The organism is Ignavibacteria bacterium (assembly GCA_017303675.1).
Classification (GTDB): domain Bacteria; phylum Bacteroidota; class Ignavibacteria; order Tepidaquicellales; family OLB5; genus OLB5.
This window is the reverse complement of sequence record JAFLBX010000002.1, coordinates 461,371-519,041: the sequence shown is the minus strand read 5'-3', so window position 1 is coordinate 519,041 and position 57,671 is coordinate 461,371. Positions and strand designations below refer to the sequence as shown.

Sequence of the window (57,671 nt, the reverse complement as noted above, 5' to 3'; positions counted from 1 at the left end):
AGTTATTTCGGTTATCGGACTCTTTGCTTTCGGTGTTTATCCCGAGCTGGTTCTTAGGTACATCAGGAACATTTTCTGATAAGGTAATTCCCCCGGTTAAAATATAATATTTCTCTTTGAATAAGTTGTGAATTAAAAAGAGAGAATGAAATTAGTTTATTCCAAATGGAACGAAAGCTCCCTTACTGATGAACAAAGGCTTGAAAAGCTTCTTAATTTGTTCAGCTATATCCTTTTGCAGACTTCAGGTGATGTGAACGAAGCTCTTGACTGGCTTAGCCAGCTTGATGAGCGTTATAACTTCTTTGATGAGAACATGTCGCTAAGTGATTTCATAAATAAGCTCAAAGAAAAAGGACTTATTGATGATACTGACGGTATGTTCACCTTAACCCCCAAAGGCGAAATGAAAATTCGCCAGGATTCATTCAAAGAGATATTCGGGAATATGAAAAAATCCCCGGAAGGATTTCATGAGTCACCTATGAGCGGCAAGGGGATTGAGCGCAATAACACCACAAAAAAATACCAGTTCGGCGATCAGCCGCAGAATATAGATACCACACAGACCCTCAGCAATGCTTTTAAGCGCGAAGGAATAGACAGTTTCAGTCTGAATGAAGATGATATCGAAATTTATGAAACAGAAATGCAGACCTCGGCAGCGACTGTGCTGCTTGTTGATATAAGCCACAGCATGATATTGTACGGAGAGGACAGGATTACTCCTGCCAAGCAGGTTGCCCTTGGGCTTTCTGAGCTGATACTTTCAAAATACCGCAAGGATTCACTTAACATTGTGCTCTTTGGCGATGAAGCCCGCGAAGTTTCTGTCAGTGAATTGCCTTTTGTGAGCGTGGGTCCATACCACACCAACACAAAAGCGGGACTTGAGCTTGCGCGCAGCATTTTACGCAGAAAAAAGAACGCGAACAAACAAATTATTATGATAACCGACGGCAAGCCTTCTGCAATTTATGAACCCGGTACCAATTCACGGCGCATTTATAAAAATTCCTGGGGGCTGGATCCCAAAATAATCAACAAGACACTTGATGAAGCCATAGCCTGCCGGCGTGAGAAAATAAAAATCACAACATTTATGATAGCGCAGGATGAATATTTGATCGAGTTCATTAAGGAATTCACAGCCGCAAACGGCGGCAAGGCGTATTATTCATCGCTTAACGAGCTTGGCGAGCAGGTTTTTGTTGACTACCTGAAAAATAAAAGAAGATTTGAAGATTGAAATTAAAACGAACATTGCTGAAGTATGCTGTAATACTTAGTTTCTTTGTAACCCTGCCGGGAATTTATTCCCAAACGGACAGCGTTAAATCCGTTGATTCGCTGATCTTTAAAGGCACACTCGGCAAATTCAAAAACGCAGTATCAATTTCAACTGCCAGGGAAGAGTTTATTTTTGTATCAGACCTTGAAGATAACAAAATTTACAAGCTTTCAACCACCGGTGTTGAGCTTGCATCATTTGGCGGCTCAGGATTAGGGCCTAATGAGCTTAACCAGCCATATTCCATCGATGCATCAAACGGGCTTGATGTGCTTGTGGCAGATTACCAGAACAACCGCATCAAAAGGCTTGATATAAACCTGAATTACATTTTATCATTTGATTTCAACTCATATAACCTTACGGCTGAATCATCAAAAAAAATATACAACCCAAACGGCGTGATGACACTAAGCACAGGCGAAGTATACGTGCTGTGCGACGCCACAAATTATAAGGCTGCAAGAATAAACGATTACAGCGAAATAAGCATAGTGTTCGGCTCCAACAGCCTTGGCGCGGAGCGCCTTGAAGAACCGGTAAAGATAGTAAAAGGGAACCAGCTTGATATGTGGATACTTGATAAAAAAACAGGTGACCTAATAAATTTTAATAATTTCGGTGTATTCGTAAAAAAAATTACCAAGCGGGGAAATAGTCCAATAAAAAGTATTGCATATTTTAATGATAATTTATTTATATTGCATGCCAATGAGCTGATAGTTTATGACTTAAAGAAGGGACAGTTCTCAAAATTCTACAGATTCCCTGCAATTAAGAGTTTAACCGATATCGCTGTAATTGATAAGAACACCGTTTTGTTGTTATCAAAAGATTCGGTTCATAAATACTCAATTCAGAATTAACTAAAATTAAAAAAAATAACTAATAGCTGGTAACACTTTCCCGGATACGGGAATTAAAACGGGTGATATCATAGGCTGTTTTCTTAAGAAAGGAAAACATCATGGCAAAAGATCTAAACAAAGCAATGCTTATCGGCAGATTGGGACAGGATCCCGAACTGAAATATACCCAGAGCGGTATAGCGGTAGTAAGTTTTTCAGTGGCAACCGGACTTAAATGGAAAGACCAGGAAGGCAACTGGCAGGAAAAAACCGAATGGCATAACTGCAAAGCATGGCGCGGACTTGCTGAAACAATAAGCAACTATCTTAAAAAAGGAAGTAAGGTTTATGTTGAAGGCAGGCTTGAAACATCCAACTGGGAAGACGAGAACAAGAAAAAGCATTATAAGACGGAGATCGTTGTAGATGAAATGATAATGCTTGACGGAAAAGGCGATAACTCAGGCGGAAGCGGTAACGGCGGTAATTACAGCCAAACCAAACCCGCAGGTAAACCTGCAGCAACAACAGATGATGATTTACCGTTTTAGTTTTAAATAAAATAGATACAGATCAAAGGCTGTCTTAGTAATAAGGCAGCCTTTTTTGTTTGTAGATACAAACAATTTATCTTAATTTACAATAATCAAATTCCACGCCATTTGAAAAAGCTGCTTAAAATAACGCTTACCGTATTTTTTACAACAATATTATTGCTTGGCTTTGCTGTGCCTTTAAATATGCCAAACGGTTTTTGGTACCAGCAGTTTATGCCGAATATAAATAACATGCCAATTTCAGATATTATTTTCGTTGATAGTTTAAATGGGTATGCTATTACAGGAGATCAAACACCAAATGATACTAATTATATTCTTAAAACAACATCAGGAGGTGATTCATGGAATATTATTTACAGGGCATATAGAAATCATTTAAGGATAAAATTCTTAAATTTAAATACAGGATTTGTGTGCGGGGGTTTCAATACTTCAAGCGGTGAACTGATTAAAACCACGAATGCCGGAATAAACTGGCAACCATTAAATACTCCAGGTTCTATATGGTATGATGATATGTCATTATTTGGAGAAGATACAATGTGGCTGGTTCAAAGAAGCAGTCTAGATGGCGGAATTTTCTTCACCTCAAACGGCGGAGTGAACTGGCAGAACCAATTTTCCTCAGGCAATCAGAATCCGAATAAGATATACATGTACAACGCAAGAATAGGGTTTATGTCTAACAGCTCTGCATTGCCGAATATATACAAAACCACGAACGGAGGTGTGAACTGGATATTAAATATCAGCGGACAGTATATCAGGGATATGACTTTTACAGATAGCTTGACAGGCTGGTATTCACATGGAACAGGCGTTTATAAAACTACAAATTGCGGAAATAACTGGATAACACAAATTCTCCCAACGGGAGGGAACATATTTGTAACAGGAGTAAATAAATTTTCAGCGCTAAACAAGGATACTTTGTGGGCTGTCGGTGGTGTAATGGCTGTAGGTTCCGGTTCACGGGGTATATTATATAGGACCATAGATGGCGGAAACAACTGGCTGTTTAATTTACCCGATACTTCTATAAATAATTTCATGTATTATCATTTGCAATTTATAAATAGAAGAATAGGCTGGGCATATACAACAAACAGAGGTATTCATACAACCAACGGCGGCGATACAACATTTTTGCTGCCTGTAAATCAAATAAACACAGAAGTACCGAAAGAATATAAACTATATCAGAATTATCCAAATCCATTCAACCCGGTTACAAATATAAAGTATTCTGTGAAAGGTGAAACGTCAAACGTGAAACTAGTAGTATTTGATATAACGGGTAAAGAAATAACAAAACTGGTAAATCAGGAACAATCCGCAGGAATATATGAAGTGGATTTTAGTGGTAACGGATATGCTTCGGGAGTATATTTTTATAGTCTTACAGTTGAAGGAATTATTTTAGACACAAAAAAAATGATTCTTTTAAAGTAGCACAAATTAATTCCTCCGCTTACTTTAAATTATCAGTAGTATATATTAAAAAAAACCTCTAAAATTAGTGGTTTTTCATTATTTCTGAAAAGTCGTTCTCTTTTTGCGGGCAATTCAGTTAATAATTGGTTTTTTCAGGACTTTGAATTACTAGTATCATTCCTAAGTATAATGGAGATTGTCAATATATAAAGCCTTTCGGGGGTATAATCAGCTTTATATAAGATTTCGCCTAAATTGGTGTCTTTTGAAGTAACTGCTTTTATTTCTTTTTCATACTGCTGTAATTTACTTACTGCAGCAACAATGGATTTTCTGTTATAATTAAAAATTAAACAATATTAAAGATTTTATAATATTTTAAAATTGTTATTAAAGGTTAATTAATTCAATTTTATTTCAGTAAAAGCATTTTTTTTGTTTCAATAAAGTTTTGGGTGTTTAATTTATAAAAATATAATCCGCTTGAAAGCTTATTTGCATTATAAATTATTCGGTATTCACCGGCATTTAAGTTTTGGTTCAGTAATTGATCAATCAATTTTCCATTTATATCATAAATACTTAAATGTATCATTCCGGGTTTATTTATATTAAATTCAATTACAGTAGTGGGATTAAATGGATTAGGGTAATTTTGTTTCAGCTGAGATTTCATTGGCACATTACTGTTAATCTGTGTTATTCCAATAGGTTTAATAGTTACTTCACAGGTCCATGCCTGATGTATTCCTGATTTATCGTCAAACCAAATTGGCCGAATTTTATCACCGGCTGCAGTTATACCGATATAGTCTCCCATATAACCGGGTGAACCTTGTTCCGATTTTACCAGCCATGCATGGCCGCTCACTTTAAAATCATTCCATGTTTCTCCGCCATCGGTAGACCGAGCCATAAATGTTTCGCAAGAATCTCCAACAGAAGGAAAATTTCTGTTATCATAAAACGTAATATTTATTCCGCCATACTGATCAACACAGATTGCAGGGAAAAACTGTACTTTACCGTTATTCAGCGGGTCCTGATTTACTTTTATACCCGGAGACCATGTAACGCCTGAATTTGATGAATAACATAATATAATATCTGCATCGCTTCCGGCTGGCTGTAAGTTATATGAAGAAGTTACAATATACACTCGTCCATTAAATGGCCCGCCGCTCTTATCAACAGCTATTCTTGGGTTTGAGTTTACACGGATTCCCCATCCGTTAAAATTTGATTTTAATATACCGTTAATATTCAATGCAGTATCGGTTGGCTGCCAGTTAATACCTCCATCTGTCGACTTGCTAAATGCAATAAAGTCTTCATTTAGAGGTGCAAAAGTTATTTTAGAAGCCCAGCAAACATAAACCTCACCGTTTATACCCGTTGCTACTTCACATCCACCGGGATAGTGACCTGTAATAACAGTATTAATCTGTTTAGGAACTGTCCAGTTTAATCCGTTATTAGCAGTAAAAGATAAAGCAGCTGAAATCGGAACAGTAAGATAATTTGACCAGACTGCATAAGTCCTTCCGTAAAATGGGCTTAATAAAGAATTATCTATACCAGCCAAAATTTTATCAGCGCTTCTCTCCTGAATGACTATTTTATCTGACCATGTAAAACCGTTGTTAGTAGAATATGAACAAACTGCGCCATAATTGTTTCCTGTAGTATTAGCTATTGCTATGTAAAGCATAACACCGTTTATATCTATAATTGGTGCAGGATCAAATGCAGCATTTGAAAATGGTGCAAAAGCATTGGTGCCGAACCAGTTAATACCTCCATTTGTACTAATAGAAGACCCTAGAATGTATGAGTTAAAGACTTTTGTATTAAATGCGCTGAATATAATATCAGGATTGTGCGGATGAACTGTAATATTAGTTTCTGTCTGAGAAACTGAATCAGAAGGAAGAACCCTGTAGCTTGGACTAATATTGAATGTAGATTTATTAAATTTATCAGTGCTGTAAGTTCTTTGATGAAACTGTAATAAAGTAATGATAAGTGAAAGGCTAATGATAGTTACACGCAAATAAATCATATTTTATTTTATAAAATTTTGTTATGTGCAGATTAAAATACATCTATTGCATACTAATTACAATTCAATCAGAATATAAAATTAAATTTGATAATCCCAGTAACTTTTTTATTTTGTTACTATTATTAGTGTTTTCAATTTCGAAATTATCGATTTCGTGTAATTTGTGTAATTCGTGGTTACAATTTTGATAATTTCCCGAACCAATAAATTAGAAATAAGAAAATAGATAGGACAGCCATATATACTATAAAAGCCTCTAACATCAGAGGCTTTTATGTTTATATATAATACACTTAGCTATTTATAGTTCAGGATATATCCATCTTCTTTGAAGATGTGCGCAATGAGCGCCGTACGCATCCAAAGGCCATTGACTTCCTGCTTCCAGTACCATGCGCGCTGGTCTTTATCTATCTCCGGGGGAATCTCATTCCGGCGGGGGAGCGGGTGCAGAATTACCGCATTCGGCTTCATTTGATGCAATAATGCCGTTTTAAGGTAAAATGTTGTGTAATCTATGGTTTTCGACTCATGCTGCTTATCATATTCATCCTGAATCCTTGTATAATAAAATACATCCGCTTTTTTGATGTATTTTTCAAGGTTATCTGATTCTTCAAAACTTATCTTTTCCTTAAGCAAATACGCCCTGATATCATCCGGGATTTTTAGCTCCTCAGGTGATAAAAACACAAATTTAATACCATCAAAATTGCTCAGCATATAAACCAATGAACGCACAGCTCTGCCGCGCTTAAGATCACCGATAAATGCTATAGTCTTGTTCTTAACCTTGCCTTTAAACGCCCTGCATAGCGTGTAAACATCAAGCAATGCCTGTGTTGGGTGCTCATGCGGTCCTGAACCTGCATTAATTATCGGTATAGGCTTATCTGAATTATTGAACATCAGCGCAGCTTTTTCAGCGAGATTCTCCTCAACATGGCGCATTATTATCATATCAGTGTATGAGTGCATGGTCTCAAGGGTATCCTCGATGGATTCGCCCTTAACTTCGCTGGAATAACCTGCTGAACGCATATCGCTGGTTTTAATTCCGAGTATCTGGCATGCATTGTTGAATGAGAGGTATGTGCGGGTTGAAGGCTGTGCGAAATACAGCACTGCGCGCTTATGTGAGAGTATAGACTGCAGAAAATCAAGCCCGTCTTTGCTTTTGGCTATTTTTCTGATGCGGTCAGCAAGCTCAAACAGTCCGTAAAGCTCACTTCGGCTGAACTGCTGAGCGGAAAGTACATGGTATATTCTCCCTGAGGAAAGAAGCTTAAGCCGTTTTTTTTCGCTCAGCTTTTCAGCTTCTCCCCAGGTATTTATTTTACTTTTTTGTGTGATCTTTTTTACCGTAGCTTAAAGTTTATTTGTATTTTTTAACGAAATCAGTCAATATCTGTGTCAAGTCCGGCCTGCCGACTTCCTGAAGGTCATAATCTATCCTTACAGCCGGCTTATTAATCTTGATAACACGCCTCAGATCGATCGGTGTTCCGATAATAACCGCATCACATGGTATCTTGTTAATGGTCGCCTCAAGGTCCTTCATCTGTTTATCACCGTATCCCATAGCCGGTAAGAGTATTCCGATACCGGGATATTTATCGTAAGTATCTTTTATGCTCTTAACTGCATAAGGTCTCGGGTCAATTACTTCGGCAGCTTCGAACTTCTGAGCGGCAATTGTGCCGGCGCCGTATTTCATTTCACCATGCGTTAATGTGGGACCGTCTTCAACAACCAGAACTTTCTTACCACGAATTAACTTAATATCATTTGGATTTTCAAGTGAAATAGGGGAGGCTGCTTCTACAATTTTAGCTGCGGGATTCAGCTTTAGAACATTTTCTCTAACTGTATTAATTTGTTCTAAGTTAGCTGAATCTATTTTATTAATAACTACCACATCTGCAAGATGAATATTTGTTCTTCCGGGGTAGTAGCTCATTTCATGTCCGGCGCGGTGAGGGTCAACAACTGTGATAGTAAGATCGGCTTTATAAAATGACATATCATTATTTCCGCCATCCCAGATAACAATATCAGCTTCTTTTTCAGCATCACGGAGTATAGCTTCGTAATCAACACCGGCATATATAACATTGCCTCTGGAAATATGCGGCTCGTATTCTTCCATTTCTTCGATGGTGCAATCATGCTTTTTCAGGTCGCTGATAGCCGCAAACCGCTGAACTTTCTGCTTTGCAAGATCGCCATAAGGCATTGGATGCCTTACTGAAACGGTCTTTTTGCCAAGTTTCTGCAATACATCAACAACTTTGCGTGATGTCTGGCTTTTTCCGGCTCCCGTTCGGCTTGCTACCACTGCAACAACGGGCTTAATTGATTTGACCATAGTATCTGCCGCGCCAAGTGTAATAAAATCGGCTCCCGCTGCGTTAACTATTGCGCCTTTCTGCATAACATAGCTGAAGGGGACATCTGAATAAGAAAATATAACCTGGTTAACGTTGAATTTTTTGATCAGATCAAGCAGGTCTGATTCCGGAAAAATTGGGATTCCTTTAGGATACAGCTTGCCGGCAAGGCTTGCCGGGTATTTACGGCCTTCGATATTTGGGATCTGTGTTGCTGTGAATGCTACAACGTTGTATAAAGGGTTATTTCTGTAAACAACATTGAAGTTATGGAAATCTCTACCAGCAGCACCCATGATCAATACATTTATTTTAGTCATTTTGGTAGAATTTATATTAGTAACTTATACAAATATAGCACTTAAGGTCATTACCAACTATGATTTAAGTCATAAATGCGTGAATCCTGAACGAAGTGAAGGATCTTATTAGGAGTTTAGACAGGATAAAAAACTAAACAAATTTACGGATCTTGCTTATGGTTTGGTATGTGTATTAATAGTTAAATGCAAAACTATTCAGGTCTTGCGCTTAAATTGAGATTCTTCTCTCACAAAGTTCGCTCAGAATTAGTTGCTATTTCAATACAGGCGCGTAATTACCAAGCTTCAGTTCGTCAATTTGTTTGACTTTAAAGTCCAAAGACTCGTTTTTAAGCTTTTTCTGTAAAATGTTGTTATTTACGTGAATTTGCATCCTGCATTGCTCAAAATATTCCTTTAAGCCGTCAACTTTCAGCTTAATCGTTTCTGATGCGTTTAAAACATCAGCATCAGTATTGAACTTGAAATTATTGGCATAATCTATGTGGGCATTTACATCATTTACGAATACATTTAAAGTATCGATATCCTTTAATATCAATTCCTCAGTAGCGTCATTCTGATAGCTTTGCATGAGCCTGAACTGAGCCTGTTCACGGTAAAACATTGAATCAAGCTTTGCCAGGGCGAATTGCCATTCGGCTTTCCAGTCATTTTGTGCATTGGTACTGCAGGTAAATAAAGAAGCGAAGAATATTATAGAGATGAAAAAATATTTATACATATATACAATTAGATTATTTAACACATCAAAAGTAATTAACCGAAACTATAAAAGCAATCATCTAAAACCCCAAATTTACGGTATGCGGAATTATCCAAAAACACAGCATTTTCACATATTGTGGATAAATTGAGAAATAATATATATTATGTAAAGTTGAATGTTATGTTTATTTATGCGATTTGTTGATAACTTTCGGTTTCTGTTTCAGCCTGTTCCCTTTTACTATCTGTGAGTTGCCTTATTTTTATACCGGATAATTTTATTCATCTGATTTTGTATGTAAACAGTTTGTTATCAAAATATATTAATGAATAATTATTAGTGCTAAATATAAACTATTCTTATTCTATATCTTAAATGAACTTGATCTGCATTAGCAATACAGCAGCTCTCATTTATTTTTTAAATATTTTTAATTATTTCACTAAATAAATTGATAAAATGCTGAATTTCTGTTATTTTTGTAAATGGAACTAAATTTCTACTTAATACTGGCGCTCCTTTTATTTTCGATCGGAGTAATCGGAGTTTTAACGCGCAGAAATGCGATAGTTGTATTTATGTGTATTGAGCTTATGCTCAATTCAGTTAATCTGGTATTCGTTTCATTCTCATCATTCCTTGGGAATCTAAACGGGCAGATATTCGTATTTTTTATTATGACAGTTGCCGCAGCTGAAGCTGCTATCGGACTGGCTATCATTATAGCCCTTTACCGCAATAAATCAACAATTAACCTGGATGAAATTAATATTTTAAAATGGTAGAGTACTTCTATTTAATCACGGTTTTACCTTTAGTCGGATTTTTGATCAATGGCCTGTTTGGCACTAAAATAAAAAATGAAAAAGTCTCAGGTATAATAGGCTCATTAATGGTATTAGGTTCGTTCATAATCACAATTATGGCTTACCTGCATATTACTTCACTGCCTGAAGGCTCACGCAGCATTACCATTCCCCTTTTCAGCTGGATAACAACAGGTTCACTTAATATCAGCGCAGCTTACCTTGTTGATCCGCTTTCTGTTACAATGTGTTTAATTATAACAGGCGTCGGATTTCTTATTCATATTTATTCCATCGGCTACATGCATGGTGATAGAGGCTTTGCGAGATTCTTCGCATTCCTGAACCTCTTCATTTTCGCTATGCTTAACCTGGTGCTTGGTGATAACATGCTTTTAATGTTCCTTGGCTGGGAAGGCGTTGGATTGTGTTCATACTTACTTATCGGCTTCTTTTATGAAAAGAAATTCGCTGGTGATGCGGCTAACAAAGCTTTCTGGGTGAACCGTATTGGTGATTTTGGTTTTATGCTTGCAATGTTCTTTATATTTATGAGCTTCGGTTCACTGAACTTCGCTGCCATCAATGCAGCAATTCCGGGTTCAGCTGTTCCGGTTTCAATGTTCACAATTATAACATTACTGCTTTTTGTCGGCGCTACTGGTAAATCAGCGCAGATACCTTTATATGTTTGGCTGCCTGATGCTATGGCAGGTCCGACCCCGGTATCAGCGCTTATCCATGCCGCAACAATGGTAACAGCCGGTGTATATATGATCGGCAGGACTTCCCTGCTGTTTGCATCAGCTCCCATCACAATGGAAGTTGTTATGATAATAGGCTGCTTAACAGCCTTTATGGCCGCAACAATTGCAGTTGCGCAGAACGATATTAAAAAAATACTTGCGTACTCAACAGTCAGTCAGCTTGGATTCATGTTCATGGCAATGGGTGCAGGCGCTTTTTCAACCGGTATATTCCACGTTACAACGCATGCATTCTTTAAAGCTTTAATGTTTCTCGGTGCTGGCTCGGTTATTCACGGAATGCACGAAGAGCAGGATGTAACAAAGATGGGCGGCTTAAAAAATAAAATGAAAATTACATTCCTTACATTTTTAATGGGCGGAATTGCGATCTCAGGTATTCCCCCGTTCAGCGGATTTTTCAGTAAAGATGAGATCCTATCTAAATTATTCTTTGCAGGACACTATCCTGTATTCGCAATTGCAGTGCTTACCGCATTTATGACAGCATTTTATGTATGGCGCCTGATAGCTTTAACATTCTACGGCAAGCCAAGGTATGATGAAGCACATGTTCACCCGCATGAATCACCGGCATTAATGACTTTCCCGCTCATAATACTTGCTGTACTTTCTGTGATAGGCGGATTTATAGGTATTCCGCATATATTCGGACCCAACCTGATAGAACACTGGCTTGAGCCTGTATTCGCTCCGGCGCTTGCGCTGCTTCCTGAAAATCACGTAGTTGCTTCAACTGAAATAGGGCTTATCGTATCATCAGTTCTTGTAGCTGTTATAGCAATACTTATTTCACTTAAGATGTTCAAGTCCGGCGAAAAGCTCGATGCATTCTCAGGCGGATTCTACAACCTGCTTCGCGATAAGTACAGAGTTGATGAGCTTTACAATAAGATAATTATTGCGCCTTTAATGTGGCTGACAGAAATATTTTACAAGATACTTGATGTTAAAATAATTGACGGCGCTGTGAACGGTACTGCTAAATTCTTTAACAGCCTTTCGCTCGACTGGCGCAAGCTCCAGACAGGTATTGTTCAGGATTATGCAATTGTATCCGTAGCAGGTATAGTCGCAATACTGCTTTACATACTGCTCAGGTAAATTAAAATGATTATACTTTAGATATCTTTTTAATAAGGAGATATTTAGAGGAGGAGAAAAGGGATAAGCTGAATAATCTTATCCTTTTTTATTTTATGATATTATCCGTTTAAATTCTTTGTCATTAAGGGAAAAAAATTCTTTCAATTTCTGCAGACGAGGAGACTAAAAATTCAGGTTTAAGCGGTTCAAGCTCTCCCCTGCTGCCGTAACCATAGGTTACAGCTAGTGAATCGATGCCATTGAGTTTAGCCCCGTTTATATCGTGGTACCTGTCCCCTATCATAATACTTTCATTTTTAATCAATCCGTTCATCAGCAAAACGTCAGCTATCAGCTTATCTTTAGGCTTATTATCTGCTGACATATCAGAGCCGTGAATGCTGATAAAATACTCCTTCAGGTTAAAATGATCAAGCACAGTTATTGCGAACTGAAGCGGCTTTGATGTGGCAATAAAAAGCTTAAAGCCGCAGCGGTGCAGCTTTTCAATTAATTCACCCATGCCCGGATAAACATTATTTTCGAAAATTCCCGTAACTGAATAATGCTCCCTGAAATGTTTAACTGCAGTATCTGAATCATTTACATTCATATTATGCCTTTCGGTATAATATGCCCTTAAGGGTGAGCCGATATAACTTTTTAGCCTGTTAATATCGTTTTCAGCTAACCCGGTTTTTTCAAGTGAATGAAGATATGAGTTTATTATACCCGGACTTGAATCAGTAATAGTTCCGTCCAGATCGAATAATATATTTTTATATTTCATTAATTACCTGTAAGTTTCAGTTCACGGGCACGTTTCTTTTCAGCTTTTGTCAGAAAAGCAACGGCAATTAAAATAAATCCCAGGGTGATCCAGTCTTCTGTAACAGGATACTTTCCTCCAAATACAACAGCGAAAATCAGCGTGGCAGCCGTTCCGGCTATAAGTGATGTTAATCGGTTCACAAGTCCCGCAAATGTTGCAGTTCTTCCTTTGAACATGAATATAAATACAGAAAAGAAAGCCAGCAGCCCGAATGCAAGACCGGATATCATTGCCCATTCCCATAAATTATCAGGTGTGTTGAATGCTTCACGGAACTCAATGACCTGCTCTATGTTCCACCCGAAAAGATCAATAGAATTATAAATTATTATCCCGCCAAGTAACATGGAAAGAGTTGCAGCTATCTGTTCAATTGCAAAAAAAGCTTTATTATCCTGTTTAACACCCTTGCCCCTGGTGTTCTTGTAGTAATTCATTATATAAATCCTGATAGAATAAGCAATAAGGTAACTTGTCAGTATGGTCATAGCAGCAGTTGAGCCTATAAAATCAAAACTGCCGGGTTTCATATTAACCAGATTTGCGGCAACAGCAATAACAGCAAAAATTACAGCTGCATTTTCTTCCCAATACACTTTTTTAGTAAGTATTCCCTGCTTTATTTGTATAGCATCAATTATCCTGCTTATAACAATAATGCTGCCGCGCATAATAACCATTGCTACCATAACACTGATAGGCAAAGTGTACATTAAAGTAGTTGTTGGAATAACAACTGCTGTACAAATTCCTGACGGAATTATGTAGAGGAGCTCAGAAGGAATTTTTCTGCCGAGAAAAATACTGTAAGAATTTGACTGCATCCTGTACCATCTGAACATCAAAACTATAACAAGCGCAAGGAGGTTCCCGCCTATTGTGTTATATACAAGGTAATGTAGCTCCGGCATACCCGGGAATCCCTGTTCAGGGCTTCCCAAAAAGTATTTTACAGAAATTCCCGTTATTACATAAAGTAAAAAATACCCTATGCAGAACTGAATTAGCTGACTTGTGCTGCCTTCTTCTGCTTTAAATAGCTTCAATTAATGGCCGCCCCTGGAAGGCCGTGCATTCCATAACTTTAACATTAAAATCGCGCCAATAACTGAAAATCCAACCATACTCGGGCCCCATGTATTCCAGCCGTAGGTTTCAATCAGCCAGCCGGCTCCAACGCCCATAACTGAACCTCCCACATACTGCATGCCATCGAACATACCTGCTGCAGTTGCTGCAGCGCGTTTGCCGCCAAAATCCATAGACGCGGTGCCTGAAAGCATAGAATGAACCATCGAAATCGCAAGTGAGTTAAGCGTGAAAGCGATAATAATAGCTTCAAGGCTTGGCGCTAATGCTACTATTGTTAAGGAAATAACCTGTATCACATAACCTAAAAATGCTACAGGCGGCCTTCGGTGCCCAAAGACTTTATCTGAAAGGAATCCCGCTATAAAAGCCCCTGCAATACCGGCAATAACCACTGCAAATGCATTTCGCTGGAAAACGGGATTATCAAGCTGCAGGTGGTGAACCTCCTGCATATACCTGGGGAACCATTCTTCGAATCCTTTTCTCACAAGCCCGGTACAGAATTCCGCAGCTGCAATAGTAATTGCTATGGGGTTTGTGAATACTTTTTTGGCTACATATCCAAGTGTGATCTTTTCAGTATCGCCGCTGGTTGCATCCTGGGGATCGAAATCACCTAAACCTGCATCTTTGGGTGTATCTTTTACGAACATAAAGGTTAACATGGTGAATACCCCGACTATCATTGCCGGCAGGAAGAATTTCCACTGCCAGGGCAAGCCTGCAACAAGAGCTGTTGTCATTAAAGCATATACAGCAAACCTGCCGCTTTGTATCATAGAACCGAATATTGCAGAAAATACGCCTCTTTCGGTTACGTGGAACCAGCCTGCATTGACTTTAATGAGCGCTAATGCGCTGTAAGACTGGAAATATTGGTTCAGGGTCCACATACTTGCCAGGTAGATGAGCATAAATGTGCCTGTACCTAAAAATCCCATATAAGCAGCCAAACCGAAAGCTACATTAAAAACGCATGCACCGGCTGCGCCTATTATCATAGCCTTTCTTCCACCCCACCTGTCAGCAATGGGTCCGTTAAAAATTGCAGAAAGACCGTATAATAAGGTACTTATAGTTATAATTGTCCCGATTTCTGTTTTAGAAAAGCCAAAGGTATCCGATAGTTGCTTATTGGCAAAGCCAAAATTATATCTCGCCATATACATTGCTGCATATGTTAAGCCTAAAGTCATCCAGTTGATTCCCCGCCTTTTTTTGAATGCAGGCGAATGTACAGGTTTATCCAGCATCTTTTCCATATTTTTCGCTAATTCAGATTAATTTTGAGATTGAGTTATAGATTTGCAAATAGTATTATTATAAAATTAATGGAGTTATTCTTCAAATATAAACAAAAACTTAAACATATTTAATGCTAGTAATAGGAAGAAACCCGGTTTTAGAAACAATAAAATTCGCGCCCCAAACCATCAATAAAATTGTAAAGCTTGAGACCGCAAACGATAATAAAATAAAGGAAATAGAAAATTCTGCTAAATCAAAAAATATTACCATAGAAAATTATCCTAAAACATATTTTGAAAAGGTACTTGATAAAAATGATAAGTCAGAAGGAATTTCCCAGGGCATTTTTGCCGATGTAAAAGATTTTGAATATTCAAAAACTACAGAGATACTTAAGTCACTCAACGATAAACCCAGAACTACATTAATTATACTGGATGAGATCCAGGACCCGCATAATTTCGGCGCAATCATCCGGACAGCAGTTTCAGCCGGTGCCGATGGTATTATTATTTCAGATAAAAATTCAGTAAAAGTAAACCATACAGTAATAAAAACATCTTCAGGGGCTACCAATTACATTAAAATTTCAAAAGAACCTAATATTTACAAAACCATTGAGATGCTGAAGGAGAACAATTACAAAATTACAGGAACAGTGTTAAAAACAGATAAAGAGATCTATAATTTTGATTTTCCTGATAAATGTGCGCTGGTTTTCGGTAGTGAAGGTGAAGGATTAAGGAAAAATATAATAAATTTATGTGATTTCCTTGTAAAAATACCTATGGTAGGTAAAATTGACTCCTTAAATGTATCTGTTTCAGCAGGAGTTTTCTTATATGAGATATTGCGGCAAAGAAGCTGTAAGGCTCATTAGTTATTCAGGGTCGCCAATATCATCAGTAATTATACCGAAATCAAGGTCTTCCCTGTCAAGCAAATGAGATTTGTCTTCATTTAACATGTTTAAAGCCCGGGCTTCATCTGCCTTTTGAATATATATAATTATCGGAATTCCGGCAGATATTTTTCCCATAATTCTTGTTCCAAGCTCATCTGACGCAGTATCAGCTTTATTTTTGGTTAAATATTCTATAGAGCTGTCCCTTAATAACGCTTCGATAAGCTCTGATTCCATATAATCATACGTTTCACATAATATTACCCAGGATTCGTCCATGTTATCCATATAGTAGTTCAGTTATTTTATAAGGATCATCTTTTTGGATAAATAATTATCGTCTGCCTGCATAGTGTAAAAATACACGCCGCTTGAGAGCTCCCCTGCATTAAAGCTTATTGATCTGTTCCCGGCCGGCTCGAATGAATCAACTAATTTTCTTACCAGCCTTCCGGAAGCATCATACACATATAATTTAACATATGCATTCTTAGGTAATGAATAATTAATTTTTGTAACAGGGTTGAATGGATTAGGATAATTCTGCTCTAATTTATATCCTGCAGGCACTTCGCTGCCATTTGAATTTATTCCAATCGGTGGAATTGCTGAGATTTTAAGCACATATAAGCCGGTTGACCTGTCAGATGCAATTATTTTTCCGCTTGGGAACATGTAAACACCCCAGCACCCGTCATAAGTAAAGCCGTTATTCTGCGGATAAGTGTCATACCAGGCAATTTCTACCGGTACGGAAGGATTTGATATATTCAGCAATCTGACTCCTGCGGTATAATGTGCCGCCAATGCATAATTGCCGTAAATTTCAACGTTGTGTACAATTGATGAATCGATACCGGTAGGCTGCCATTGAGCAACCAGTAACGGATTAGTTAAATTATCAACTTCCCATACTTTTAGTAACCTCGGGAATCCGCCTATTTCATCAGTTACATAAAGATAGCTTCCATCTTCAGTTATAGCAGTATTATGCGGACCGGGTTGAGGTATATTATACCATCTTGTAATTGTACGCATACTATCTTTATTTACTGCATCTATAGCATAAATATAACCGTCAAAAATTGCAGCACCCCAAATGGTATCATTGTATACCCGGCAGTCATGTATGTAATGTTCATACCAGTTACCGCGTTTTACGGGATTTACCGGATTAGTTGATACATCAAAGATAAATATCCCGCCTCCGTTATAATCACCCCCGCTTAAATATAAATACGGACCCTCCTGGGAAATTGTATGCGTTCTGGCATAACCTGTAAACGTAATTGTATTAACCAAAGATACAGAATCCGGCAGGTACTGAAGGTCAACCACCTGCAAACCGCTGCCATAAGCTTCTGAAACAATATAAGCATAGTGTCCAAAGGTTTTAAACTCACGCCAAAGTGATGTTAATCCCGGTACAAACCCGGATTCAAATACATTATTAGTATCTGTTATATTGTAAAAAGCAGTTCCATTGGCGCAACCCAATATTGCGTATTCGCTTCCATCAGGTGCAGTATATCCCCAAATTGCAGAGTAAAAATTTGTAAAATGTTCATTCTTATTGGCAATAAGCCGCATATTGCTGTTAGGCAGCTGCGAAAAAACATGCATCGAAAAAATAAAGAGGACTATAGCTGCTTTTATAATAATTTTCATTTTCCAAGTTAATTATCTGTTAACATAAAAACAATATCACATTACATCAATAAAAAAGCCCGCTTCAAAAGCGGGCCGGTTAAAAATTTAAGCTGAATTATTTTGTTAAAACAAGTTTTTTAGTATCTCTGAATCCTTCTTTTGTTGTAATTGAATAGAAATATATTCCGCTGGAAAGCCTTGCAGCATCAAAATTCACCTTATAATTGCCGGCTATCTTAAATTCATCAGCAAGAAGAGCTACTTCCCTGCCCACAACATCATATATCTTTAATGTTACATATGTTGATTTTGGCAGGTTATATTCAATTGTTGTTGATGGGTTGAACGGATTTGGATAATTTTGCTTTAATGAAAATCCATCGGGAATTGATTCATTGCCTGCAAGTCCGGTGATGTTGCTGCCGACTTTTATAACAAATAAACCGCCTGACATATCAGAACCAATTATTTTTCCTGATGAGGGGAACATAAATACTCCCCAACAGCCTGCAAACTGAGCTGAATTGCTTGAAGGATAAGTATCATACCAGGCAATTTCATTAGGTGTTGTTGGATTTGAAATATCAATTATCCTTATACCTGCAGTATAATGCGCCACAACAGCCAGGTTATTATAAATTTCTACATTATGAACTATAGCAGTTGTAATATTTGTAGGCTGCCAAGTAGTAACCAGTGTTACATTGTTAAGATTTGATTTATTCCAAACCTTCAGCTTGCCGTTTGGCGATGAAGTTTCATCTGTAGTATAGATATATCTTCTGTCATTAGGAATAGCGCAGTTATGCGGGAACGGGTTGGGATTATTCACCCAGCTTCCGATTGTTACAAGATTATCCTTGTTAGCAGCATTAATTACAGATATTGTTCCCGGGGGATCATATATATTACATGCATAGATTGTATCGTTGAGAATTCTTGAATCATGTATATAAAAGTTTGACCATGAACCGCGTTTTACAGGTGACTGTGGATTTGTAATATCAAGTATGGTCACTCCTCCCGGATCCGTTCCACCCTGTGTATTGTTGCCGCCATGCAGGTATAAATACGGTCCTGATTGAGAAATTGAATGTGTTTTTGTATATCCAGTATATGAATATGTAGCAACAAGGCTTACAGAATCCGGCAGATATTGCAGCGCAATGATCTGCAGCCTGCTGTTGGTGCCTTCTGAAACAACATAAGCATAGCTTGAAAATACCTTCATTTCGCGCCAGCCTGAAGCTACTCCGGGCACAAAATCAACTTCATGAATGTTAGCAGTATCAGTTATATCGTAAAATGCTGTTCCTGTACTGCAGCCTAAAATAGCGTATTCCCTGCCGTTAGGACCAGCGTAACCCCATAAAGCTGAGTAACCGTTGCCATGTTCATCTTTCTGTGCAAGCAAAGTTGTATTTTGGTTTGGTAATTGTGAAAATGCTGTTGCTGCGCTTAAAAATAATAAAACAACAGCTATAAATGACCTGTTTAGATTAATTTTCATTTTATTATTTGTTTAAGATCATCTTTTTGGTTTCAGAAAATCCTTTATCAGTTGATAAAGTATAGAAGTAAATACCGCTTGAAAGTCTGCCTGCATCAAAGCTGATCTTATGAGCTCCTGCATTTCTGAATTCATCTGCAAGTAAAGCAACCTGCCTGCCAAGAATATCAGTAACTTTTAATTTAACATGAGCTGCTGTTTTAAGATTAAAATCTATATATGTGGTTGGGTTAAACGGGTTTGGATAATTCTGTTTTAATTCAAACTTATCTGGTGTTTCATTTCCCGGTTCATTGATACCAACTAATGGAATGGTTGGTTTTACAACATATAAACCGGTCTGTCTGTCAGATGCGATTATCTTACCGGAAGGGAACATATATACTCCCCAACATCCATTGAAGTTTGAACTGTTATTTGTTGGATAAGTATCATACCATGCTACTTCAGTAGGAGTAGTAGGATTTGATATGTTTATTAACCTGATCCCTGCTGAATAATGTGCTACTAAAGCGTAGTTACCGTATATTTCTACATTGTGAACAATTGCAGTTGTAATACCTGTTGGCTGCCAGTTTGTTACAAATGTTACATTTGAAAGATTTGATATATTCCATACTTTTAATTTTCCGTTTGGTGATGAAGTTTCATCGGTAGTATAGATATAGGTTCTGCCTGCTGTTAAAGCAGCATTGTGCGGGAAAGGATTGGGATTATTTACCCATGATGTAATTGTAGTCAGATTATCCTTGTTTGCTGCGTTTATAACTGTTACAGTTCCCGGCGGATCATATATATTGCAGGCATAAATGGTATCGTTTCTTACCCTGCTATCGTGAACGTAATGAGTATTCCAGCCGCCTCTTTTTACAGGTGCCAGCGGATTTGTAAGATCTACAACTGTAACGCCCTGTCCAAAGCTGCTGTTACAGCCATGCAGATAAAGATACGGGCCATCCTGTGAGATTGAGTGTGTTGTAGAATGGCTTGGCATATTTGATGTACCTGCCAAAGTTACTGATGCCGGAAGGTTTGAAAGGTCAATGATCTGTATTTTGCTGTTGTTAGCTTCTGAAACAACATAAGCATAATTAGAAAACACTTTCATTTCGCGCCAGTTGCTGGTAGGTCCGGCAATAAATCCTACTTCAACTATATTTGCTGAATCAGTTACATCATAGAAAGCTGTACCTGAAGCGCAGCCTAAAATTGCGTATTCACGGCCATTGGGAGCTACATAACCCCATAATGCAGAATATAAATTTCCGCCTGTTCCGGGATGTGTATTTCTGTTAGCCAGTAATGTCATATTGCTGTTGCCAAGCTGAGCGAAAACATTTCCTTCAGAGGCTGCAAATAAAGAGAGCATAAGTAAAAAAGCCAGAAAGTATTTCTTAATTATCATTTTCTTGTTTAAAATTAATAAAAATTAGAATTTGAATTCCGTGATTATATGAAAATATGTTCTAATAAGCAATAAGCGGAAAACTGCCTATATTAGTCATATTTACTACTGATTTTTATCGTCTTTTTCGGGGTTTTCTATGTTGAATTGCTTAATTTTGGTATAAAGGTGACTTCTTTGAATATCAAGGGATTCAGCGGTTTTGGATATGTTCCAGTTGTTTTCAAGAAGCCGTTTTTCAATGAAGATCTTTTCTGAGATATCCTGAAAATCCCTTAAACTGCTTTCTGAATTAACTAATTTATCCATTTCAGAAGAATACGGCTGATTTTCACCCTCTATGTTTTTTCTGTCTATTTCATCAGAATCTGAAAGGATTATAAGCCTTTCAATAGTGTTTTTCAGCTCTCTTACGTTACCCGGCCACTTTAAAGAGCTTAAATATTCAAGAGCCTTTGGGGTGAATGTTTTTACAGGCATATCGTTCTTAATAGATATTGCCTTTGAAAAAAAGCAGACTAACTCAGCAATATCTTCTTTCCTGTTTCTCAATGGTGGTAAAACCAAGGTCAGAACATTCAGCCTGTGATAAAGATCTTCCCTGAATTTACCTTCTGATATCAATTGATTAAGATCCCTGTTGGTAGATGCAATTACCCTTACATCAACCGGTATAAAATTACTGCTTCCGAGCGGTTCAATCTTGTTCTCTCCCAAAACATTCAGCAGCTTAGCCTGTGATTCCATGCTGAGGTCAGCTATCTCATCGAGGAACAAAGTTCCGCCGTTGGCCATTTCAAATCTTCCGATACGTTTACCGGGTGAAAATGAAAGATAGCCTTCTACACAGCCAAAGAGCTCAACTTCAAGCAGGTCCTTCGGTATTATAGCGCAGTTGAGATGAATGAAAGGCTTATCTGCCCTGTCGCTTAATCTGTGTATCTGTTTCGCGGCAAGCTCCTTGCCGGTTCCGTTCTCACCGGTGATTAACACCCTGCTTGATGTTGATGCAATTTTTGTGATCTGGTCTTTAAGTCTTTTCATTTCATCGCTTGAACCGAGGAACTCTGCATCAGTATCAAATTTCTTCTTCATGCTTTCATTTTCAGCAAGAAGCTTTCTGTAGTTCATCCCGTTTTGAATGGTAAGCTTAAGCCTTTCTACATCAAATGGCTTTGAAATGAAATCATACGCACCAAGTTTAGTGGTTTGTACAGCTGTTTCAATATTTCCGTGTCCGGATATCATTATTATTATCGATGAAGGGTCAATTTTACGAAGCTCCTGGAGTACTTCTATACCATCCATTTTCGGCATACGTATATCAAGAAGAACGATATCAGGATCAACCTCTTTGAACTTTTCAATCCCGGTTGGCCCGTTGAATGCCTTTTCGATCCTGAACCCGTCATGTTCAAGTATCATCTTAAGGACATCTACTATCGCCTTATCGTCTTCTATGATTAATATTGTACTCATTTACTCTATTAATTACTCTATACTGAGCTTTTTTTCGGCTCTTTCTTTTCTGGTATAATATATTCTTTATACAATTCCTGCAAACCCGGAAAATATTCCAGAATCTTATCAAACAATGCAGGGGCAATTTTTGTGACAGTTGGATATAATAATGAACTCTCCCTTGTTGATTTCGAAGGCAGATCGGCAACTGAAAGGTTATACAATAAAACACTAGCTACGAGTAATCCCTGGATAAACCCGACTATTGTGCCTAATATCTTATCTATAATGCTTGTACCGGAGTTCATGGAAGCGATAAATCTGGCAAGCCATATTGAAGCACCGTAAACAATACCGATTATCAGTAAAAAGCTTAATACATTTACAAATACCTGGTTTTCTTTTATAACCTTGCTTAAAATCACTGATACACTGCTGTAAAAATTTACAGCGAGTATAAACCCAAGAATAATTCCGGCGATTCCAAGGAGCTTTCTAAGGAAGCCTTTCCTGAAACCGAAAAATGTCGGTAAAGTAACAATTAAAACAATTACTATATCTAACCAGTTCAATTTGTAATATTAAATATTAAAAAAAACACAAAGCCTCTTTTAAGAAACTTTGTGTATAAAATTATATTATTTACCAGGATCAGTTTTTGAATTCAGCTTCAAATCTTTTTGATTCATTGATATATTTTGATTTTGGATACTGCTCTTTAAGCTTTGCAAAAACTCGTTTTGCATTTTCTTTATCACCTGCATTGGTGTATGAACGTATTGCATAGAAAAGGTTTTCCTGGTTAATGACCACTCCTTTGTTTACGCTTGCGGCTTTTTCAAAATATTCACCGGCTTTTTTCAGGTCACCTTTAGCTTCATAAACCGCACCCATACCGGAAATACAGGAAGCTTTAACAATATCGTTATCTCCGCCGTAATTATCAAACTGTTTCAGGGCATTATCATAATCTTTAACATTAAAATAGCAGTTACCCAGGTAAAGCTTAGCGGTTTCACCGCTTTCAGTGCTGCCGTAATCGTTAACTATCTGGTTAAGGCCCGTAATATTTGCGGCAGGGTCACCGTTTATAGCTTCCGGATATTTACCCTGTTCATATAAAGAAATAACTGCTGAGAGCTTAACTTCAGCTTCTTCATTCTTTGCTTTTTTATTGCTGAAATATAAAAATCCAACCACAACAAGTGCAAGTAAAACACCAACACCAATATAAACTTTTTTCTTGTTTTCGTCACTATCAAGCCAGTTCCTGGCTTCAAAATAACCGGTTACAAGCTTATCTTTCTTAATTTCTTTATGCGTAATCTTTTTGCGTGCTTTTAATGAAGACATCAAAAAACCTTTCTTAAAAATGTAGTATTCCTGTGTTTACAAACGACAAATATATGCATTTTTTTGCAATTATTCAAAGAATTTATTTGTAACCTAATATATTATAAGTTCCACTTATGAATTACAATATTATAAAGCCTTTTTTCGTTTGATATAAATTTTAATAATTTTTGATTTTTTATGTATTTTTTAAGATAGTCGACAGCTTCTTCATATTTGTTAAAGTTTAAGCATAAATATGAAAAATAATTATTTATAAAGCTTTCGTCCAGTAAATACGGAGAATCAGGATATTGAGCGATAAATTCTTCATAATCATTCAATAATGTTTCTGATTCGTTATTTACAGAATGTTTGGAACTGATATAAGCTGCATATATATGTTCTCTGTAAGAATTCCCGGGGTATTTATCCATTAAACTTTTGTAAACTTCTGCTAACGTTAATTTGGTTTCGTTTTGTTTAATAAAATTGAGAATAAACTTATCTTCATAATTGTTTTCAATGACATTCAATTTAAATATACCTGAACGATATACCGGCTTCAGCTCAGATATCATATTAATTCTGAATAATACAGGTTTGATATAATATAGGCTGTATTTGCCCTTTGGAAAATATCCAGAATTTGAGAAGAAGGTTTTTTCCCGGATTTCTTTAAAAGGAATTCCCAGCTTTCCCCAGTTATTAATTTTCATAGCAAAATACAATGTGTCACACGGGTTAATGATATAAGCACTAACCGTATCGATCATCTCTATACCGCAGCCAATTGAATAATAATGAAAACTTTTTATATATTCACCTGCCGGATCTTTATATATAAAATTTCCGTCTACAACACCTTTGGTATTAAATGCTTCTTTGATAACTAACGGAAGGGTATCGTGATTTACCAGGATAAATTCAGCAACTACAGGTTCGTAAACCTTGTATTCCTGTTTTTGCAGGATTATTCCAAGCTCGTATTTGCCGGTATTAAAAGTTTTATAGCTATTATTATTTTCAAAATTGTTTAATGTGCAACCGGCAAATACGAGAACTAAAAAAAATAAAATTTGTATATATTCATATACATTATACTTCTTTTACCTGAAAAATGTTCTGGCAACATCGTAAAAATCATCGCCAACAAGCTTAAGGTCTTTTACAGCATCTTCGATAGGTATATCTATGATTTCAGTACCTCTAAGCGCAGCCATTCTGCCGAATTTACCTTCTTTCACCATTTCAACCGCATGAACTCCGAACCTGCTGCCAAGCACCCTGTCATACGCAGTTGGTGAACCGCCTCTTTGTATATGACCCAGAATTGTAGCGCGTGTTTCAACTCCTGTTTTCTTTTCGATTATCTCTGCCAAAAGATTAGCTATACCGCCAAGCCTTACGTGGCCGAAAGCATCGAGCTTTTCATCCTGGAGGATCATCTCAGAGCTTTGCTGGTCTGATTTGCTTATCTTTGCGCCTTCAGCTACAACAATAATTGAAAATGTCCTTCCGCGTTTTTTTCTTTCTTCCATTACCCTGATAACCTCACTGAGGACTATTTCTTTTTCAGGTATTAGAATAAGATCAGCGCCGCCTGCGATTCCCGCATGCATTGCTATCCACCCGGCATGCCTTCCCATTACCTCAATTATCATAGCCCTGTGATGTGATTCAGCAGTAGTATGTATCCTGTCGATTGCATCCATTGCTATATTTACCGCTGTATCAAATCCAAAAGTGTAATCTGTACCGTTGAGGTCATTATCTATGGTTTTTGGCACACCAACAACTTTAAAGCCGGTTTTTGAAAGCTTGTTCGCAACCCCTAGTGTATCCTCTCCGCCAATAGCAATTAAAGCATCCAGTCCTATTGATTTTGCATTTTCAATTACTTTTTGCTCTCCGCCTTCAGTTTTGTACGGATTAGTTCTGGATGTTCCAAGTATAGTACCGCCTTTTTGAAGTATTCCTGATACTGCATTCATATCCAGAGGCCTTGTGTAGATATCCATCAGGCCTTTCCAGCCATTTTCAATTCCAACACATTCCCATCCATAAGCCAGTGATTTTCTAACAATAGCTCTTATTACAGCATTTAACCCGGGGCAATCTCCGCCTCCGGTCAACATTCCGATTTTCATTTAAGTTTAATTCTCCTGTACTTGTAATATATTTAAAAATAGTTCCGGTCTTAAAGCTTTTCTTATCTCCATATAAACTTCGTCTGAAGTTATCTCCTTCATGCAGGTAGGTTCATTACAGCCGTAATCATGCCCCAGGTATAAACACGGTGAACAGTATTTACTGCTTTGGATGGTTACAGCATTTTTGTTATATGCTCCCCATTTAACAGGATTTGTCGGACCGTGAAGCCCTATCGTCCTTGTACCTACACATGTGCTCACATGCAGGATACCGGTGTTGCTGCATAACATCAGTTTCGCTCTTTCAACCAACGCGGCTGATTGTTCCAGAGTGAATTTACCCGCAGTATTTATCGAATAATCCTTTAACGCTTCGTGAAGCGGATCGCATAAATACCTTTCAAATTCAGTGCCGGTAATAATTATTACCAGGTTTTTATCTGCATCATGAAGCCTTTTGCCGACATTAATGTAATTTTCCAGAGCCCATTCCCGTGGTTTGCCGTTCTCACCGCATCCGGGGTGGAAACAAATTACCGTTTTATCTTCCAGCCCGTGTTCTTTCCAGAAATCATCCCTGAACTTTCTGTGTTCAGGTTTAAGGAAAAACTCAAGCTGAAGCTCATCAAAGTTATATTCACCGCTAATCGGGACAATACCAAGCGGAATCAGCAGATCCATAAAGTTCTCAACTTCATGCTTTGTCCTGCTGTGCGCAGCTACCGCATCATTAACAACATGCTTCCACTGCCCTTTTGTTCTGAATCCGATGGAATAATCCCTTTTTGTAAAAATTGTAATAATTGAATTGATCCTTTCCCACTGTCCCGCATCAATTACTACTTCATACTTGGTTTTACGTAATTCCTTTACAAATCTGTAAAAATTTACGGGATTTTTAAGGAAATCATATACCCGGCAATTAATAATTCTGTCAACGTACGGTATTTTTTGAATTACAGATAAGTTTATATCGCTGCACATAAAGGTAATTTTAGCCTTAGGAAATGAATTTTTAAGCTTCCTTAAGGTAGGTATCAATAAAATACCATCACCAATAGCGGCAAGTTTTATAAATAAAATATTCTGTATGTCTTCTATGGGTAAGCGTCTTTTTCTCCTTGTAAATAAAGCTAAAAAAAGCACAAGGGGTATCCCAAAATACCGGTCAAAAAACCTGAAGATCTTTTTTCTACGCATCAGTATATGAAAGATAATTAAATATATATTTTATATCAATTCAGCTATCTATATTTACAACCTGATTTAAGTTTTTACGTTCCAAAATGCAAAAATTATATGTATTTTGTATTCAAATAAATCGAAATGATAACTAAACTGCAGAAAAACAAGCTGATAAAATCAGCTTTGAGTGTTTTAAAAAACTCACACTCGCCTCATTCCGGATTCAAAGTAGGAAGTGCGCTGCTTAGTGTTAACGGCAAGGTATTTTCAGGTACAAATGTTGAATTCGATGCCTTATCGTTAACTGTATGCGCAGAACGGGCAGCAATTTTCGGTGCTATTTCAGGGGGAGAAAAGAAGTTTAAAGCCATTGCTGTTGCTACCAGTTCAAATGAGTTCATTTATCCATGCGGCTTATGCCGCCAGGCGTTGGTTGAATTTAACCCTAACATGGAAGTAATATTAATTACTAAAAAGAAAGAGATTAAAAGCTTTATTTTAAAAGATATTATACCAAATTATTTTAAGCTGAATAAAGTATAAAGTAAAAAATATGTACGATTTAGAAAACAAAAAAATGTCAGGGCAAATTGAAGTAATCTGCGGCAGTATGTTCAGCGGAAAGACTGAAGAGCTTATCAGAAGGCTAAGGCGCGCGCAGATTGCCAAACAAAGGGTTGAAATCTTTAAACCCAAAATTGATAACAGGTACAGTGAAAATGAGATAGTATCACACAGCGAGCAAAAAATACCCAGCACTGTTGTTGAAACAGCAGAGCAGATACTCCTTTTTTCCGCTGAAGCCGATGTTATTGGAGTGGATGAAGCCCAATTCTTCGATTCATACCTGGTGGAAGTATGCCAAAAGCTTGCCGCACAGGGTAAACGTGTAATTGTCGCTGGCCTTGATACTGATTACAGGGCAATACCATTTGAGCCTATCCCACAGCTTCTGGCTATTGCGGAATATATAACCAAAACACTTGCCATTTGCGTTAAATGCGGCGCACCTGCCAACCGAACGCAGCGTATTTCAAACACCGGTGACAGGGTTTTGGTTGGCGCTACCGACCTATATGAAGCACGCTGCAGAAGCTGCTATGAAGAGCCGGTAGATTAAAAAAATATAACATTATGATTATTGAAGGTACTGTGGAGGTCTTTTGAAAACCATTACATCATTCGGTACAGCTTTTATAGCACCAAATGAGCCGTTTTATAAAGAAATCGAAACGATCGGTAAATATTTAGCAGAATCCGGCTATTCAGTCTGCTGTGGCGGTTATGGCGGCTCTATGGAAGCAATTTCAAAAGGAGCATTTGAAGCAGGCGGTAAGACTATCGGTATTGGATTAAAAGGGCGGGATATCTCTCCTAACCAGTATTTATCGGAATTTATACTTTCTGAGAACTTAATGGCAAGAATCCTAACCCTAATTCATAAAGCTGATGCTTATATTGTATTCAAAGGCGGTACAGGTACACTGGTTGAACTATCGGTAGTGCTGGAATTAATGTATAAAAAATCAATGCCGGCTAAAAAAATGTTCTTTTACAGTGATTTCTGGAAAAATACATTGCTAACTCTTCAAAGTGAAAGTTCGGACCTGGAAAAACTCTTAAATGAACAGATTCATTTCATTAATGAACCGGAAGAGATAAAGCAATATATTTAATAAATTTTGTTTTAAATCTTTTAATTAAATTTTTTTAACCTTAATTTAGAAGAAATTCCCGGAGGAAACAATTATGCTTAAAAGTCTTACATGTTTATTACTCATTATTATCGTAAATTATTCATCTGCTCAATGGGTTGAGCTGAATTCAGGCGTAACAACCCGGCTTAATTCGATAAGCTCTGTTAAAGACCTGTGTACATGGGCATGCGGAGCAGGCGGTACAGTAATTAAAAGCAGTAATATGGGTGATAGCTGGCAAAACGGAAATCAATCAGGTATTCCCCTTTCTGCAAGCCTGAACCATATTTTCTGCATTAATGAAAATATTGTTCTTTGCTCCGGTATTGATGGCTCCACAGCATACCTTTACAAAACAATTAATGGTGGCATAACATGGAATATTGTTCATCAGCAGGCTTCCGGTAAATTCAACGCCCTTCATTTTATTGATGGAAATACCGGAATGCTGGTTGGCGACCCGGTCGGCGGAAGATGGTCGATCTGGAAAACTATCAATGGCGGTAATTCATGGGATTCCACAGGCTGCTATTTAGCGCAGAACGGAAGCGAAAAAGGTTTTAACAATTCACTTTGGGCTGCAGGTGATAAAATATGGTTTGGCACCGATAATTTTAAAATATACAAAACCCCGGATTACAGCGCTACATGGCAGGTTCAATCAACAGGCAGTGAAAAAAATTCAGCTTCTTTATGGTTTGATTTTGATTTTAATATAGGCCTTACAGGAAGCAGTAACCTGCTTAGAACATTTAACAGCGGCAGTAACTGGAACATCGAATCTATACCCGGCAGCGGAAACATTATCGCTGTAACAGGCAGCGCGCACTCACGGTTCAACTGGGCAATTAGAAGCGATAATAAGATTTATTTAAATCCCCATAATACCAATATATGGCAGCTTGATTACACAGCACCTAACGGGAATTATACTTATATGACAATCGAAAGGAACGGTTATTTCAGCGGAGCGGTATTTGCAACCAGGGATAACGGCGGTATATCAAGGACATATTTTCTATCTCTTGGTATCAGTACTATTTCATCCGAAATTCCGGTATCATTTAAATTACACCAGAACTATCCTAACCCTTTTAACCCGGTTACAAAATTCCGCTTTGATATAAAGCGGTCAGGTAGTGTAAAAATAAATATCTTCGATATCAGCGGGAAAGCTGTAAAAGAGCTGCTGAACAATAAATTGGAAGCCGGGACTTTTGAAGTTGACTGGAATGCAGCCGAATACCCAAGCGGTGTTTATTTTTACCGTTTGGAGACTGGCAGCTTTACAGATACAAAAAAAATGATACTTGTGAAATGATACTTGTATTATGATTATTGAAAAATTTAAAGCGTCATTTTCCAATGACGCTTTTTTGTTTATTTAAAATATTTTATATTCACAATTGCTTTTTCCGTGTTATCAGGCATTTTAAAAACTACGCTGCATTTTATTTCCTGTTCGTTTACAAATTCAAATATAAATTTATACTCCTGGACTTCACTTGTTTTCCCTGAAGGATCTATAGTTGAACCGCTTAGCGTGAGAATTTTAGTATCTTTGTTATAGTCACCTTCACCGGTAACTGCATAAGTGCCCATTTCATCAATTCCGTAGTAAGTATACTTATTGACCCTGCGGTCATAACCTAAAATGCTCAGGCTTGCAATTTTCATACCCATTGATTCAGTATTCTGCTCAAAGTTCATAAACCTTCCGCCAAGTATCATTTTCCCTTCAGCAGTTCCTTTGCCTTCCATTACCATTCCGCCCCCAAAATCATATTTAAACTCAACATTCCATTTTCCATCAAGCTTTTTGATCAGGTCATGCTCAGGTGCCGGACCAGCAATTTTCATTGCTTCATCATTTTCTGACTGCGCTTTTATTACTGCGGAGCTTATGAGCATTAAAACAATTATTATTGATTTGAGAATTTTCATATTTATGTTAAATTTTACGTTTATAAATAATTTCTGTAGCTTTTGCTTCATCGCCAGTTGGGGTTACGTTATAAGCAGTTAAAATTATATTGTTGTTATCTGAAATTTCCATTTCACTTCTCCACCCCCATTTAGCAGTGCCTTCTTCATTGGTATCATAATACCCCATAACATCAAATTTTTCTGAACCAGGCTTGCTTTCTGAGTGCATAATTGCCGTACCCATGTGGAAACTATCAACCCAAACTGACTGGTAAACTCCCCGCATACAGTCAAAACCGTAAATTGTGATTCCTTCAAGGGTTTTACCCTGCATTGAACCTGTATATTCATGCAGCAAAAATCTGCCGCCTAAAACTGAGGTGAATTTTCCGGTTACCGGGGATTCATCCCCTATTACATCCGGTTCAAACCATGTCTTTGCAGTACCTTCCCACTCACCTTCCAGCTCCTTCAGCTGTTTATGAACTCCCCCTGCTATTGATTCACTGAATTTAAATTTTGCCATTATATTTTTTATATTATGATTTATAAATTTTTAAATAATTTTATACCTGCAAAAATAACCTGAAAACCCATTAAAACCTTCATACTAAAGTATGAAATTACTAAAACTAAAGTATTATTTATGTTTAACCTGATCAATTACCGTTTTTTTTAATGTTATCTGATAAACCAAAAGGAGTTCATAAATATAAATATATTTACAAAACTCCTTTTAAAATGTTTTAAAGCTATTTAGCAGAAAATTGTGAGATAATTTAAAATTTACCTGCTAAAATCTGATCTTATTTATATTTTCGACCAGAAAATCAAATCCAAACAGCATTGTAAAATAGAAACGCCATTCTTTACCGTAAGTAACGGTTTTTTGCTCACCGGTAGTTGAAGGAAATATCCTTGAAAACTCATCTAGACCATATGAGGCATTGAATGTAAAAGCAGTTGGATACACATAATATGAATATGTAAGAAGCCTGAGTTCGAAACCAACATCTTTTTTCATTTCTTTAAGCTTGGTAGCTTTGTTATACCATGCATTACCGATATCTCCGTAAACTGATAAATACAGCTTATCAAAATAGAACTGGAGGAACTTGAAATCAAGGTTTGTTGCCAACGGGAATCTATATGTCAAATTCGCAGTAGCGTACCTGTTGCCACCTATTGCATAAAATGGATATCCTTTCATGTTCGGGAAGCCGCTTGCGTAAAAATCAAAGAAATTATCCTGCTCAGGACCGAAAATAGTACCTGCCCGCAGCCTTAGGCTTAAAGAATGTGAATTGTTGAATAATCCGAAGCCCTGCAGCAAGTCTCCTTCCAAACGGTGGAATTTAGCTTTTTCAAATGCTTCAGTTACATTGCCCTGGTCATCTATAACAAGCTCAGGATTAAGATCATTTATCTCGTAATCATATTTCAGCCTGAAATAACGGCCTATTGGATTTATATCATCATTCTTATTTGGAAGAAATGAGCTGTATGAATAGGTTAATGAAAGATCCCTGCCTGTAAAATAATTAGTTGATGAAGCCGATACCTGCCTGTTTATAGAAGGAATAATAAATGTGCTCAGCTTTGATGAATAGGATGAGAATGTGAATCCGGCCCGCATGTTATGGTTGGCATTAATGATTTTAAAGCCCATACCAAACTCAAACTGAAGCAGGTCATAAGTCACATCAACGGGTATTGTATCAAGTCCCGCAACAAGGTCAGCTTCAGTTTTCCTTGTAACATTATACCCTGCAAGCTGGAACGAAGGTGAAAACCCTAGTTTTTTAAGGAACAGGTCTTTTAAGAACGGAACACCGTTGTTATAATCAAACTGCAGGAAAAGATCCCTTTCAAATTTCCTGTTAATTGATGCACCTCCGAATATTCCCATCCTGCCTAAAACATCAGAAGAATAAAAATATAAACCTGGTTTTATTATATCAAGAAATTTACCGTCTTTTGTATAATTATCAAATCTTAGAACAGGTATTATGAACAGCGGTGTTGCAACGTTATTGTATTTGGTAGATGTGTATGATTTAACACTGTCATCTTTGAAGTTTTTCAGCTTCAGAAAATCATACTTGTTTTTTGCAAGTGATGAGTTATCGCTGTTTTCCTGTTCATATTTTTGGATCAGCTTATCGGGTCTGTTATATTTTGCATTCTTTTCAGCAATAATAGTATCAAACTCAGTATAATTTTTCAGTTCATTGATTTTGTAGCCGCCTGTTTGCCATGAAGCAAAAGTCAGGTTTTTTTCACTATCAACAGACGGCATAAATGCTCCGCCAATAACATTGGTTAGCTGCTGCATAAATGCCGTACTGCTTTCCTTTGTCATCCTTGCATTGTTGATCAGGTCATACTTATAAATATTGTATATTCCGGTAATATCTGATGCGAAAACTATTGATGCGCCGTCTCTGGTATATACGGGACTGCGAAAATCTGCGTTTGGATCACTGAAAATAAAAAATATTTCCCCGTTATCAACATTTATTTCTGCAATTTGCCTCGAACCTTCTTTGCTGTAATCAAATACAATATTGTTGTTCACCGGTGACCACCTTGGTGCGTATATCTGTTCACCATTGGTGAATGTGGTGATCTGTTTAATATTCCTTTTTTCTATTTTTTTGCCGTTCGGAGCCGGTGCTATAAATAAGTTCTGTGTTCCGTCATAATTTCTTACAAAGCAGATCCATTTACCATCACCTGAATAAGCAGGTGCATGTGCTCTTAAACCGTTTGTAAGCTGGGTTTCTTCTTCTTTTGAAACATCGTACTCAAACAGGTCAAAAACAACAGCATCATGAATATTCGGCTTATTCCTGCGTGAAAATATTATCTTTTTGCCGTCTGCAGACCAGTCATAAGAACCGCTGACGCTGGCTATTAGCATTTCATCATCCCCTGAACCTGATGTATTATGGATGAACATAGAAGTTGAACCGTAATCATACTCTTTGTTTGAAAGGTATGTTATCTTTTTCCCGTCAGGAGAGAACTGCGGGTAATAATTTGCAAAACCAACATCAGCTATAATTTTACCTTCCACCTGGTGGCTTTTAATGCCTTCAACACGGTTCTTGTAGTCCTGTTTCAGGAATGCTTTCCATTCATCATAAAGATCGCTGCCTGATTTGCCGATTGCCTTTTTGAAAGCTCCTTCGGAATTTAATCTTGTCAGGTCACCCAAATTTTCAGATACCTCGCGAAGCTTATCTTCGCCGTATTTCTCAGCGATATATCTTGATAGCGCAAAGCCTGAATTATAAATTGATTCTGCTTTATATGTTGTCACAGAGGCAAACTGTCCCATTTCTTCCCATGTAAGCATATTATCGCCTAGTACACGCATACGCAGTATCATATCTCTGTGCGCGTCCCAGTAATCGTAACCAAGCTGCTGGCGCTGGTATTGGGCTGTACCTTCAGCGAACCATGCAGGAACTCCAACTCCCGAGATCGGATAAGAAATAATTGTATTGGGATAGCCGTATAAAACATCCGGCCTGCGTTCTTTTTCATAATTCAGGAACTGCAGGTATAATGAAGGGAATTTAGTTGAAAATTTCATTGAAGCCTGAACCTGTATAACATGGGTATATTCGTGAGTTATAACATTCCTTAGCCAGTTGTGTGTGCCGCGAAGATCAAAATCAAGCGAAGCTGATGCAATTTCTATCCTGTTGCCGTAATAATCAGTTGCGCCGTTGGAAATATCCGATTCATCGTTTATGATCCATGAAGTTTTATCTTCCGGGGCATATTTATATAATGAAGTTATCGGTCCGTAAACTTCTTCCGCAATTTTTGCTGTAAGCTTAGCTGTTCTTTCTGTTCCTTTATGGTAATGAATGTAAAAGTGTTCGGTTTCTATTGTGAACCATTCAAGCTCAGGGTTCGGCTCAAACTGTGAATATGTAACGGCTGAAACAAGCAGTATTAATAACAGGATTCTTGATATCATAAAAATAAAATAAAATTAGCGTATTTAGTTTATAAACAAAATAACAGGTCAATTCCGTTTCCCGTGAACCCGGGGAACGAAAAAGACAAGATTAACTGAAAATGACAGTTATATCAATGCTAAAAAATATCGAAAATTTGATAATTTAAATAAAACGGGTAGATTTGTATGCTATAATGTAGTTTTAATTATTAACAAATTTAAATGTATTTCAACAAAAAGTAAAGGGGCAGAATTTATCCGCCCCTGATATGGCGCCACAATAAGGGTGCAAGTTATTTCTGTTAGTAAGGTTCACCCAAAACTGTAAGGTTTCTTCTCAATTGTATAAGGTTCTTAAATTTAAGGTTTTCCCAGTTGTTAAGGTTGCCCCAATGATGTAAGGTATCTTTCCAATGATGTAAGGTATATAAAGGATACTTATTTTATTAAGGACATTTTCTTTACCATGCTGAAATCATTAGTTTCAAGCCTGTACATATAAATACCACTTGAAAATTTTGCAGCATTCCAGTTCACTTCATATATTCCTGGTGTAAGCTGACTATTCACCAGTGATTCTACTTCCCGCCCAAGCAAATCATAAATAGCTAATCTTACTTTTGAGAGCTTAGGTATTGAGAACTTAATAATTGTTGAAGGATTGAAAGGATTGGGATAATTCTGTTCAAGTAAATATTCTTTAGGCACTTCATTTGAAATTTGGTTAATACCTAATACTCCCCCGGTTATAGTTTTAAAAACTTTACCTTTTGTTCCTGCAACATAACCTATATCCTGTGTTAAGAAATATACCGAGAACAATGTATCAGTATTAAGCTGCATGATCTGCTGCCAGGTTGATCCGCCGTCTGTTGACTTTAAAACACCTTGATCCTTTGTAAGATATCCTGTAAGTGAGTTTGGAAATCTGACCGCGTAAAATGATTCATTAGTTCCAAGATCTGCTTGCTGCCCAGATGTGCCTCTGTTAGTTGTCCGGTAGAATTTTCCCTCAAGACCCACAGCGAAACCTGTATTACTGTTTGAAAAAGTAATATCTTTGAAACTGGTTAAATGATCTACATAGCTGATGCTCCAGTTTGAACCGGAATCTGTGGTCTTGTAAATCTTTCCGCTATCAGATAAAAATATGCCTGTGTTGACATCAAAAAAATGTAATTTCTTAAAAGATAAATAACCATAGGCATAATCACTGGCGTTCAGACATAAATTCCAGTTAGTACCGGCATTATTGGTCCTGTAAACGCCAAGCTGGTTTGAAACAAAACCGGTATTATCGTTTGCAAAATATAAATTATAAAAGTGATAGTAACTTCCGGGCTGATTATTTTCCAGGTAAGTAAACCAGTTCAGCCCTGCATTAGTTGTTTTCATGATTTTGCCGTAAGTTGCATATGAACCGCCAACAGCGTACCCTGTATTTTGGTCAAAAAAGCTGAAGCTTTTAACCCTCAGGTTACTATCCAGTAGAACTCTTTGCCAGTTCGTACCGCCATTGGTGGTCCTGATAATTTCACCTCCGTAAAAATTGCTTGTTAAAGGTAATGGCGCACCTGCACCGATCAAACCTGTATTTTCGTTTAGAAAATAAACTGCTGTGAGAAAAAAATCAGTCCCGGAAACTTGCTGAGTCCATTGAGCTGAAATTTTAGCGGGAAAGTAAAATATTACTAAAAGCAGAAACAATGAAAGGATTTCATTAAGATGAGTCCGTTTCATAAATTACCTCCATAATTTTACATTGCGGCCACGGATTATACCAAGCCAGTATAAAATTTAAATGTATTTTCTCCTTTATTAAATTAAATAATTAATTTAAACGGGTAAAATTTTGTTGAGATAATTTATGATTAATTTAGAAAAATTTTAAAAAGGTATTTTTCTGTTCGATCTGTTTTAGATAGATTAGTTTAGTTTTACTATTTCAAATATAATACAAGAAATCTGAAAAAGCAAATGCCTTCAATAGAAATTATTCCCTAACATTTTTACGGCATTATTTACATCTTTGTAAATATGTCTGATTTTACCAATGAAATCAAAGAGATCTTCTCCCCTTCCGGGCTGCTTTCTCAACTTGAAGGCTTTGAATACCGCTCACAGCAGCAGCAAATGGCTGTAAGTATAGCTGATTCACTGGAATCAGCCGAGCATAACATCATTGAAGCGCCTACTGGCGTTGGCAAGTCCCTTGCCTACTTAGTACCTTCGATATTATACGCGCTGCAGAATGAACGGAAAGCTATAATTTCTACCTGCACTATCAACCTGCAGGAACAGCTCATTAATAAAGATATTCCCGCACTTGCCAGAATACTGCCTGTTGAGTTTAAGTACGAGATCTTAAAAGGACGGAACAATTACATCTGCACCAAGCGCCTGAACAAGGCAATGATCGAAAAGAATTCATTGTTTATGACAAGCGAACAGCAGACACTGCAGAAGATATATGATTTTGTGAATAAGGAAGGCAAAGGAACAAGGCAGGATATACCCTTCCCTGTTGATGATACTGTGTGGAGTGAAATTTTCGCTGAAGAAGGAGTATGCACGCAGAAATCCTGCGGCGGAGCTGATATTAACTGTTACTACCAGCAGGCTAAACAAAGAATGAAGGATGCCGATGTACTGGTATTGAATCACCATCTGTTTTTTACACTGTTCGGATTTTATGAGCGGGATTCCGAAGGTTATCTATACTTTAATGATTTTGTTATCTTCGATGAAGCTCATACTGTTGAACAAATTGCCGCAGAGCGAGTTTCACCTTCAGTATCAAAAGAGCAGATAAGGTTCTGGCTGAATAAGTTATACAATCCCCGTACACAAAAAGGATTTTTTTCAATGAAACAGGCTGACCGCCTTAAAAAAGCCATTGAGATAACTTACCAGGATAATGAGCATTTTTTTAAAATGCTGCACTCACATGTAAACGATGTATATCATGCGCAGGCGCATAAAAGCGCGATCAGGATAAAAAAGCCTGTTCCTCTTGGCACTGAATTGATGAACTCACTGCTGGAGCTTACCATTGAACTGAAAAAAGCAACTCCCCTGGCTAAGAATGATATCGAGGAAGATGAAATAAAGAATTACTTTACAAAGTTCACAAGGATACGGAACAATCTGATATTTTTCCTCGAGCAGAAAAGCGATGAATATGTTTACTGGGTTGAATATAAAGGCAGGGCAAGGAACAATATAGATCTTTGTATTTCTCCAATAGATATGGCGGAATACTTCCGCGAAAATGTTTTCGCTAAGAACAGGCAGTGTGTAATGACATCTGCAACACTTTCTACAAACAACAACCTTGAATTCTTTAAAAATACCGTTGGCGCAGAAGAGATCAGAAGCGAAATTATTGAAACTCCGTTTGATTACAGCAGGCAGATGAAGATTCATGTATATAAGGATATACCGGAACCGGAAAAGACCCCGAAGTATAAGATAAGTGATATACTGAATGAAAGTGATTTTGAAAAGATACTTACAGGTAAGATCAAAGAGTGTGTTAAAAAAACCAGCGGCGGAGCACTTGTGCTTTTTACCAGCAATAAGCTGCTAAAAACAGCATACAACAGGCTGCTTGAAGAGTTTATAGGTGAAGGAATTAATTTATACGCGCAGCATAACGGCATGCCTAATAACCGAATATTGCAGGAATTCCGTGACGATGAAAATTCAGTTTTATTCGGAGTGGACAGTTTCTGGATGGGTGTTGATATTCCGGGTCACAGCCTGCGCAATGTGATTGTAACAAAGCTTCCCTTCGAAGTGCCTGACCACCCTGTCATAGAAGCCAAGCTGGAGTTCATTTTGCAGAAAGGCGGTAATCCATTCATGGATTATTCATTGCCAACAGCTATATTAAAGTTTAAACAGGGTGTGGGCCGATTGATACGCAGCAGAAACGATGAAGGAATAATCTGCATTTTAGATAGCCGCATATTAAAGAAACCCTACGGCAAACATTTTATCCATTCACTGCCTGAGTGTGAAGTTATAATAGAAAGTGATTAAGCCCTCATCCACCTAAGCTCCATTGGTCCCGCTGAAAGTATCATTTCGCCATGCTCAAACCGGTATTTACGCACTTCTGTGCCCCCAACCAGACTCTGGACTATGGCTCCTTCAACATGATGCTTGATTACATGTTTTTCTTCGTCTATTTCGTAAGGACCGAAATATCCCATATAACCCAGGTTCTTTAAAGCCCATGCGAGATCTTTCAGTTTAAGCTTCTTTTCAGGCATTTGCTCAAGCGGAAGGTCATGCGGCATCATTATCTGCGCTGACATATATTTCTCATCATAAAATAAAATTGCTTTTACATGTCTGCCGAATGGGTAAATAATGGTATCTTCATGGCGAACAATTACTGATTTAAGCTTCCACCTGCCTAAAAATTTCTCTTTTATCATGTATATACTTTAAATTAACTATTGCAAATATATGCAATATTTAAAAGAGATTTAAGGACTAAGAAGTAACCAAGCTTTAATACCCTTCGACAAGCTTCGGGTGAGAAAATGTACAATCAAGCTTTCTACCTCATCCCGAGCTTGTCGAAGGATGGATTTTATCGTCTTATTTCACCCTTCGACAGGCTCAAAGTGAGAAAATATGGAGGCAAAATTCAATTCGGAATTATTCTGTAAATCTTATCATCTCCGGTTTTGGGTGAGCCCCTTCCATCTTTGTTACTGCTTGAAAAGTAAATATAGCCATCCGGACCCTCTGCTATATCCCTTATCCTGCCATACTCTGTTGCAATTTTACTGTGTGAAAGCGCTTTGCTCCTGTCATTCGGGTCGATCTTTACCACAATTATTCCGTTACCTCTTAAGCAGCCAAAGAGGAAGCAATCTTTAAATTCTGTTATCTTGCCTGATTTGTAAACTAGACCCGAAGCCGGAGCTTCTGCGGGTGTAAAAACCAATAATGGCGATATCATACCCTCACTGCTTTCAGTATGTGATACTTCCGGCCAGCCATAATTGCCGCCTTTTACAATTACATTCACTTCATCACCGCCGCCAGGTCCGTCAAACCCGCTCGGACCGTGTTCAGTCTGCCACATTATATCAGTGCCTGCTACCCAGTCAATTCCCTGCGGATTGCGGTGCCCATAGCTCCACACCGGCGAATTCGAGAATGGATTATCCGGAGGAATTGAGCCATCAGAGTTAATTCTCAGAATTTTTCCGTGAAGCTTGCTCAGGTCCTGGGCAAGCTTTCTCTCACCGGCATCGCCGGTAGTAATATACAACTTGCCGTCCGGCCCGAATTTTATTCTGCAGCCTGCATGGTATTTTTCTGCAGGTATATTATCAAAAATCAGCTGCGGGTCACTTATACCTGAGCCGTTATCCTTATACTTCACAACTTTTACAGCAAGCTCACCACTCTTTTCATAAGCGTAGCTTAAATATATGAACTTATTTTCTGTGTAACCCGGGTCTAGAGTTAATCCCATCAGCCCTTCTTCAGAACCGCTTGAAACATCTTCAAATGTCATTAACGGGTTTTGTTCAAGCTTTCCGTCATTAATTACCCTTAATCTTCCGGGCCGCTCGTTCACCAAAACCCTGTTTGCGGATGTAAAAACTATGCTCCACGGCACTTCAAGGCCTGTAACGAAAGTTTCTACAGTATTCCCTTTTAGTTCAGTTCTTTCTGTTGTAGAATTTTTAAGCTCAGTTTCCCTGCTATCATTTTTTTCTTTGCATCCGCCAGAAAGAAAAAATGCTGCTGCAAATATCAGATTAAGAAGTATGTTCATAACTGTAATAATATTTAAAGTTAACCTACTAAATTAATGATTTAAATACTGTTTTGCCTTAAAAGGTTGCGTTTTAAATTTCTGTAATTGTAACACATTTTTACAATAAAATTGAAATTTTGACTTATAATTTGAAACTAAAAGAAGTATTTTATCGTCTTAATAAACTATAAAGCTGCATCTTTATCCAAAATATTATATGAAGATACTAAAATTATCAGTAATAATGCTTGTAATGCTGTTTTGTGCTGAAATTTCAGCGCAAATTGTTCAGGTTTCACTTAAAGAAGCTATTGAGCACGCTTACAAAAATGACCCCAATATAACCAAACTTGAAAACACGATCGAGCTGCAGGAAAGCAATTTACGGGCTAATTACGGAAATTTATTTCCTGATCTAAAGTTCACAACCGGCTGGTCACGCTCAAATACCGTTATCAACAACAGCTTTATAAACCAGAACGGCATTCCGATACCTGAAAGCAATGAAACATCCAATAATTTTTCTTTATCACTAAGATCAGATGTTACGTTATTTGACGGAATGGCGAATTTTGACAGAATTGAGCTTGCCAAACAGACAAAAGTTCAGTATCAGATCCAGCTTAAACAGCTTAAACAGGATATCGCTGTTAAGATAATCAACAGCTATATTACTGTACTTAAAAACCAGCAGATCGTGGTTATTAACGAAGCTACACTGGCAGATTCACGGGCACAGCTTGATAGGATCAAAATATTTGTTGAAGTAGGCAGAAGAACACTTTCAGATGTTTATCAGCAGGATGTTATTGTAGCACAGAATGAATTACTGGTAGAGCAGGCAAAGAATAATCTCAACAAGTCCATTAGTGACCTGGCTTACAATGCTAATCTTCCGCTTGAACGGAATTATGCAGTTAACCAGGCTGAGTTCAATACAGAAATTGCCTACGAAAACCTTGAAGCTTATGTCATTCAGAACCAGAATACTGACAACCTTGTAAGAAATGCATTTAACAACAGGCAGGATATAAGGGCAAGAATTCAGAACCTGGACCTGCTAGAAACAAATATTGATATTGCACGGGGAACTCAATACTTCCCTACATTATCTGGCTTCGGACAGTATTCAATGAACGGTGACAAAATAGATAACGTTACAAACCAGCGTACATTCACAATAGGCTTATCATTAAGCTACCCGATCTTCCAGGGTTTCCAGCAGGATTACCAGAGGCAAATAGCTCTTATTAATTACAGATCTGCCCAGGAAGATATAAAGCTTATTAAAAATCAAACGGAGCTCCAGATCAAAAAAGCAATACAGGATCTGAGGTCACTGCTTAAACAGATAGAAATTACCGACAGAAGCCTTTTAAATGCGCAGCAGAATAAGCTGTTGGCTGAAGAATCATACAGGGTAGGTATAGGAACTGTATTGGATGTGAACACAGCGACAACTAACCTTAACAATATTTTGATCAATAAATCAAATCTTATATATGATTTTATCAATGCTCAGAAAACACTTGAATATTACCAGGGTTTACTGAGCTATTAATACTTGTGAATTAAAGGAGAAATTTAAATAATATTTTTATGGCAGATATTAAACCCGTAGCAAAGAAAAAGAAAAGCAAAAAGCTCCTGTTATTTTCAATAATTGGAGTTGTTGTTATCTTGATAATAGTAGCTGTTATTGCATCAGGTAAAAAAGATAAGCTTGTAACTGTTCAGACTGAAAAAGTAATGAAGCGGAATGTTACACAGGTAGTTTCAGGTACAGGTACAATTAACCCGGAAACCAAGGTGGATATTTCAGCTGAGATAAGCGGTGAAATTGTCCAGCTGCCTTTTAAAGAAGGTGACACGGTTAAAAAAGGCGACTTGCTTGTTAAGATAAAAGCGGAAACTTACGGAGCCAGAATTAACCAGCAGCAGGCAGGCGTTCAGTATTCACGTACCCAGGTAGAAGTAGCAGAAAATAATCTTAAAAAAGCGCAGCTTGAGCTGCAGAGAACTGAGCAGCTTTTCCAGAGCGGGCTCGTATCTCAATCAGACCTTGATAATGCAAGAATTGCTTACGATGTTGCTGTATCAAATGTTAAAAGCTCTAATGCTAATGTAAGGCAGAACCAGGCTTTGCTTCAGCAAAGCTCACAGGATCTTTCGAAAGCCACTATCCGCGCAAATATGGATGGCATTGTTACCGCATTGAATAATGAAATTGGTGAAAAAGTTGTTGGTACGCAGCAAATGGCAGGCAGTGTTATTATGACCGTTTCAGACCTTTCTACTATGGATGCTGAAATTGAAGTTAGTGAAACAGATATTACCAACGTTAAGCTGGGCGATACCGCTGAAGTTGAAGTTGATGCCTTCCCGGACAGAATTATCAAAGGTTATGTTTACGAAATATCCAATTCAGCAAAATCAAAGGGTACCGGCACACAGGAGCAGGTAATTAATTTTATTGTTAAGATAAGAATAATAGATCAGGATGTACAGCTTAAACCCGGAATGTCATGCAATGCTGATATTAAAGTAAATTCAAAAGCAGATGTAATTACAATCCCAATTCAAAGTGTAACTGCCAGGGAAGATGAAAAGAAGGAAGAAGATTCAGGAGATGAAGTTAAAAGGAAATCCGATGAGAACCTGAAGAAAAAGGAAAAACCAAAAGAAGTTGTATTTGTGGTTGAAGAAGGCTCACCCACAAAGGTAAAAATGGTCCAGGTTAAAACCGGTATCAGCGATGACAGGTACATAGAAATCCTTGAAGGGCTCCAGCCTGACCAGGTTGTTGTAAAAGGACCGTATAAATCGATAAGCAAAGAGCTTGAAGAAGGTTCTATAGTTAAGATCGATAATGAAGTAAAGAAAAAAACGGATAAGGAAGAGTAACCGTTTTGGAAGAAATAATCAAAACCAAAGATATTGTAAAGCTTTATGTAATGGGTACAGAAGAGCTTTACGCGCTTAAAGGTGTTTCCATGACCATTCACAAAAATGAGTATGTGGCTATCATGGGACCCTCAGGTTCAGGCAAATCCACAATGATGAATATTATCGGCTGTCTTGATACTCCAACTTCGGGTTACTATGAATTAAACGGGCAGAATGTAAGTGAAATGGATGATAATGATCTTGCAACAGTTCGAAACAAAGAAATCGGGTTCGTGTTCCAGACTTTTAATCTTCTCCCCCGTTCAAACGCATTGCATAATGTTGAGCTTCCCCTTATTTACGCCGGACTTTCAAAAACAGTAAGAATGGAACAGGCTGAAGAAGCACTGGTAAAAGTAGGATTGCAGGACAGGATGAAACATAAACCCAATGAGCTTTCCGGCGGACAGAGGCAGCGTGTTGCAATAGCAAGAGCGCTGGTTAATAAGCCTTCTATAATTCTTGCTGATGAGCCAACCGGTAATCTTGATTCAAAAACAGGCGATGAAATAATGGAATTGTTTGATAACCTGCATTCCCAGGGAAATACTATTATATTAGTAACACATGAAGATTTCATTGCAGAACACGCTCACAGGGTAATTAGGCTACGTGACGGACTTATTGAAACTGATAAGGAAACCGAAAAAGGTTTAAAATACAAAAGTGAAAAGGCAGCTGCTGTTTTAAATTAATAGATCAATTTTCAAATATTCAATATTTAAACATAAGGGGTAATTTTGTTAAAAAAGTATCTGAACATTTTTATTTTATTATCGGTAATCGGCAGCTATACTGCTGCTCAGGATTTCGGAAAAATACATACACTGATATCAGAAGGTATCGATGCTGAATACAATATGGATTTTCCGGGAGCTCTTGCTAAATTCCAGGAAGCTAAAAATTCTGCGCCAAATGATCTAAGAGGACATTTTTTTGAGCAGACAATTTATTACTGGAAGGCAATGCTTACCCGCAACAAAACTGACTTTGAAACATTTATGAACCTGAGCGATAAGCTTGTTGAAAAATGCGAAAATGTTATCGATAAAAATGAAAATGACCTTGATGCGAGATTATACCTTGGCTGGACCTACACTATACGCGCCTTTGCAATTGGATTTATGGGTGAAAACTATCTTAAAGCCGCATCTGAAATTAAGGACGGCAGTAATAACCTCACTTTTGTACTTGAAAAAAATCCGAATTACCATGATGCAGCTCTCGGACTCGGAGTATATAATTACCTCGCAAGCTTTATTCCAAGAAAGCTTCAGTGGCTAACCGATATTCTCGGATTTTCGGGTAACAGGGATGAAGGAAAACGGCTTTTAAAGATCGCATCAGAAAAAGGTACATATACCAACAGCGAAGCTAAATTTTATCTTACTTTAATGTTATGGCGCGAAGAGAATTATCCTGAATCTGAAGGCTATGCACAGTCATTAAAGACAAAGTACCCTGAAAGTCCCGCAGTATGGATGTTATGGGGCGGACTGCTTGCCCAGCAGGATAAAATGAAAGAAGCAGTTGAGGCTTATGAAAGATCACTGGAATACAATAAAGGTAAAAATAACGAGATAATTTTCCGTACCGCCTACGGCGCTCTGAGTAATGCTTATTTCAGGATGAACAATTATTCCAAATCAGCGGAATACGGCAAGCTGTTCATTTCAATTCTTACCAAAGATGATAACCAGAATAACAGGCTCTACAGCACCGGGGTTTCACTGGAATTGATGGGTGACAGAAACGCTGCTATGGAATATTACCGCAGGGCGAGAACCGATATTAAAGATGAAAACCAATGGGAAAAATACTGGCTGAGAAAGCTAAGGGAAAGAGAAGCCGTTCCACTTACGGTTACTGATTCATTATTAATTGCTGCTGATAACAACCGTGCAACCGGAAAATTGACTGAAGCTGCTAAAGATTACAACACTCTTTTAAATACACCCGGAGCAAACTACAGCGATGATATTAAAGCCCAGATCAATCACGGATTAGGCCAGTTATATTACAAACAGAAGGATTACAACAAAGCTATCGAACAGTTTAAAATGAACCTGTCATTAAATCCCGCAAATGAAAAGTGGCTTGTACCGGAAGCTTATTTTCAAATAGGAAGATGTTATTTAAGAATGGGCAACCGTTCCGAAGCACAAAAGAATTTTGATATTGCACAGGATATTGATTATGAATATGATTTCAAGGATTCAATGGACGGAAAGATCAAAAATGAGCTTTCCAAATAAACTACTTTCATAAATTGAATTTTTTTACTGAAATAAAAGAAGGTATCGTAATTTCTCTGAATTCCATCAGGGCAAATAAGGTAAGGTCTTTTCTTGCGACTCTTGGAATAGTGATTGGTATTATGACCGTTACTACACTACAGACAGCAATTGAAGGAATTAACCTTGCATTTGAAAAAAGTATTTCCGCAGTCGGAGCAGATGTCCTTTATATACAGAAATTCGAATGGTTCGGAAAAGAAGATTGGGATGTTTACCGCAACAGGCGCGATATTACCTGGCAGGATTACGAATTGTTCGCAGAAAATATGAACAATGCTGAATCAATCTGTCCAACAGTTGGCTCTGCCGGACTTGTAACATACCAGGATTTTACAAGCGAAAATATTCCTGTTTTTGGCACGACTGAGGAATACCAGCGGACTCTGGGACTGGAAGTTGATGAGGGCAGGTTCTTCACAAAACGTGAATCAGATGGCGGCTGGGGCGTTTGTGTGATTGGCTATGATATCAAAGAATCATTTTTCCAGGGTATCGATCCAATTGGTAAAGTTATCCAGGTAAACGGACATAATTTCAAAATAATAGGTACTTATGAAAAAATGGGCTCAATGCTTGGACTCTTCAGCCTTGATAACAGGATAATCATTCCCATAAATAAATTTTTTAAGATCTTCGGAACAAGAAGATCACTTACAATTAATGTTAAAGCTCCCACAGTTGAAGCTCTTGAAGATACCAAGGAAGAAGTCAGGGCTGTTATGAAAAGAGCACGCAGAATTCCCATAGGCGGAAAAGATGATTTTGGCGTAAACCAGCAGGAAGCTTTTAAGCAGACATATGAATCATTGACCGGACTTATAAAAACTATAGGAACTGCAATTACTTTGCTTTCGCTGATAGTTGGATCAATTGGTATAGCGAATATCATGTTCGTAAGTGTTAAAGAAAGAACAAAGGAAATTGGCATACGCAAAGCAATTGGTGCGAAGCGCGTTACAATAATGCTGCAGTTTTTAATTGAAGCAGTTACTATCTGCGTTGTCGGTGGTTTGGTTGGACTTATGATCGCATTCCCGTTGAGTCTTGTTATAAATGCTGTATTGCTCCCTACGGTCATGCCGCTGTGGGTTGTTGTGCTTGCGCTGGGAATTTCGGCATTTGCGGGCATTGTTGCCGGATTCTTCCCTGCCCTCTCAGCTTCAAAGCTTGACCCGGTTGATGCACTGCGGTATGAATAATTATATATCCTGAACGAAGTGAAGGATCTCATAAGGAAATAATAATATTAAAGCATGTTTTAAAATATTTTTTTCATTAGTTCTTTTAATTACAGGATCTGATTTACTTTCACAGATAATCGATAAAGATACAAGTGATGTTGTTATTCGCAGGACAAAGAAGGACGTCCCTGCAGAATACAACATCAGCGATGTGATCATCAAGCTTGATAAAATGCAGACAAAGTATGTCATAAGGGTTGATCTCGATATTCCATTAAAAACGACCCTCAAGCTTTCTGTCAGCGATACAAGCGGTAATACACTAATGTATCTTATTAATGACCAGACATTAAAAGCCGGCGTATTCAGGGTAAGATGGGAAATGGAATTCTGCAGGTCAAGCAATTGCACTTATCCCCCGGGAAGGTATCTATGTGAGTTTGAAACGGATCAGTTTATTTTCCAAAGAGATTTTTATATAAAGTAAAATTTAATTTGGAAATTGCGGCTAAAGCCGCTCATGCTTTTTGTTATTAATCCACGAGCTAAAGCTCGTGGCTACTCAAAAAAGGGTAACACTTTAAAAACCAATTTGTTTGCTTTTTTGATTAGCCCCGACCTTCAGGTCGGGGAAAAAAAATTCCTCTCCTTTCGGGACTTTAGTCCCGATTGATAGAAAAAACAAAATAGTAATAATTTTATGCCGGTAATAAAATCAACAGCTACGACACAATTGCTTATACGCAAAAAGAAAAAGAAAAAAGATACTGCTGCTGATAAAACAGAGGCAGAAAAAACCCGCGTAAAAAGTATTAAAAGATCTTTAAGCGGCAAAGTTAAAAACAGGTAGAGATTGATGTAGTTTGAGTCTGCTTAAATCAATATTGATTATTTTTGCTTGGGGCATATTGACAATAATTAACTTTTATTTTGTCCCATATTTTTTACTAGCTTTAGAATGGCTTTTAATTCTTTTTATATTCTTGCTATTTGCCATAATAAAAACAGTAAAAATATCAAAAAGTGACGAAAACTTAACTAAGAGCAAGAAAATACAGTATGGTCTAATTACAGTATTATTCTTTTTAACAATCTATCCACATCCAGTTAATAAAGTTCTTGAAAAGATTGATTGGTTCATTTTCTACTCTAAAAGAATCGAAATAGTTCAAATGGTAAAAAATAGACAGTTGAATCCAAATGTAAGCTGGAGTAAGGATCTTTGTGAATTACCATATGAATTCCCGGTAATTTCTAATGGGGGTAATGATATAGTAATAAACAGAATAGATAGCTCGGACCATGTAACAGTGACTTTTTGGATATTCAGAAACTTCTTTAGCTCACCATCAACCCATTTAATTTATACAAACAATCCTTATGAAATTGAACGTATTCAGAATATTTTGAGGCGTGACCCATCTAATAACTGGGAAATTGAAAAAAATTGGTATCGAACTTTCGAAGATTAAATTATTCTAAATAGATGAACATCAAGGAAGCATTAATTTCGGCTCTCAATTCCATCAGGGCAAACAAACTCAGGGCTTCACTCACATTGCTCGGAATCATTATCGGTGTATTTTCCATCATCGGGGTTATGACGCTGCTTGATGCTTTGCAAAAAGGTATAGATAGCGGTCTCAGCCAGCTTGGAACAAGCACCTTCCAGGTGCAGAAGTGGCCGGCATCGTTTGTTAGCGGACCCGGCAGATGGCGTAAATATGAAAAACGAAAACCTATCACCATTGATGAAGGGTATAGGCTTAAAGAGCTTGCAGTGCTTCCAAAGTATATCGGACTTGAGGACTGGTCAGGAGGTAAAACAGTTAAATACGGCAGCGGACAGACTAATCCTAACTTTCAAATGGCGGGTGTAACAACTGAGTTCTTACCGGCAAACAATCACACTTTAAACGAGGGAAGATTTTTCACGGAAGATGAAGTAAAATCAACCAGAAATATAGCTGTAGTCGGTATGGAAGTAGTTGATAAGCTTTTCCCATTCACTTCCCCGCTTGAAAAGGAAATTGAAATTGACGGAAATCGTTTTACAATTATAGGTGTACTTACAGCTAAAGGTGAAAATCTCGGACAAAGTCAGGATAATATTGTATTGGTTCCATTATACACAATGGATAAAATATACGGCGCGCGCAGAGACCGCTCACTTAACATTACGGTATCAGCATACAGCAAAGCGCAGCTTGATGAAACCCAGGAAGAAGTTATCGGGCTCATGAGGCAAATAAGGAAAGTTCCCCCGGGTGAAGAAAATGATTTTGAAATTTGGTCGAATGAATCACTTGTACGCGAAGCTAATAATTTTACTATCTATTTTAAATACGGCGCGGGTGTAATATCATTTATCTCACTGATAGCGGCTGGAATCGGTATTATGAATATCATGCTCGTAACTGTAACTGAGCGTACCAAAGAAATCGGCATCAGGATGGCTATCGGCGCAAAGCGCAGCAATATATTAACGCAGTTTTTATTTGAAGCAATATTGCTATGTGAGTTAGGGGGACTTATCGGCATAGCCGTTGGAATTGGAATCGGTAACCTGCTGGGCTCAATATTCAGTTTCCCTGTAACCATACCATATGACTGGGTAGCAATCGGCGTGATAGTATGCTCGCTTATCGGTATAATCTTCGGCACCTACCCTGCTTTCAAAGCAGCTAAGCTTAATCCGATAGATGCTTTGCGGTATGAGTAAAATATGATAGAAAATCAAAAGCGTTAACCACGAATTACACAAATTACACTAATTACATTATTGTAAACCCCAAAATATAACTATTCTTATTTATGTTGTATTACTTTCCTGAAGTTGCATGTTATATAATATTATCTATTGACGTTATCTCCATTTTGTTGTTTATAATGGTATTTAGGACTAGACCAAGTCAAAGAATTGGAAGAATTGTTCTGATTTCTGTTTTTATAATTCCATTTATGACGCTAAAGTTATTACCTAGCATTGATTTTCTAGCATCAACTCCGGGCAAATTAAGTTTAGTTAATAACTCAAAATTGTTCTCACCTGTTTACTATTTGGATAATAATGGAAATATTATATGGATTTTCTTAACGGTTAAGGGGATATCTGTTTCTGAAGTGTTTGATATAGAGGGCAGGACAAGAAGTATGGTAGTTATGAAGAAAAATGGAAATTATGGATATGTAGATTTAGAATATATCAAATATTCAGCAAATGTAGAAATTAACGAAGACAATTTAAAGTTCGATAAGGATGGATTCTTAACAGAAGTGCTTAATAAAAATATCTTTCCTATCATAGCAAACTACCTTTCGCACATAGTTACATTTCTATTTCTGTTATTGGTACTATATCAAATTCTACTTTATTTGAGGAAGAGATCAAATAAACGAAACAATCAGGTTCGTGAAATTAGTGGTTAATTTTTTTCACAAAATATGACTTTTATCGCTACAATAATTATCTCTTCTTATCTATACACAAGTGTACAGATTAAATTTTTGATTTAATTGACATTTCAAACATATTTCCTTAACTTTACGTATAAAATCAAACAGAATTTGAACATTTTACTTCAAATAAAATTACTGCTTAAAAGCGAATTTCTGTCAAAAGTTATTTGGGTTTTGAATAACTTTTTAACTATGGAATTCTACCGAAAGTTATGTAATAATCTTTATTGGAAAAGGCTTACTCCCCATACAGCAGGCTATAATACCAGGTTCTGGATGATAATTTTTACCGCTATGTCAATGATATGGCTGGCGTTTTATTACAATCCCACAGACCCGGCAAACGCAAATTCTTCCGGCTTCATTATCCTCCTTTTTGCGCTCATCTTTAAACGCTCGGGTATTTCATTTCAATCAATAGTTAAAAATATATCAAAGTCTGTTAACCATAAAATAGATCTGATAACTTATCGCATTCTTGATTCCGGCAATATTTCACTGTGGCGCTCACAGGAAACATATTTACGGAAATCCGCACTCATTATTTAAATTAATTACTAATCCGGCTATTATTTAACCTGAATGTAACAATTCAGGCAATAATTTTACATAATACTAAGGGTATTTTACCCCGGGATAAATTGAGATTATTCAGTTTATCACAGTTTCGTGCAATATGAAAAACAGCGGCACAGCAGATAGAGTCATTACGGTCAATAAGGATGAGCTGTTCAATAGTTCTTTTAAATACTGCGAAGATATCGCAAAAAGTCACTACGAAAATTTTCCTGTAGCATCACTGCTGCTGCCTAAGGAAAAGCGCAAATATGTTTACGCTATTTACGCTTTTGCCAGGGCCGCAGATGATTTTGCTGACGAAGAAGGAATTGAAGGCGGCAGCCCAAAAAGGCTGGCACTGCTGGATGAGTGGAACGAAAAGCTGAAGGATTGTTACAACGGCAAGGCTTATGACCCCATCTTCATAGCGCTTGGCAAAACAGTTGAAGATTGCAGAATACCAATAAAACCGCTCGAGGATCTCCTCAGCGCTTTCAGGCAGGATGTAGTTAAAAGCAGTTACAGCACGTTTGATGAAGTTCTGGATTACTGCAAACGCTCTGCAGACCCCGTTGGCAGGCTTGTGTTAATGATCTTCGGCTGCCATGATGAGGAGTTCTTTAAATATTCAGATAAAATTTGCACTGCACTGCAGTTAACGAACTTCTGGCAGGATGTTGAAGTTGACTTAAGGAAAGACCGAATATACCTGCCCGAAGAAGATATAAATAAGTTCGGGTATTCATACCGGCAGCTTGAAATGAAGCAGGATAACGGATATTTCAGGAAACTGATGGAGCATGAAGTTGAAAAAACAATGGCGTTGTTTGATGAAGGCAGGAAGCTTATAGAAATGACTGAAAAAAACTCAGAGACAAGAAGGCTTTCAAAGGAATTAAAATTAACATGGCTTGGCGGAACAACAATTTTAAATAAGATCAAAGAAATTAACTATAACGTTTTAAATCAAAGACCCAGGATTTCAGGGTTAGATAAAATAAAGATATTTTTAAGCTCACGATTTTAAAATTTAACATAACAATTGTCAACAGAACATATTGAAATAACGCAATCAAGCAAAACGAACTTCCTTTATTCGTTCTCGCTGCTGCCTAAGGAAAAGTATGAGGCCATAAACACGGTTTATGCTTTTTGCAGGCAGACTGATGATATTGTTGATAATGAAGATGATTCAACCGAGCTTAAGTTCCGCAAAATACGGGAATGGAAAAATGAGTTTGAAAAAGCGCTCAAAGGCTCTTCAAGCTATGCATTGCTGAACCAGGTCACAAAAATAATCAGGAATTTCAATATTCCTGTTGAGCCTTTCTTTGAGCTTATTAAAGGTATGGAAGCTGACCTGCAGGTTTCGCGTTATAAGGATTTTAACACCTTATACCAGTATTGCTTCAGAGCAGCTGCCACAGTTGGGCTTATGTGCATAGAAATTTTCGGCTACAAAACACAAAGCGCAAAGGAATACGCGGTGAATCTTGGTATTGCACTGCAGCTTACCAATATTTTAAGAGATATAAAATTCGACGCTTTGAACGGCAGGATATACCTTCCTGAAGAAGATATGAAGAAGTTCGGTTACACCGAAGATGACCTGATGAACTTCAGGTATAATGATTCATTTGTGGAGCTGATGAAGTTTGAATGTAAACGCGCACGCGAATACTTCGAAAAAGCCAATAACGCTTTCGCGAAGGAAGACCGCAAACAGCTTTTCCCCGCGCGCATAATGCAGAAGATATATTTTAACATTCTCCAGAAGATCGAAAAAATGAATTACAATGTGTTCAGTAAAAAAGCTAAGGTTTCAAAACTGAAAAAATTATATTATACATTCGGGGTTTTTGTTAAGTATAAAATAGCATATTGAGTAATAGTGTTACAGTTAACAAAAGTGCAGCAGTAATTGGCGGCGGCCTGGCGGGACTCTCAACAGCCGTTTTCCTGGCACAAAAAGGTTTTAGGGTCACTTTAATAGAAGCCTCCCCTAAGTTTGGAGGCAGGGTTTATTCGTTCTTTGATAAAACATCAGGCTTAACAATTGATAACGGGCAGCATATACTTGCAAGCTGGTATAAAAATACGTTTGAATACCTGAAACTGATCGGTACCTATGAAAAATTAAGCTTTCAGAAGCAGCTTGAAGTAATATTTGCTGATGTTAACAGGGCTCAGTACTCACTTAAAGCTTCAAAGCTCCCTCCCCCGCTGCATCTTGCGGGCGGAATAATGGGATATAAAGCCCTTGGCTTAAGTGATAAGCTTTCCATTGTGAAGCTTGTTAACGGGATAAAAAAGAATCGCTATCCGAAAGCTGAGCTTTTGAACATGAATACAGATGAGCTTTTCCAATTGAGCTCACAAACTGATAAGGCTACAAGATACTTCTGGAAACCGTTCATCATTGCGGTTTTTAATGCAGAGCCTGAAAATACTTCGGCAAGTATGTTCTGTGATATGATAAAGCTGGGTTTTATAGAAAAAGGCGGTTCTGAGCTTGTTCTGCCAAAAGGTTTTTTGAGTGATATCTTTATCAAACCGGCTGTTGAATACCTGGAACGAAATGGTTCTAAAGTAATCACCAATAACAGAATAAGTGAAATTAAGATTAACAATAATACTGTAAGTGAAATAATACTTGAAGATAACACCGCTGTTAAAACCGATTTTTATGTAAGTGCTGTACCGTTCTTTAATTTTAAAAATCTTTTAAGCGAAACAGATCACAAAAAGTATTTTAAAGGGATAGAGGAATTAACTTCCTCACCAATTGTCAATATTCACCTGAAATTTGATAGTGATATCAGCGGTATTCTGAAAACTGATTTTGCGGGACTGCTGAACACAACATCACAATGGGTATTCAGGGTCACAAATGACCAGGTTTGCGTGGTGATAAGCAGCGCAGCCGCTGCCGCAGAAATGAACAAGGATGAACTGGCAGAGCTTGCAGTAAATGAATTAAATCAATGCCTTCCGGAATTCAAAAAGCTGAAAGTTACAGCTTCCCGGGTCTTAAAGGAAATGCGGGCAACATTCATACCTGATAAGAATTCATTACGCCGGAGGCCTGACTGCATAACAGATGTTTCAAACCTGTTTTTGGCAGGTGACTGGACAAATACAGGGCTTCCCGCAACAATTGAAGGAGCTGTTAAAAGCGGAAAAACCGCAGCAAACGAAATATTGAAGCTGATTTAAATAATAAGTTTAGAACAAAAAAGTATAAATAAATAAACCAAAAAATACCTAAAGGAAGGGTAAAACTATGGGATATCAAAATCAAAACGAAGATACAAAAACCGGAAGTGCGCCGGTAGGTATCAGTTTGAAAAAATCTGAAAGCAAGGAAGCTGAAATTCAGCGTTTACTGCTTGAAGAAAGAATGAGGCTTGAAAAGGAATACGGCGTTGAAGCAACACGTATAGATCATTTTAAAAGACCGCTGGAAAACACTTTTACAAAAGATCAGCGCGCCAATACTACAATTTTATTCGGCGGGTTAACATGGAAACATGAAAAGCTTATAAAAGGTGTTCTCCAGGGTTTGGGTTACAAAGCCAGTGAAATTCCAACCCCAAGCAAAAAAGCCTTCCAGTTAGGCAAGGAATACGGCAATAATGGCCAGTGCAATCCTACTTACTTCACAGTTGGTAACCTTGTGGAATACCTCCAGAACCTGGAGAAATCAGGGTTAACCAAGGAACAGATCATTAATGATTATGTATTTTTCACCGCAGGCGCATGCGGCCCATGCCGCTTTGGTATGTATGAAGCTGAATACCGCCTTGCATTGCGTAATTCAGGCTTCGAAGGCTTCAGGGTGCTTATATTCCAGCAGACAGGCGGCCTTGAGCAGGAAGAAATGGAAGCAGGACTTGAAATGAACCTGGACTTCTTCCTCGGAATACTTAATGCTATGAATATCGGCGATATCTTAAACGATGTTGCTTACCAGATAAGACCATACGAAGTTAATCCAGGTGAAACCGATAAAGTGCTTGAAGAATGCATGGATATGATGTATGAAAGAATGAAAGGCAAAAGATATTTTGACTTTAATTCAAAAATGGGATCATTTTTAAGCAAGCTTCCGGGCTCAAACTACGTTCAGCGTTTTGTTGACCAGGTAATGAGCGACTATTACATTGAAACTCTCACTGAGATCCAGGCGAAGTTCAATGAAGTTAAAGTTGACAGAACAAGAGTTAAGCCGATATGTAAAGTTACAGGTGAATTCTGGGCGCAGACTACCGAAGGTGACGGAAACTTCAATATGTTCCCCTTCCTCGAAAGAGAAGGCGCGCAGCTTTTGGTTGAGCCTATTGCTACATGGATACTTTATATGCTTCACCAGGCTAAGAATATGTACCATGACAGAAAAGGAATTAAAGAAGGTGAAGAAGAGCCGAAATCATTCCAGGTACTGAAAAAACTGAAGAACCTGACAGATTATAAAAAGACAGTTACAATTCTTTCGATCGCTGAAAGCGTTTTTGACCGTGAATACAACAGAATAAGAAAAGTATTCAAAGGCATGCCGCATGAGCTGGCAAACCAGCTTGAAATGCAGAGACTGGGCCACCCGTTCTACAATTCAAGAGTAGAAGGCGGCGAGGGTCACCTTGAAATAGCAAAGAACATTTACTACGTAAACAAAGATCTTTGCCATATGGTGCTTTCACTTAAGCCATTCGGCTGTATGCCTTCAACACAGTCAGATGGTGTTCAGTCAGCGGTTACTTCAATGTTCAAGGATATGATATTTATCCCGATCGAAACATCAGGCGAAGGCGATGTAAACGCTCATTCAAGAGTGCAGATGGCTCTTGGCGAAGCAAAAGCGAAAGCCAAGCTTGAATTCAAAAAATGTCTTGATGAAACAGGATATACACTTGAAGAGATCAAAGCTTACGTTGAAGCAAACGATGATCTGCAGAGGCCGTTCTATCATTTCGGACACAAAAAAGGCGTAATTGGTGTAGCTGCTAATTTCGTACTTCATGTTTCGGATAGAATGAAGAAAGACGGAATAAAACCTGTTGCAGCAAAAACTGAAGCGGTTAAAGCTTAATAAATGTTGAACTAAGAAATTTATTTATTATATGACAAATCAAAATAATAATAAAGGTAACTCTCCGCTGTATATCGGTTTTGATGTCGGTTCAACAACTGTTAAAGCTGTTGTAATGGATATTGATACTGATAAGATACTTTGGTCTGATTACCAGCGCCATGATACCAAACAGCCTGAAAAATCTCTGGAGCTGCTTAAGGCAATAGAAGATAAGATTGGCAAAGATGCCCTGGAAGGCGCAAGAATTTTCATAACGGGTTCAGGCGGAAGCAATATCGGAAGGTTCCTCGGCGCGAAATTCGTACAGGAAGTGAACGCAGTATCACTTGCGGTGGAAAAGTTCTACCCCAAGACACTTTCTGTAATTGAATTAGGCGGCCAGGATGCGAAGATAATTGTTTTCAAAGAAGATCCTGAAACCGGCAAGAAGAAAAAAATTCCTTCTATGAACGATAAATGTGCCGGCGGTACTGGCGCTGTTATCGATAAGATAAATGCTAAACTAAAAATACCGGCAGCGGAGCTGTGCAATATGGGTTACTATGGACTTAAGCTCCACCCTGTTGCAGGTAAATGCGGTGTATTTGCTGAAACTGATATTAACGGCCTTCAGAAGTCCGGCGTTCCCGCCGATGAGCTTATGGCAAGCCTGTTTGAATCAATCATTCAGCAGAATATGTCCGTATTAACCCGCGGTCATACATTAAAGCCTGAAGTATTACTGCTGGGTGGTCCCAACTGTTATATTAAGGGAATGATGGACTGCTGGAGGGCTAACATTCCTAAAATGTGGGATGAAAGAAATGTACCGTATGATAAATCAGTACCTATTGAAGAGCTGATCAGGGTTCCCGATAACGCTCAGTATTTTGCTGCTATAGGTGCAATTGAGTACGGCAAGGAAGAAGAACCTGAAATTGGCAGGTATAAAGGCTATGCTGACCTTGAATATTACATTAATGTTGGCAGAGCTGAAGAAAAGAAAAAACTGATGAAGCTCTCAGGCGGCGGCGGTCTTTATAAAGATGATGCTGAGCTTGATACTTTTAAGGAAAAATATAAAATTCCCAAATTCACACCCGCTACATTTAAGCCTGGCGAAGTTATAAGAGGGTTTATTGGACTTGATGGTGGCTCAACTTCAACCAAAGCTGCGCTTATCTCACTTGATAAGCAGGTGCTTGTTAAAGCTTACCAGCTTTCAAAAGGTAACCCGATTGAAGATACTGTTGATATTTTGCAGAAAATTCATGACCAGGTTAAAGAACAGGGTGCAACCCTTGAAATACTTGGTATTGGTACAACCGGTTATGCAAAAGATATATTAAAAGATGTACTGCACGGTGATGTAGCGCTTGTTGAAACTGTTGCTCATACACAGGCAGCGCTTCATTTCTACCCTGATACTGATGTGATTGTTGATGTTGGCGGCCAGGATATTAAGTTAATTATATTGGACCAGGGGCGTGTAACTGATTTTAAGCTGAACACTCAATGCTCAGCAGGTAACGGTTATTTCCTCCAGTCAACAGCACAGGGATTCGGTTATGCAGTTGAGGATTTTGCTGATGTAGCATTTTCGGCAAAACAATATCCTACCTTCGGTTACGGCTGCGCCGTTTTCATGCAGTCTGATATCGTTGATTTCCAGAGGCAGGGCTGGAAACCTGAAGAAATCATGGCGGGCCTTGCGAACGTAT

Annotated in this window: 52 protein-coding genes (2 of these 52 only partly in view); 29 read left to right on the top strand and 23 right to left on the bottom strand. The window is 37.8% G+C overall.

What is annotated here, in order from left to right; translation table 11 throughout:
• The 5 genes from J0M37_11725 to J0M37_11705 all read left to right on the top strand — a co-directional run.
• On the top strand, positions 1-79 hold the final stretch of the coding sequence (locus J0M37_11725; GenBank protein ID MBN8585754.1) for an NADH-quinone oxidoreductase subunit N. The gene continues 1,355 nt to the left of window position 1, outside the view; 79 of the gene's 1,434 nt are visible here — the last part of the coding sequence; the start codon falls outside the window, past its left edge; it ends in the stop codon at positions 77-79.
• A gap of 66 nt (positions 80-145) precedes the next feature.
• Positions 146-1,249, top strand: coding sequence for a VWA domain-containing protein (locus J0M37_11720; protein ID MBN8585753.1), 1,104 nt, complete (start codon positions 146-148; stop codon positions 1,247-1,249).
• Complete coding sequence (locus J0M37_11715) at positions 1,246-2,157, top strand: hypothetical protein (protein MBN8585752.1); 912 nt, start codon at positions 1,246-1,248, stop codon at positions 2,155-2,157. Before J0M37_11720 ends, J0M37_11715 begins: the two co-directional genes overlap by 4 nt.
• A gap of 101 nt (positions 2,158-2,258) precedes the next feature.
• Complete coding sequence (locus tag J0M37_11710) at positions 2,259-2,690, top strand: single-stranded DNA-binding protein (GenBank protein ID MBN8585751.1); 432 nt, start codon at positions 2,259-2,261, stop codon at positions 2,688-2,690.
• 111 nt (positions 2,691-2,801) lie between these two features.
• Positions 2,802-4,151, top strand: a complete 1,350-nt coding sequence (locus J0M37_11705) for a T9SS type A sorting domain-containing protein (GenBank protein MBN8585750.1) — start codon at positions 2,802-2,804, stop codon at positions 4,149-4,151.
• 394 nt (positions 4,152-4,545) lie between these two features.
• On the opposite strand, the gene J0M37_11700 is transcribed toward J0M37_11705, so the two are convergent.
• From J0M37_11700 to J0M37_11685, 4 genes are all read right to left on the bottom strand, one after another.
• Positions 4,546-6,186, bottom strand: coding sequence for a T9SS type A sorting domain-containing protein (locus J0M37_11700; protein ID MBN8585749.1), 1,641 nt, complete (start codon positions 6,184-6,186; stop codon positions 4,546-4,548).
• Between the two features lie 309 nt (positions 6,187-6,495).
• Positions 6,496-7,551 carry an aspartate carbamoyltransferase gene (pyrB, locus tag J0M37_11695; protein MBN8585748.1) on the bottom strand — a complete coding sequence of 352 codons (1,056 nt, stop codon included), beginning with the start codon at positions 7,549-7,551 and terminating at the stop codon, positions 6,496-6,498.
• 22 nt (positions 7,552-7,573) lie between these two features.
• Positions 7,574-8,908 (bottom strand): GTPase, encoded by a 1,335-nt coding sequence (locus J0M37_11690; protein ID MBN8585747.1) that lies wholly within the window; start codon positions 8,906-8,908, stop codon positions 7,574-7,576.
• Between the two features lie 256 nt (positions 8,909-9,164).
• Entirely contained in the window at positions 9,165-9,635 is a 471-nt protein-coding gene (locus J0M37_11685; GenBank protein MBN8585746.1) for a hypothetical protein, read from the bottom strand.
• A gap of 470 nt (positions 9,636-10,105) precedes the next feature.
• Here J0M37_11685 and nuoK point away from each other — a divergent pair, with 470 nt between their 5' ends.
• On the top strand, positions 10,106-10,405 hold the full coding sequence (gene nuoK, locus J0M37_11680; protein ID MBN8585745.1) for an NADH-quinone oxidoreductase subunit NuoK: 300 nt from the start codon (positions 10,106-10,108) through the stop codon (positions 10,403-10,405).
• A complete protein-coding gene (gene nuoL / locus J0M37_11675) occupies positions 10,399-12,297 on the top strand; it encodes an NADH-quinone oxidoreductase subunit L (protein ID MBN8585744.1) in 1,899 nt (632 codons plus the stop codon). Before nuoK ends, nuoL begins: the two co-directional genes overlap by 7 nt.
• Positions 12,298-12,421: 124 nt before the next feature.
• Here nuoL and J0M37_11670 read toward each other — a convergent pair whose 3' ends face one another.
• From J0M37_11670 to J0M37_11660, 3 genes are read right to left on the bottom strand one after another with little or no spacing between them, the layout of a single operon-like run.
• Positions 12,422-13,069 (bottom strand): HAD hydrolase-like protein, encoded by a 648-nt coding sequence (locus J0M37_11670; GenBank protein ID MBN8585743.1) that lies wholly within the window; start codon positions 13,067-13,069, stop codon positions 12,422-12,424.
• Positions 13,069-14,157 carry a hypothetical protein gene (locus J0M37_11665; GenBank protein ID MBN8585742.1) on the bottom strand — a complete coding sequence of 363 codons (1,089 nt, stop codon included), beginning with the start codon at positions 14,155-14,157 and terminating at the stop codon, positions 13,069-13,071. The genes J0M37_11670 and J0M37_11665 overlap by 1 nt, the downstream gene beginning before the upstream one ends.
• The gene (locus tag J0M37_11660) at positions 14,158-15,465 is read right to left on the bottom strand and encodes an MFS transporter (protein ID MBN8585741.1); all 1,308 of its coding nucleotides are present in this window, start codon (positions 15,463-15,465) and stop codon (positions 14,158-14,160) included. It lies immediately after the preceding gene.
• A 113-nt stretch (positions 15,466-15,578) separates the two neighbouring features.
• Between J0M37_11660 and rlmB the strand changes: the two genes are divergently transcribed.
• Positions 15,579-16,331: a 23S rRNA (guanosine(2251)-2'-O)-methyltransferase RlmB gene (gene rlmB / locus J0M37_11655; protein ID MBN8585740.1), complete on the top strand. Its 753-nt coding sequence runs from the start codon at positions 15,579-15,581 to the stop codon at positions 16,329-16,331.
• Here rlmB and J0M37_11650 read toward each other — a convergent pair whose 3' ends face one another.
• The 10 genes from J0M37_11650 to J0M37_11605 all read right to left on the bottom strand — a co-directional run bounded on the left by J0M37_11650 (position 16,332) and on the right by J0M37_11605 (position 27,066).
• Positions 16,332-16,643 carry a hypothetical protein gene (locus tag J0M37_11650; protein MBN8585739.1) on the bottom strand — a complete coding sequence of 104 codons (312 nt, stop codon included), beginning with the start codon at positions 16,641-16,643 and terminating at the stop codon, positions 16,332-16,334. It lies immediately after the preceding gene.
• A 12-nt stretch (positions 16,644-16,655) separates the two neighbouring features.
• Complete coding sequence (locus J0M37_11645; protein ID MBN8585738.1) at positions 16,656-18,023, bottom strand: choice-of-anchor B family protein; 1,368 nt, start codon at positions 18,021-18,023, stop codon at positions 16,656-16,658.
• Between the two features lie 97 nt (positions 18,024-18,120).
• Positions 18,121-19,515, bottom strand: coding sequence for a choice-of-anchor B family protein (locus tag J0M37_11640; protein ID MBN8585737.1), 1,395 nt, complete (start codon positions 19,513-19,515; stop codon positions 18,121-18,123).
• Positions 19,516-19,519: 4 nt separating this feature from the next.
• A complete protein-coding gene (locus J0M37_11635; protein ID MBN8585736.1) occupies positions 19,520-20,920 on the bottom strand; it encodes a choice-of-anchor B family protein in 1,401 nt (466 codons plus the stop codon).
• A gap of 105 nt (positions 20,921-21,025) precedes the next feature.
• Positions 21,026-22,399, bottom strand: a complete 1,374-nt coding sequence (locus tag J0M37_11630) for a sigma-54-dependent Fis family transcriptional regulator (protein MBN8585735.1) — start codon at positions 22,397-22,399, stop codon at positions 21,026-21,028.
• A 17-nt stretch (positions 22,400-22,416) separates the two neighbouring features.
• Positions 22,417-22,953 (bottom strand): CvpA family protein, encoded by a 537-nt coding sequence (locus J0M37_11625; protein MBN8585734.1) that lies wholly within the window; start codon positions 22,951-22,953, stop codon positions 22,417-22,419.
• Between the two features lie 79 nt (positions 22,954-23,032).
• Complete coding sequence (locus J0M37_11620) at positions 23,033-23,734, bottom strand: tetratricopeptide repeat protein (protein ID MBN8585733.1); 702 nt, start codon at positions 23,732-23,734, stop codon at positions 23,033-23,035.
• A gap of 101 nt (positions 23,735-23,835) precedes the next feature.
• Positions 23,836-24,432, bottom strand: a complete 597-nt coding sequence (locus J0M37_11615) for a hypothetical protein (GenBank protein MBN8585732.1) — start codon at positions 24,430-24,432, stop codon at positions 23,836-23,838.
• Positions 24,433-24,822: 390 nt separating this feature from the next.
• Positions 24,823-25,863, bottom strand: coding sequence for a 6-phosphofructokinase (locus J0M37_11610; protein ID MBN8585731.1), 1,041 nt, complete (start codon positions 25,861-25,863; stop codon positions 24,823-24,825).
• 6 nt (positions 25,864-25,869) lie between these two features.
• Complete coding sequence (locus tag J0M37_11605) at positions 25,870-27,066, bottom strand: glycosyltransferase family 9 protein (protein MBN8585730.1); 1,197 nt, start codon at positions 27,064-27,066, stop codon at positions 25,870-25,872.
• Positions 27,067-27,192: 126 nt separating this feature from the next.
• Between J0M37_11605 and cdd the strand changes: the two genes are divergently transcribed.
• The 4 genes from cdd to J0M37_11585 all read left to right on the top strand — a co-directional run bounded on the left by cdd (position 27,193) and on the right by J0M37_11585 (position 30,069).
• Positions 27,193-27,594: a cytidine deaminase gene (cdd, locus tag J0M37_11600; protein MBN8585729.1), complete on the top strand. Its 402-nt coding sequence runs from the start codon at positions 27,193-27,195 to the stop codon at positions 27,592-27,594.
• 10 nt (positions 27,595-27,604) lie between these two features.
• Complete coding sequence (locus J0M37_11595) at positions 27,605-28,171, top strand: thymidine kinase (protein MBN8585728.1); 567 nt, start codon at positions 27,605-27,607, stop codon at positions 28,169-28,171.
• A 43-nt stretch (positions 28,172-28,214) separates the two neighbouring features.
• Positions 28,215-28,727 carry an LOG family protein gene (locus tag J0M37_11590; GenBank protein MBN8585727.1) on the top strand — a complete coding sequence of 171 codons (513 nt, stop codon included), beginning with the start codon at positions 28,215-28,217 and terminating at the stop codon, positions 28,725-28,727.
• 73 nt (positions 28,728-28,800) lie between these two features.
• Positions 28,801-30,069 carry a T9SS type A sorting domain-containing protein gene (locus tag J0M37_11585; protein ID MBN8585726.1) on the top strand — a complete coding sequence of 423 codons (1,269 nt, stop codon included), beginning with the start codon at positions 28,801-28,803 and terminating at the stop codon, positions 30,067-30,069.
• Between the two features lie 59 nt (positions 30,070-30,128).
• Here the strand turns inward: J0M37_11585 and J0M37_11580 are convergent, their stop codons facing one another.
• From J0M37_11580 to J0M37_11565, 4 genes are all read right to left on the bottom strand, one after another.
• Complete coding sequence (locus J0M37_11580; GenBank protein ID MBN8585725.1) at positions 30,129-30,692, bottom strand: DUF1579 family protein; 564 nt, start codon at positions 30,690-30,692, stop codon at positions 30,129-30,131.
• 7 nt (positions 30,693-30,699) lie between these two features.
• Entirely contained in the window at positions 30,700-31,200 is a 501-nt protein-coding gene (locus J0M37_11575; GenBank protein ID MBN8585724.1) for a DUF1579 domain-containing protein, read from the bottom strand.
• Positions 31,201-31,467: 267 nt separating this feature from the next.
• Positions 31,468-34,668, bottom strand: coding sequence for a PD40 domain-containing protein (locus J0M37_11570; protein ID MBN8585723.1), 3,201 nt, complete (start codon positions 34,666-34,668; stop codon positions 31,468-31,470).
• A gap of 420 nt (positions 34,669-35,088) precedes the next feature.
• Positions 35,089-36,390: a T9SS type A sorting domain-containing protein gene (locus J0M37_11565; protein MBN8585722.1), complete on the bottom strand. Its 1,302-nt coding sequence runs from the start codon at positions 36,388-36,390 to the stop codon at positions 35,089-35,091.
• Between the two features lie 297 nt (positions 36,391-36,687).
• On the opposite strand from J0M37_11565, the gene J0M37_11560 reads away from it, so the two are divergent.
• Positions 36,688-38,694 carry a DEAD/DEAH box helicase gene (locus J0M37_11560; GenBank protein MBN8585721.1) on the top strand — a complete coding sequence of 669 codons (2,007 nt, stop codon included), beginning with the start codon at positions 36,688-36,690 and terminating at the stop codon, positions 38,692-38,694.
• On the opposite strand, the gene J0M37_11555 is transcribed toward J0M37_11560, so the two are convergent.
• Both J0M37_11555 and J0M37_11550 read right to left on the bottom strand, forming a co-directional pair.
• Positions 38,691-39,095, bottom strand: coding sequence for a lipocalin-like domain-containing protein (locus tag J0M37_11555; protein ID MBN8585720.1), 405 nt, complete (start codon positions 39,093-39,095; stop codon positions 38,691-38,693). The genes J0M37_11560 and J0M37_11555 overlap by 4 nt on opposite strands.
• A 215-nt stretch (positions 39,096-39,310) precedes the next feature.
• On the bottom strand, positions 39,311-40,456 hold the full coding sequence (locus J0M37_11550; GenBank protein MBN8585719.1) for a PQQ-dependent sugar dehydrogenase: 1,146 nt from the start codon (positions 40,454-40,456) through the stop codon (positions 39,311-39,313).
• Between the two features lie 199 nt (positions 40,457-40,655).
• Here J0M37_11550 and J0M37_11545 point away from each other — a divergent pair, with 199 nt between their 5' ends.
• The 16 genes from J0M37_11545 to J0M37_11470 form a co-directional block, all read left to right on the top strand.
• Positions 40,656-41,999 carry a TolC family protein gene (locus tag J0M37_11545; protein ID MBN8585718.1) on the top strand — a complete coding sequence of 448 codons (1,344 nt, stop codon included), beginning with the start codon at positions 40,656-40,658 and terminating at the stop codon, positions 41,997-41,999.
• Positions 42,000-42,037: 38 nt separating this feature from the next.
• Positions 42,038-43,342 carry an efflux RND transporter periplasmic adaptor subunit gene (locus tag J0M37_11540; GenBank protein MBN8585717.1) on the top strand — a complete coding sequence of 435 codons (1,305 nt, stop codon included), beginning with the start codon at positions 42,038-42,040 and terminating at the stop codon, positions 43,340-43,342.
• A gap of 14 nt (positions 43,343-43,356) precedes the next feature.
• The gene (locus tag J0M37_11535) at positions 43,357-44,079 is read left to right on the top strand and encodes an ABC transporter ATP-binding protein (protein MBN8585716.1); all 723 of its coding nucleotides are present in this window, start codon (positions 43,357-43,359) and stop codon (positions 44,077-44,079) included.
• Positions 44,080-44,124: 45 nt separating this feature from the next.
• Entirely contained in the window at positions 44,125-45,639 is a 1,515-nt protein-coding gene (locus tag J0M37_11530; GenBank protein ID MBN8585715.1) for a DUF3808 domain-containing protein, read from the top strand.
• 14 nt (positions 45,640-45,653) lie between these two features.
• Positions 45,654-46,880, top strand: coding sequence for an ABC transporter permease (locus J0M37_11525; protein MBN8585714.1), 1,227 nt, complete (start codon positions 45,654-45,656; stop codon positions 46,878-46,880).
• Positions 46,881-47,094: 214 nt separating this feature from the next.
• Complete coding sequence (locus J0M37_11520) at positions 47,095-47,349, top strand: hypothetical protein (GenBank protein MBN8585713.1); 255 nt, start codon at positions 47,095-47,097, stop codon at positions 47,347-47,349.
• Positions 47,350-47,562: 213 nt separating this feature from the next.
• Positions 47,563-47,712 (top strand): hypothetical protein, encoded by a 150-nt coding sequence (locus J0M37_11515; GenBank protein MBN8585712.1) that lies wholly within the window; start codon positions 47,563-47,565, stop codon positions 47,710-47,712.
• 13 nt (positions 47,713-47,725) lie between these two features.
• The gene (locus J0M37_11510; GenBank protein MBN8585711.1) at positions 47,726-48,334 is read left to right on the top strand and encodes a hypothetical protein; all 609 of its coding nucleotides are present in this window, start codon (positions 47,726-47,728) and stop codon (positions 48,332-48,334) included.
• Positions 48,335-48,348: 14 nt separating this feature from the next.
• Positions 48,349-49,584: an ABC transporter permease gene (locus J0M37_11505; GenBank protein ID MBN8585710.1), complete on the top strand. Its 1,236-nt coding sequence runs from the start codon at positions 48,349-48,351 to the stop codon at positions 49,582-49,584.
• A gap of 92 nt (positions 49,585-49,676) precedes the next feature.
• Positions 49,677-50,291, top strand: a complete 615-nt coding sequence (locus J0M37_11500; GenBank protein MBN8585709.1) for a hypothetical protein — start codon at positions 49,677-49,679, stop codon at positions 50,289-50,291.
• 222 nt (positions 50,292-50,513) lie between these two features.
• Entirely contained in the window at positions 50,514-50,870 is a 357-nt protein-coding gene (locus tag J0M37_11495) for a hypothetical protein (GenBank protein MBN8585708.1), read from the top strand.
• Positions 50,871-50,997: 127 nt separating this feature from the next.
• Entirely contained in the window at positions 50,998-51,906 is a 909-nt protein-coding gene (gene hpnC / locus J0M37_11490) for a squalene synthase HpnC (GenBank protein ID MBN8585707.1), read from the top strand.
• A 15-nt stretch (positions 51,907-51,921) separates the two neighbouring features.
• On the top strand, positions 51,922-52,764 hold the full coding sequence (locus J0M37_11485) for a squalene/phytoene synthase family protein (GenBank protein ID MBN8585706.1): 843 nt from the start codon (positions 51,922-51,924) through the stop codon (positions 52,762-52,764).
• Positions 52,761-54,095, top strand: a complete 1,335-nt coding sequence (locus J0M37_11480; GenBank protein ID MBN8585705.1) for an oleate hydratase — start codon at positions 52,761-52,763, stop codon at positions 54,093-54,095. Before J0M37_11485 ends, J0M37_11480 begins: the two co-directional genes overlap by 4 nt.
• 184 nt (positions 54,096-54,279) lie before the next feature.
• Complete coding sequence (locus tag J0M37_11475; protein MBN8585704.1) at positions 54,280-55,968, top strand: activator of (R)-2-hydroxyglutaryl-CoA dehydratase; 1,689 nt, start codon at positions 54,280-54,282, stop codon at positions 55,966-55,968.
• A gap of 31 nt (positions 55,969-55,999) precedes the next feature.
• Positions 56,000-57,671: the 5' end (the start) of a CoA activase gene (locus J0M37_11470; GenBank protein ID MBN8585703.1), read on the top strand. It continues 2,042 nt past the right edge of the window; only the first 1,672 of its 3,714 coding nucleotides appear in the window; its start codon is at positions 56,000-56,002; its stop codon lies off the right edge, out of view.

Excerpts from the sequence above, each read along its gene's own strand:
- J0M37_11720 (MBN8585753.1), top strand. The coding sequence starts at position 146 with ATGAAATTAGTTTATTCCAAATGGAACGAAAGCTCCCTTACTGATGAA.
- J0M37_11710 (MBN8585751.1), top strand. The coding sequence starts at position 2,259 with ATGGCAAAAGATCTAAACAAAGCAATGCTTATCGGCAGATTGGGACAG.
- J0M37_11690 (MBN8585747.1), bottom strand. The coding sequence starts at position 8,908 with ATGACTAAAATAAATGTATTGATCATGGGTGCTGCTGGTAGAGATTTC.
- J0M37_11685 (MBN8585746.1), bottom strand. The coding sequence starts at position 9,635 with ATGTATAAATATTTTTTCATCTCTATAATATTCTTCGCTTCTTTATTT.
- nuoK (MBN8585745.1), top strand. The coding sequence starts at position 10,106 with ATGGAACTAAATTTCTACTTAATACTGGCGCTCCTTTTATTTTCGATC.
- nuoL (MBN8585744.1), top strand. The coding sequence starts at position 10,399 with ATGGTAGAGTACTTCTATTTAATCACGGTTTTACCTTTAGTCGGATTT.
- J0M37_11670 (MBN8585743.1), bottom strand. The coding sequence starts at position 13,069 with ATGAAATATAAAAATATATTATTCGATCTGGACGGAACTATTACTGAT.
- J0M37_11660 (MBN8585741.1), bottom strand. The coding sequence starts at position 15,465 with ATGGAAAAGATGCTGGATAAACCTGTACATTCGCCTGCATTCAAAAAA.
- rlmB (MBN8585740.1), top strand. The coding sequence starts at position 15,579 with ATGCTAGTAATAGGAAGAAACCCGGTTTTAGAAACAATAAAATTCGCG.
- J0M37_11650 (MBN8585739.1), bottom strand. The coding sequence starts at position 16,643 with ATGGATAACATGGACGAATCCTGGGTAATATTATGTGAAACGTATGAT.
- J0M37_11645 (MBN8585738.1), bottom strand. The coding sequence starts at position 18,023 with ATGAAAATTATTATAAAAGCAGCTATAGTCCTCTTTATTTTTTCGATG.
- J0M37_11640 (MBN8585737.1), bottom strand. The coding sequence starts at position 19,515 with ATGAAAATTAATCTAAACAGGTCATTTATAGCTGTTGTTTTATTATTT.
- J0M37_11635 (MBN8585736.1), bottom strand. The coding sequence starts at position 20,920 with ATGATAATTAAGAAATACTTTCTGGCTTTTTTACTTATGCTCTCTTTA.
- J0M37_11630 (MBN8585735.1), bottom strand. The coding sequence starts at position 22,399 with ATGAGTACAATATTAATCATAGAAGACGATAAGGCGATAGTAGATGTC.
- J0M37_11620 (MBN8585733.1), bottom strand. The coding sequence starts at position 23,734 with ATGTCTTCATTAAAAGCACGCAAAAAGATTACGCATAAAGAAATTAAG.
- J0M37_11615 (MBN8585732.1), bottom strand. The coding sequence starts at position 24,432 with ATGAAAATTAATAACTGGGGAAAGCTGGGAATTCCTTTTAAAGAAATC.
- J0M37_11610 (MBN8585731.1), bottom strand. The coding sequence starts at position 25,863 with ATGAAAATCGGAATGTTGACCGGAGGCGGAGATTGCCCCGGGTTAAAT.
- J0M37_11605 (MBN8585730.1), bottom strand. The coding sequence starts at position 27,066 with ATGCGTAGAAAAAAGATCTTCAGGTTTTTTGACCGGTATTTTGGGATA.
- cdd (MBN8585729.1), top strand. The coding sequence starts at position 27,193 with ATGATAACTAAACTGCAGAAAAACAAGCTGATAAAATCAGCTTTGAGT.
- J0M37_11595 (MBN8585728.1), top strand. The coding sequence starts at position 27,605 with ATGTACGATTTAGAAAACAAAAAAATGTCAGGGCAAATTGAAGTAATC.
- J0M37_11585 (MBN8585726.1), top strand. The coding sequence starts at position 28,801 with ATGCTTAAAAGTCTTACATGTTTATTACTCATTATTATCGTAAATTAT.
- J0M37_11580 (MBN8585725.1), bottom strand. The coding sequence starts at position 30,692 with ATGAAAATTCTCAAATCAATAATAATTGTTTTAATGCTCATAAGCTCC.
- J0M37_11575 (MBN8585724.1), bottom strand. The coding sequence starts at position 31,200 with ATGGCAAAATTTAAATTCAGTGAATCAATAGCAGGGGGAGTTCATAAA.
- J0M37_11570 (MBN8585723.1), bottom strand. The coding sequence starts at position 34,668 with ATGATATCAAGAATCCTGTTATTAATACTGCTTGTTTCAGCCGTTACA.
- J0M37_11565 (MBN8585722.1), bottom strand. The coding sequence starts at position 36,390 with ATGAAACGGACTCATCTTAATGAAATCCTTTCATTGTTTCTGCTTTTA.
- J0M37_11560 (MBN8585721.1), top strand. The coding sequence starts at position 36,688 with ATGTCTGATTTTACCAATGAAATCAAAGAGATCTTCTCCCCTTCCGGG.
- J0M37_11555 (MBN8585720.1), bottom strand. The coding sequence starts at position 39,095 with ATGATAAAAGAGAAATTTTTAGGCAGGTGGAAGCTTAAATCAGTAATT.
- J0M37_11550 (MBN8585719.1), bottom strand. The coding sequence starts at position 40,456 with ATGAACATACTTCTTAATCTGATATTTGCAGCAGCATTTTTTCTTTCT.
- J0M37_11545 (MBN8585718.1), top strand. The coding sequence starts at position 40,656 with ATGAAGATACTAAAATTATCAGTAATAATGCTTGTAATGCTGTTTTGT.
- J0M37_11540 (MBN8585717.1), top strand. The coding sequence starts at position 42,038 with ATGGCAGATATTAAACCCGTAGCAAAGAAAAAGAAAAGCAAAAAGCTC.
- J0M37_11520 (MBN8585713.1), top strand. The coding sequence starts at position 47,095 with ATGCAGACAAAGTATGTCATAAGGGTTGATCTCGATATTCCATTAAAA.
- J0M37_11515 (MBN8585712.1), top strand. The coding sequence starts at position 47,563 with ATGCCGGTAATAAAATCAACAGCTACGACACAATTGCTTATACGCAAA.
- J0M37_11505 (MBN8585710.1), top strand. The coding sequence starts at position 48,349 with ATGAACATCAAGGAAGCATTAATTTCGGCTCTCAATTCCATCAGGGCA.
- J0M37_11500 (MBN8585709.1), top strand. The coding sequence starts at position 49,677 with ATGTTGTATTACTTTCCTGAAGTTGCATGTTATATAATATTATCTATT.
- J0M37_11495 (MBN8585708.1), top strand. The coding sequence starts at position 50,514 with ATGGAATTCTACCGAAAGTTATGTAATAATCTTTATTGGAAAAGGCTT.
- hpnC (MBN8585707.1), top strand. The coding sequence starts at position 50,998 with ATGAAAAACAGCGGCACAGCAGATAGAGTCATTACGGTCAATAAGGAT.
- J0M37_11475 (MBN8585704.1), top strand. The coding sequence starts at position 54,280 with ATGAGGCTTGAAAAGGAATACGGCGTTGAAGCAACACGTATAGATCAT.